Annotated in this window: 52 protein-coding genes and 1 riboswitch (2 of these 53 running past the window's edge); of the genes, 23 read left to right on the top strand and 29 right to left on the bottom strand. The window is 45.9% G+C overall.

Annotated elements, in window-relative coordinates:
• Together FN124_RS14215 and FN124_RS14210 are read left to right on the top strand one after the other, a co-directional pair.
• Positions 1 to 215, top strand: partial view of a DUF4132 domain-containing protein gene (locus FN124_RS14215; protein ID WP_142685363.1) — the end only. 2,413 nt of this gene lie to the left of the window's left edge; only the last 215 of its 2,628 coding nucleotides appear in the window; its start codon lies beyond the left edge, outside the window; it ends in the stop codon at positions 213 to 215.
• Between the two features lie 142 nt (positions 216 to 357).
• A complete protein-coding gene (locus FN124_RS14210; RefSeq protein WP_142685362.1) occupies positions 358 to 1,938 on the top strand; it encodes a beta-N-acetylhexosaminidase in 1,581 nt (526 codons plus the stop codon).
• A 63-nt stretch (positions 1,939 to 2,001) separates the two neighbouring features.
• On the opposite strand, the gene FN124_RS14205 is transcribed toward FN124_RS14210, so the two are convergent.
• Together FN124_RS14205 and FN124_RS14200 are read right to left on the bottom strand one after the other, a co-directional pair.
• Positions 2,002 to 2,628, bottom strand: a complete 627-nt coding sequence (locus tag FN124_RS14205) for a hypothetical protein (protein ID WP_142685361.1) — start codon at positions 2,626 to 2,628, stop codon at positions 2,002 to 2,004.
• Positions 2,629 to 2,680: 52 nt separating this feature from the next.
• Positions 2,681 to 2,860, bottom strand: coding sequence for a hypothetical protein (locus tag FN124_RS14200; RefSeq protein WP_142685360.1), 180 nt, complete (start codon positions 2,858 to 2,860; stop codon positions 2,681 to 2,683).
• A gap of 261 nt (positions 2,861 to 3,121) precedes the next feature.
• On the opposite strand from FN124_RS14200, the gene FN124_RS14195 reads away from it, so the two are divergent.
• Positions 3,122 to 3,364, top strand: a complete 243-nt coding sequence (locus FN124_RS14195; protein WP_142685359.1) for a hypothetical protein — start codon at positions 3,122 to 3,124, stop codon at positions 3,362 to 3,364.
• Positions 3,365 to 3,394: 30 nt separating this feature from the next.
• Here the strand turns inward: FN124_RS14195 and FN124_RS14190 are convergent, their stop codons facing one another.
• Positions 3,395 to 4,258, bottom strand: coding sequence for a pirin family protein (locus FN124_RS14190; protein ID WP_142685358.1), 864 nt, complete (start codon positions 4,256 to 4,258; stop codon positions 3,395 to 3,397).
• A gap of 9 nt (positions 4,259 to 4,267) precedes the next feature.
• Complete coding sequence (locus FN124_RS14185) at positions 4,268 to 5,557, bottom strand: hemolysin family protein (RefSeq protein WP_142685357.1); 1,290 nt, start codon at positions 5,555 to 5,557, stop codon at positions 4,268 to 4,270.
• Positions 5,558 to 5,768: 211 nt separating this feature from the next.
• Here FN124_RS14185 and FN124_RS14180 point away from each other — a divergent pair, with 211 nt between their 5' ends.
• Complete coding sequence (locus FN124_RS14180) at positions 5,769 to 6,746, top strand: sulfite exporter TauE/SafE family protein (protein ID WP_142685356.1); 978 nt, start codon at positions 5,769 to 5,771, stop codon at positions 6,744 to 6,746.
• A 9-nt stretch (positions 6,747 to 6,755) separates the two neighbouring features.
• Here the strand turns inward: FN124_RS14180 and FN124_RS14175 are convergent, their stop codons facing one another.
• Entirely contained in the window at positions 6,756 to 7,082 is a 327-nt protein-coding gene (locus tag FN124_RS14175) for a NirD/YgiW/YdeI family stress tolerance protein (RefSeq protein WP_142685355.1), read from the bottom strand.
• A 99-nt stretch (positions 7,083 to 7,181) separates the two neighbouring features.
• On the opposite strand from FN124_RS14175, the gene FN124_RS14170 reads away from it, so the two are divergent.
• Positions 7,182 to 8,393 carry a dicarboxylate/amino acid:cation symporter gene (locus FN124_RS14170; RefSeq protein ID WP_142685354.1) on the top strand — a complete coding sequence of 404 codons (1,212 nt, stop codon included), beginning with the start codon at positions 7,182 to 7,184 and terminating at the stop codon, positions 8,391 to 8,393.
• Here FN124_RS14170 and FN124_RS14165 read toward each other — a convergent pair.
• From FN124_RS14165 to FN124_RS14155, 3 genes are all read right to left on the bottom strand, one after another.
• Complete coding sequence (locus tag FN124_RS14165) at positions 8,350 to 9,522, bottom strand: trans-sulfuration enzyme family protein (protein WP_142685353.1); 1,173 nt, start codon at positions 9,520 to 9,522, stop codon at positions 8,350 to 8,352. The genes FN124_RS14170 and FN124_RS14165 overlap by 44 nt on opposite strands.
• Positions 9,523 to 9,676: 154 nt before the next feature.
• Positions 9,677 to 9,790: riboswitch (SAM riboswitch) on the bottom strand.
• Positions 9,791 to 9,862: 72 nt separating this feature from the next.
• Positions 9,863 to 10,810 (bottom strand): NAD-dependent epimerase/dehydratase family protein, encoded by a 948-nt coding sequence (locus FN124_RS14160; protein WP_142685352.1) that lies wholly within the window; start codon positions 10,808 to 10,810, stop codon positions 9,863 to 9,865.
• A 53-nt stretch (positions 10,811 to 10,863) separates the two neighbouring features.
• Positions 10,864 to 12,099 (bottom strand): YdcF family protein, encoded by a 1,236-nt coding sequence (locus FN124_RS14155; protein ID WP_142685351.1) that lies wholly within the window; start codon positions 12,097 to 12,099, stop codon positions 10,864 to 10,866.
• A 355-nt stretch (positions 12,100 to 12,454) separates the two neighbouring features.
• Here FN124_RS14155 and FN124_RS14150 point away from each other — a divergent pair, with 355 nt between their 5' ends.
• Both FN124_RS14150 and FN124_RS14145 read left to right on the top strand, forming a co-directional pair.
• Positions 12,455 to 14,572, top strand: a complete 2,118-nt coding sequence (locus FN124_RS14150) for an ATP-binding protein (RefSeq protein ID WP_142685350.1) — start codon at positions 12,455 to 12,457, stop codon at positions 14,570 to 14,572.
• 8 nt (positions 14,573 to 14,580) lie between these two features.
• The gene (locus tag FN124_RS14145) at positions 14,581 to 15,273 is read left to right on the top strand and encodes a uracil-DNA glycosylase family protein (RefSeq protein ID WP_142685349.1); all 693 of its coding nucleotides are present in this window, start codon (positions 14,581 to 14,583) and stop codon (positions 15,271 to 15,273) included.
• 18 nt (positions 15,274 to 15,291) lie between these two features.
• On the opposite strand, the gene FN124_RS14140 is transcribed toward FN124_RS14145, so the two are convergent.
• The 8 genes from FN124_RS14140 to FN124_RS14105 form a co-directional block, all read right to left on the bottom strand.
• Positions 15,292 to 15,507 carry a hypothetical protein gene (locus FN124_RS14140; RefSeq protein WP_142685348.1) on the bottom strand — a complete coding sequence of 72 codons (216 nt, stop codon included), beginning with the start codon at positions 15,505 to 15,507 and terminating at the stop codon, positions 15,292 to 15,294.
• A gap of 153 nt (positions 15,508 to 15,660) precedes the next feature.
• Positions 15,661 to 15,966, bottom strand: a complete 306-nt coding sequence (locus FN124_RS14135) for a hypothetical protein (RefSeq protein WP_142685347.1) — start codon at positions 15,964 to 15,966, stop codon at positions 15,661 to 15,663.
• 133 nt (positions 15,967 to 16,099) lie between these two features.
• A complete protein-coding gene (locus FN124_RS14130; protein WP_142685346.1) occupies positions 16,100 to 16,948 on the bottom strand; it encodes an SDR family oxidoreductase in 849 nt (282 codons plus the stop codon).
• Complete coding sequence (gene cbiB, locus FN124_RS14125) at positions 16,930 to 17,880, bottom strand: adenosylcobinamide-phosphate synthase CbiB (RefSeq protein ID WP_142685345.1); 951 nt, start codon at positions 17,878 to 17,880, stop codon at positions 16,930 to 16,932. The genes FN124_RS14130 and cbiB overlap by 19 nt, the downstream gene beginning before the upstream one ends.
• Positions 17,865 to 18,887: a pyridoxal phosphate-dependent aminotransferase gene (locus FN124_RS14120; protein WP_142685344.1), complete on the bottom strand. Its 1,023-nt coding sequence runs from the start codon at positions 18,885 to 18,887 to the stop codon at positions 17,865 to 17,867. Before FN124_RS14120 ends, cbiB begins: the two co-directional genes overlap by 16 nt.
• A gap of 12 nt (positions 18,888 to 18,899) precedes the next feature.
• Entirely contained in the window at positions 18,900 to 20,369 is a 1,470-nt protein-coding gene (locus tag FN124_RS14115) for a cobyric acid synthase (protein ID WP_142685343.1), read from the bottom strand.
• Between the two features lie 62 nt (positions 20,370 to 20,431).
• The gene (locus tag FN124_RS14110; protein ID WP_185937195.1) at positions 20,432 to 23,044 is read right to left on the bottom strand and encodes a M1 family metallopeptidase; all 2,613 of its coding nucleotides are present in this window, start codon (positions 23,042 to 23,044) and stop codon (positions 20,432 to 20,434) included.
• A 126-nt stretch (positions 23,045 to 23,170) separates the two neighbouring features.
• Entirely contained in the window at positions 23,171 to 23,749 is a 579-nt protein-coding gene (locus FN124_RS14105) for an HdeD family acid-resistance protein (protein WP_142685342.1), read from the bottom strand.
• A gap of 170 nt (positions 23,750 to 23,919) precedes the next feature.
• Between FN124_RS14105 and FN124_RS14100 the strand changes: the two genes are divergently transcribed.
• Together FN124_RS14100 and mgrA are read left to right on the top strand one after the other, a co-directional pair.
• Complete coding sequence (locus tag FN124_RS14100) at positions 23,920 to 24,831, top strand: acyl-CoA desaturase (protein ID WP_142685341.1); 912 nt, start codon at positions 23,920 to 23,922, stop codon at positions 24,829 to 24,831.
• A 984-nt stretch (positions 24,832 to 25,815) separates the two neighbouring features.
• Positions 25,816 to 26,808 (top strand): L-glyceraldehyde 3-phosphate reductase, encoded by a 993-nt coding sequence (gene mgrA, locus FN124_RS14095; protein ID WP_142685340.1) that lies wholly within the window; start codon positions 25,816 to 25,818, stop codon positions 26,806 to 26,808.
• Between the two features lie 44 nt (positions 26,809 to 26,852).
• Here mgrA and FN124_RS14090 read toward each other — a convergent pair whose 3' ends face one another.
• On the bottom strand, positions 26,853 to 27,923 hold the full coding sequence (locus tag FN124_RS14090; RefSeq protein ID WP_142685339.1) for an NADH:flavin oxidoreductase/NADH oxidase: 1,071 nt from the start codon (positions 27,921 to 27,923) through the stop codon (positions 26,853 to 26,855).
• A 171-nt stretch (positions 27,924 to 28,094) separates the two neighbouring features.
• Here FN124_RS14090 and FN124_RS31635 point away from each other — a divergent pair, with 171 nt between their 5' ends.
• Positions 28,095 to 32,921 (top strand): PKD domain-containing protein, encoded by a 4,827-nt coding sequence (locus tag FN124_RS31635; protein ID WP_312847224.1) that lies wholly within the window; start codon positions 28,095 to 28,097, stop codon positions 32,919 to 32,921.
• Positions 32,922 to 33,089: 168 nt separating this feature from the next.
• Positions 33,090 to 33,842, top strand: a complete 753-nt coding sequence (locus FN124_RS14080) for a phytanoyl-CoA dioxygenase family protein (RefSeq protein WP_142685337.1) — start codon at positions 33,090 to 33,092, stop codon at positions 33,840 to 33,842.
• 166 nt (positions 33,843 to 34,008) lie between these two features.
• On the opposite strand, the gene FN124_RS14075 is transcribed toward FN124_RS14080, so the two are convergent.
• From FN124_RS14075 to FN124_RS14060, 4 genes are all read right to left on the bottom strand, one after another.
• Entirely contained in the window at positions 34,009 to 35,817 is a 1,809-nt protein-coding gene (locus FN124_RS14075; RefSeq protein WP_142685336.1) for a RagB/SusD family nutrient uptake outer membrane protein, read from the bottom strand.
• 27 nt (positions 35,818 to 35,844) lie between these two features.
• On the bottom strand, positions 35,845 to 39,396 hold the full coding sequence (locus tag FN124_RS14070) for a SusC/RagA family TonB-linked outer membrane protein (RefSeq protein ID WP_142685335.1): 3,552 nt from the start codon (positions 39,394 to 39,396) through the stop codon (positions 35,845 to 35,847).
• A gap of 56 nt (positions 39,397 to 39,452) precedes the next feature.
• A complete protein-coding gene (locus FN124_RS14065) occupies positions 39,453 to 40,487 on the bottom strand; it encodes a FecR family protein (RefSeq protein WP_142685334.1) in 1,035 nt (344 codons plus the stop codon).
• A gap of 68 nt (positions 40,488 to 40,555) precedes the next feature.
• Entirely contained in the window at positions 40,556 to 41,167 is a 612-nt protein-coding gene (locus FN124_RS14060; RefSeq protein ID WP_142685333.1) for an RNA polymerase sigma factor, read from the bottom strand.
• 104 nt (positions 41,168 to 41,271) lie between these two features.
• Here FN124_RS14060 and FN124_RS14055 point away from each other — a divergent pair, with 104 nt between their 5' ends.
• Positions 41,272 to 41,439 (top strand): phosphatidate cytidylyltransferase, encoded by a 168-nt coding sequence (locus tag FN124_RS14055; RefSeq protein WP_142685332.1) that lies wholly within the window; start codon positions 41,272 to 41,274, stop codon positions 41,437 to 41,439.
• Positions 41,440 to 41,488: 49 nt separating this feature from the next.
• On the opposite strand, the gene FN124_RS30900 is transcribed toward FN124_RS14055, so the two are convergent.
• Both FN124_RS30900 and FN124_RS14045 read right to left on the bottom strand, forming a co-directional pair.
• Positions 41,489 to 42,523 carry a hypothetical protein gene (locus FN124_RS30900; RefSeq protein ID WP_185937194.1) on the bottom strand — a complete coding sequence of 345 codons (1,035 nt, stop codon included), beginning with the start codon at positions 42,521 to 42,523 and terminating at the stop codon, positions 41,489 to 41,491.
• 598 nt (positions 42,524 to 43,121) lie between these two features.
• Positions 43,122 to 43,511, bottom strand: a complete 390-nt coding sequence (locus tag FN124_RS14045; RefSeq protein WP_142685331.1) for a winged helix-turn-helix transcriptional regulator — start codon at positions 43,509 to 43,511, stop codon at positions 43,122 to 43,124.
• 147 nt (positions 43,512 to 43,658) lie between these two features.
• Here FN124_RS14045 and FN124_RS14040 point away from each other — a divergent pair, with 147 nt between their 5' ends.
• The gene (locus FN124_RS14040; protein ID WP_260607427.1) at positions 43,659 to 44,327 is read left to right on the top strand and encodes an FMN-dependent NADH-azoreductase; all 669 of its coding nucleotides are present in this window, start codon (positions 43,659 to 43,661) and stop codon (positions 44,325 to 44,327) included.
• Between the two features lie 331 nt (positions 44,328 to 44,658).
• On the opposite strand, the gene FN124_RS14035 is transcribed toward FN124_RS14040, so the two are convergent.
• Together FN124_RS14035 and FN124_RS14030 are read right to left on the bottom strand one after the other, a co-directional pair.
• On the bottom strand, positions 44,659 to 45,492 hold the full coding sequence (locus tag FN124_RS14035) for an NAD-dependent epimerase/dehydratase family protein (RefSeq protein WP_142685330.1): 834 nt from the start codon (positions 45,490 to 45,492) through the stop codon (positions 44,659 to 44,661).
• A 63-nt stretch (positions 45,493 to 45,555) separates the two neighbouring features.
• Positions 45,556 to 46,407 (bottom strand): helix-turn-helix domain-containing protein, encoded by an 852-nt coding sequence (locus tag FN124_RS14030; RefSeq protein WP_142685329.1) that lies wholly within the window; start codon positions 46,405 to 46,407, stop codon positions 45,556 to 45,558.
• A gap of 143 nt (positions 46,408 to 46,550) precedes the next feature.
• Between FN124_RS14030 and FN124_RS14025 the strand changes: the two genes are divergently transcribed.
• The 9 genes from FN124_RS14025 to FN124_RS13980 all read left to right on the top strand — a co-directional run bounded on the left by FN124_RS14025 (position 46,551) and on the right by FN124_RS13980 (position 53,862).
• The gene (locus tag FN124_RS14025) at positions 46,551 to 46,871 is read left to right on the top strand and encodes an ArsR/SmtB family transcription factor (protein ID WP_142685328.1); all 321 of its coding nucleotides are present in this window, start codon (positions 46,551 to 46,553) and stop codon (positions 46,869 to 46,871) included.
• Complete coding sequence (locus FN124_RS14020; protein ID WP_142685327.1) at positions 46,868 to 47,371, top strand: SRPBCC family protein; 504 nt, start codon at positions 46,868 to 46,870, stop codon at positions 47,369 to 47,371. Before FN124_RS14025 ends, FN124_RS14020 begins: the two co-directional genes overlap by 4 nt.
• A gap of 80 nt (positions 47,372 to 47,451) precedes the next feature.
• Positions 47,452 to 47,880 (top strand): VOC family protein, encoded by a 429-nt coding sequence (locus FN124_RS14015; protein WP_142685326.1) that lies wholly within the window; start codon positions 47,452 to 47,454, stop codon positions 47,878 to 47,880.
• A gap of 733 nt (positions 47,881 to 48,613) precedes the next feature.
• Entirely contained in the window at positions 48,614 to 50,134 is a 1,521-nt protein-coding gene (locus FN124_RS14005; protein ID WP_142685325.1) for a hypothetical protein, read from the top strand.
• Positions 50,135 to 50,145: 11 nt separating this feature from the next.
• Complete coding sequence (locus FN124_RS14000) at positions 50,146 to 51,255, top strand: hypothetical protein (protein WP_142685324.1); 1,110 nt, start codon at positions 50,146 to 50,148, stop codon at positions 51,253 to 51,255.
• A gap of 21 nt (positions 51,256 to 51,276) precedes the next feature.
• Positions 51,277 to 51,834: a hypothetical protein gene (locus FN124_RS13995; RefSeq protein ID WP_142685323.1), complete on the top strand. Its 558-nt coding sequence runs from the start codon at positions 51,277 to 51,279 to the stop codon at positions 51,832 to 51,834.
• A 15-nt stretch (positions 51,835 to 51,849) separates the two neighbouring features.
• A complete protein-coding gene (locus tag FN124_RS13990) occupies positions 51,850 to 52,212 on the top strand; it encodes a SprT-like domain-containing protein (RefSeq protein ID WP_142685322.1) in 363 nt (120 codons plus the stop codon).
• 11 nt (positions 52,213 to 52,223) lie between these two features.
• Complete coding sequence (locus FN124_RS13985) at positions 52,224 to 52,508, top strand: hypothetical protein (protein WP_142685321.1); 285 nt, start codon at positions 52,224 to 52,226, stop codon at positions 52,506 to 52,508.
• Positions 52,509 to 52,665: 157 nt separating this feature from the next.
• A complete protein-coding gene (locus tag FN124_RS13980; RefSeq protein WP_142684445.1) occupies positions 52,666 to 53,862 on the top strand; it encodes an IS256 family transposase in 1,197 nt (398 codons plus the stop codon).
• Positions 53,863 to 53,950: 88 nt separating this feature from the next.
• Here the strand turns inward: FN124_RS13980 and FN124_RS13975 are convergent, their stop codons facing one another.
• From FN124_RS13975 to FN124_RS13965, 3 genes are all read right to left on the bottom strand, one after another.
• Complete coding sequence (locus FN124_RS13975) at positions 53,951 to 55,144, bottom strand: IS256 family transposase (RefSeq protein ID WP_142685320.1); 1,194 nt, start codon at positions 55,142 to 55,144, stop codon at positions 53,951 to 53,953.
• A 509-nt stretch (positions 55,145 to 55,653) separates the two neighbouring features.
• Positions 55,654 to 56,079, bottom strand: coding sequence for a hypothetical protein (locus FN124_RS13970; RefSeq protein ID WP_142685319.1), 426 nt, complete (start codon positions 56,077 to 56,079; stop codon positions 55,654 to 55,656).
• A gap of 69 nt (positions 56,080 to 56,148) precedes the next feature.
• Positions 56,149 to 56,622, bottom strand: coding sequence for a hypothetical protein (locus tag FN124_RS13965; protein ID WP_142685318.1), 474 nt, complete (start codon positions 56,620 to 56,622; stop codon positions 56,149 to 56,151).
• Positions 56,623 to 56,760: 138 nt separating this feature from the next.
• Here FN124_RS13965 and FN124_RS13960 point away from each other — a divergent pair, with 138 nt between their 5' ends.
• Positions 56,761 to 57,087: a hypothetical protein gene (locus tag FN124_RS13960; RefSeq protein ID WP_142685317.1), complete on the top strand. Its 327-nt coding sequence runs from the start codon at positions 56,761 to 56,763 to the stop codon at positions 57,085 to 57,087.
• Positions 57,088 to 57,202: 115 nt separating this feature from the next.
• Here the strand turns inward: FN124_RS13960 and FN124_RS13955 are convergent, their stop codons facing one another.
• Positions 57,203 to 57,671 carry the 3' end of a tyrosine-type recombinase/integrase gene (locus tag FN124_RS13955; protein ID WP_142685316.1) on the bottom strand. The gene runs 944 nt beyond the window's last position, so only the last 469 of its 1,413 coding nucleotides appear in the window; its start codon lies off the right edge, out of view — the gene reads right to left on this strand; it ends in the stop codon at positions 57,203 to 57,205.

Genomic DNA, 57,671 nt, shown 5'->3' with positions numbered 1-57,671 from the left:
ACGCCTACATCACCCTCCTGCACCCGGCCCACCTCGATGCGGCTACCCTGCAGCAATGGAAAAATAAATTCGCTGAACTGCGCATAGTACCGGTTTTCCCGCAACTGGAAAGACCCATTACCCTGTCGCAGAATTATGCAGATGTAGAATACGATTATGGTGATGCTTCTATGGAAAATGGTTTGCCAAGCGGGTTTATGGAACAGGAAGGTTAGCCGGGGCAAGGCGCGCCCGGCCCTGCAAAACAGCTGCAGCAGTTCACCAGGCACTTCGCCTGGGCGCAACCCGGTTTCTTTTAAATCACGGGATTTTATTGTATTTTTTCACCTTAACCAAGTGAACAATAAAAATCTACGTATGTTAAAACTACGCTCCACACTGGCATTTGCCTGCCTGCTGTTATTGTCGGTAAGCGCCATGCCCCTGCAGGCTATTAATATTATTCCGCAGCCATCTGAAGTAAAAACATTACCGGGCACATTTTCTCTGTCCGGCGCCACTGCCCTAATTCCGGGCCGGTGCACCGGCGAGGCCAGCCAACTGCAACAGGCGCTACAGGAAACATATGGCCTCTCCCTCGCACTCAAACCCGCTGCGAAAAACAATTATATCCGCTTCTCCCTTAATGAAAAACTGGGAAAGGAACTGGGCAAAGAAGGTTACCTCCTGCAGGTATCTCCGGAAAATATTACGATCACCGCAGCCACTACTGCCGGTGTATTTTATGGCATACAGTCTTTACGACAGCTCATTACTGCCAACGGGAACGAATATACGATCGGTGCGGTATCCATTAAAGATAAGCCCCGCTTCGGCTGGAGGGCATTCATGCTGGATGAGGGCCGTTATTTCAAAGGTGGGGAAACGGTAAAACACCTGCTGGATGAAATGGCGCTGCTGAAAATGAACGTATTCCACTGGCACCTGACCGACGACCAGGGCTGGCGCATTGAAATAAAAAAATATCCCCTGCTTACCACCGTGGGCAGTAAACGCGACTCCACCCAATCCGGTACATGGAACAGCAAGGTGTACGATGGTAAACCGCACGAAGGTTTTTATACACAGGAACAGATCAGGGAGATCATTAAATATGCAGCCGACAGGCACATTACCATTGTTCCTGAAATAGAAATGCCGGGCCATTCCAGCGCCGCCATTGCCGCCTATCCCTGGCTGGGCACCACGCACAAGCCCATCAAAGTGCCGGGCAAATTCGGCGTTCATTACGACGTGTTCAATGTATCCGATCCCAGAGTGATCGCTTTCCTGGAAGATGTGCTGCAGGAGGTAATTGCACTGTTCCCTTCCAAAGTGATCCATATCGGGGGCGACGAGGTAAAATACGATCAGTGGAAAGCTGATGCCGGTGTGAAGGCCTACATGAAGGCACATAAACTGGGCTCCCCTGCCGATCTGCAGATTGCCTTCACCAACAATATTTCCAACTTCCTGGCCGGTAAAAACCGCCGCATGGCCGGCTGGAATGAGATCATGGGTAGCAAGCTGCATGAGTTCACCGACAGCAAAGACGTTTCCGCCACTGAAAAGCTCGCCACAGGCACTATTGTACAGTTCTGGAAAGGGGAGCTGAAACTGATCACTGAGGCGGTATCCAAGGGATATGACGTGATCAACTCTTATCATGCCATGACTTACCTCGACTACAGCTACCAGGACATATCCCTGGAAAAGGCCTACAGCTTTGATCCTATTCCGGAAGGTCTTGCCCCCGAATACCACGCCAAAATACTGGGCAGCGGCTGCCAGATGTGGGGCGAATGGATCCCTGACGTAAAAACGATGAACCACCAGGTGTTTCCCCGCCTCGCCGCCTATGCGGAGGATGGATGGACCCTCCCTGCCAATAAAAACTTCACACAGTTCAGCAATGCACTTCAATACTTCTATACCCGCTGGAATATTACCGGCGTATAAATATTAAGCCCAGCGAACCTTCTACCCAAGGCTATTGCCGCAATTATTTTGCAGCAATAGCTTTTATTTTGCCGGCATCAGCTTCAGCGTATCGCCGGCTTTCTGCAAATGATAAATAATAATTCCTCTGGTATTTGCCGTGAGTGCATCCGGCTGGCCTTCCCTGTAGGCAGGGAAAGATCTTACCAGGGTTTTCCCTTTAATATAAAAAGAGTCTTGTCCGCGGTAAGCAGCCTGCTGCATGGTATCCAGTGAGAATGTATTGATCACAACCGGTTTTGAGCTGAGGTCATATGCATAGATCTTACCAAACTGACCAGTACCTTCGGATACCGTTTGCAAATACAATTCGGGTTTACCGTTACCATCAAGATCGCCCACCATGAGGTTTTTCAGCGTTCCTTTTATGTCTTTCTCAATGGTACTGTCTGCCCGCGTGGAATCCTTTTTACTGCCTATTGCCAGCATCAGGTCCCTCATGCTGCTGTTCCCGGTGGTAATTGCTGAAATGCGGTAGTCGCCGTAGGTAGTATCGAATTTGGCGCTTTCTGTTTTTTCTTCCGGCACTCCCTGCACGGGCGCGTTGGCTGAGTCTTTCGCCGCGCGCTCTTCCTTGCTTTGCATGGGACTGTTGCAGCCGCAGAGAGCAACCACCGCTATCAGTGCGGTGCTGATAAATGTACGATCCATGGTTCCGTTTATTTAGGCAGCTCCGGCGTTAAGCGGCCGGAGCTGTGGTTGATCAATGTTTTTTATGCTTGCCGGCTTTGGTATCCTTGCTGTTATGCGTGGTGTCGCTGCCTTTATAGTCCTGTTCTTCATTCTTCCTGCTATCGAGGTTATCCCTTATTTCGGGACGTGGCATATTGGAGAATGATTGCTGTTTACTTTGCCGGGTATTTTCATTTCTGGTACCTTTCATAAGATAAATTTTTGGTGAACAATATTTCAGGGCCACAAAAGCAGTGCCTCACTCTTTTCGCCGGCCTGCGGGCAGCGGGAGAAAAATAACGTGTCTGCCGTTCCACTTATTGGCGTGCATTATCCACAATAACAACGGAGGAAAATGAAGACTGGCGGGCGATAACTAAAATAATGTCAATGCCTTATACCGGGAAATGCTCAACCGCGGAAACAGCGCATGATATCTGCTGGTTATCTCCTGAACATAAAACTGATTTTTATGAAAAACCTACCAGCTACCATCGGGTTCATGGGCCTTTTTACCCTTCTTTTCTTCTTCAGGGGTAATCCGGACAAGGTACAGGCGGCGCCTGTAAAGACTGCCCAGATTGATCAGATTGAATTATTTGCACAGGACACCTTTCCTCCAAAGCCAATGGATACAGTAATGAAACATAAGAAGAAAAAAGACAGGAAAGGGGATACATCCTGGCCACAAAAGAGAGACACCTTATTCAGGTAAATTCAGCGGAGGGGTCGTAGCCCCTCCTTTTTATTGTTCCAGCGTACCAAATAAACCTTTCTTATAATCCTGAATAGCCTGCTCCGTTTCTTCGGCAGTATTCATTACAAAATTATCCTTTGCGGCAACCGGTTCGTTGATAGGTTCCGCGCAAAGATATAAGAGGCGGGTGTTTTCAAGGGCGGTGATATGAATATCCGGCTGCTCATCGTCTTTATCAAATACCACCAGGTGATAACCGGTTACTTCTGTTCCGTTCACTTTTATTTTTCCATCCACAACATACAATAATGTCCAGTATCCACGTGTAGCCTTAAGCGTTACATCGCAGTTTGCTTCCACCTGTCCCCAGATGGCAGTGATAGGTGTAAAATTTTTCAGCGGCCCTGTTTTGTTCTCATAGTCGCCACCAATAAGGGAGAGGTGTACGCCGGGTTTCCCTGCCACCGGGGGCATTTCTGAGCCTTCAACATACTGGTACCAGGGCGCTTCCCCTTTATGTGCAGCAGGTACATTAAACCAGAGCTGCAATAATTCATAGTTGCCGCCTTTCTCCAGAAATTCCCGGGAAGGGCCTTCACTATGCAGGATCCCTCTCCCTGCAAACATCCATTGCACATCGCCGGCAGTAACGGTCATGGCGTTACCTGCGTTATCGCGGTGATAGCCCTGGCCCTGCAACATAAAGGTAACCGGTGCAAATCCCCTGTGCGGATGCGGATGCAGCCTGTCTTCGGGCGATCCGGGGGCAAAATATTTCGGCGGCATATGATGCACCACTATAAACGGGTTGGCAAAACGGAATTGCATAGTGGGCAATGATTGCCGCACCACTTCTGTTTCAGTGATATGTTTTTCACGTCCTTCGAGCACGTGCAGGATCTTCTTCTCCATAAAAACTATTTATCGGATCAGTCTTAATCTGGCTTTTTCCACGGAACTGCGGAACATTTTCAGGATCAGCACTTCATAATCTTCGATCATGATCACCTCTCCTTCCCGGGGGATGTTGCCGTGGATATAGTTAATCAGACCTGAAAGAGTTTCATAATGTTCACTCTCCGGCAACGGGTGGGGTAATAATTCATTGATATCTGCAATATATTCGTGTGCATTCACAATGAAGTTATCGTCTTTCTGTTCCACGATCGGGGCTTCATGGTCGTGTTCATCCTGTATATCTCCCACCAGTTCTTCCAGGATATCTTCCATGGTAACAATACCTTCTGTATCTCCAAACTCGTTGGTTACCACTGCCATTTGCAGGCGCTGGCCCTGGAAAGTACGCAGGAGGTCTTTTATTTTCATGCTGTCCGGCACATAAAATACCGGTTTCATGATGTCTGTAATACTATGCAGTGTTTTTTCATGCATGCCTTTTACCACGTCTTTGGTATATACCACTCCTTTCAGCTCGTCGAGCGAGCCGCTGGATACCGGGTAGCGGGAGTAGCCGTCTTTGATCACCTGGTCTATCAGCTGTTCCAGGGGAAGATTGATATCGAGCGATGAAATATCCTTGCGATGGGTAAGGATCTCCCTTACCCGGCTGTCGTCGAACATAAACACGTTCTGGATCAGTTCCCGTTCGGTTTCCTCGATAGCGCCGCCTTCCTGGCTTTCAGAAATGATCAGTTTCAGTTCTTCTTCGGAATGGATTTCCGATTCGCCGGCGGGTTTAATTCCCATGAGCCGGAGGATGCTATTGGCCAGGCCGTTGAGCAGCCATATAAAAGGACGGAAAATGACGAAAAGGATCCGCAGCGGGATAGCCACTACCAGCGTGGTGGGCAGCGGTTTACGGATAGCCATCGATTTTGGCGCCAGTTCTCCGAAAACGATGTGCAGGATGGTAATAATGGTGAAAGCAATAGCTACGGCTATAACATGGGTAGCGGCCAGTGAAATGGAAACGCCCAGGCGTTCCATCACCTGTAGCACTATGGAGGTCATTACAGATTCCCCTACCCAGCCCAGGCCCAGCGAAGCCAGCGTAATGCCAAGCTGTGTGGCAGCGAGGTAGCCGTCCAGGTTGCTCAGGATGCTTTTAGCCGCGCCGGTGGCTCTTTTACCGGCTGCGCCACCTTTACTGTTTATCTGTGAAGAACGTACTTTAACAATGGCAAATTCTGCCGCAACAAAAAATCCGTTTAATAACACTAATATGATTGTCCAGAAAAGTTGCCAAAGCATGTAGTTGGTAAATTGGTTCGCAACCCCAAATATAGGTAAATCAATTTTTATACGTCCGGGTATTTTGAGGAATTACAAATTATGAATTAGTATTTAGGGAGATATAAAGCGGGTTTTCCCTTCTCTTCCCAGCAATTTTTTCCAATCAGTCTACTAATTTCATAGAGTTTATGTATTTTGTGGAGAATTAAGGCTGGCACATTATAATAAAATGGAGAAAGAACTTACTACTCTTGCTGCATCTGCAGCTGCAACTACAGGCGAAACCGATGCTGCAATACCGCCGGTAAACGGCACTGCACCGGAAACCGCCAACTTTAGAAAACAGCGTTGGATTTACGGTATAGCGGGCATTCTCATACTGGGAGTTATCCTGGGCGTGGCATGGTGGCAGTCGCCCGATTTCCGCACCTATGTGGAGGACGTACCTACTACTTTCTATTATTTCCTGGTGGCCGGTTTTATTTTTGCCATGATCGACGGCGCCATTGGCATGTCCTATGGCATTACCTCCACTACTTTTTCCCTGTCGATGGGCATTCCCCCTGCCTCTGCCAGTACGGCGGTACATATTTCCGAAATCCTCAGCTGCGGCATTGCCGGCTGGATGCATATGCGGATGGGCAATGTCAATAAAAAATTATTCAAGATGCTGATATTACCCGGCATTGCCGGGGCAATGATAGGCGCTTATCTCTTATCGTCGCTGGAACATTACTCGCAATACACCAAACCGGTAGTATCGCTCTATACCCTGATCCTCGGCACTGTGATCCTGATGCGCGCTATTCATGTACAGCGTAAAAAACAGGTAGATAAAAAAATTAGAAGAATTGGCCTGCTGGGTTTTGGCGGCGGTTTTATAGACGCCATCGGCGGTGGTGGCTGGGGGTCTATTGTACTGTCATCCCTCATTGCCGGCGGCAGGCATCCCCGTTTTTCCCTGGGCACGGTAAAGGCTACCCGCTTTTTTATTGCCATGCTCAGCTCACTCACCTTTGTAACTGTACTGTATCATGTGCACTGGGATGCGGTACTGGGCCTCGTAATAGGCAGCGCCATTGCTTCGCCTATCGCTGCAAAAGTTTCCAATAAAATTTCTGCTAAAACTATTATGGTGGCAGTGGCGGTAATTGTGATCCTGGCAAGCGTAAGGAGCATCTTTATGTTTGTGCATAAAATCATATAGCCACGGGCGTTAGTCGTTGTTCACCTGCCTGCTTACCTTTAAGGTAATGGGCTTATTGATCTCGTATTCCACCAGGGCCCTGATGGTGATCTCATCCCTGTCGCTGAAGGGTTTTTCCGGGAGGAACTTCGGGTCAATATCCACCTGGATTTCAGCGGTCCGGTCTTCAAAAAGATAATTGTTACCGCGGAGCTTCTTTGTCACATAACCGGTCACTTTAACAATGGTGCTGTCGTTGTGCAGTTGCCGGGCATTGCGCATCACCTCTCCGATGGTATAAGTCCGTTCCTGCAAAGCGAACAGGGGAAGCAACAAACATAGCAGCCAGCTTTTCATGATAAATATATTGGTTTGCTATCACCATAAACAATATTCGTGTCGGATTGTTCACCGGACAGATACATTTGGTTATCTTGTAAATTATAAACTTCAGGCATGGGATTCCTCAAAACCTACAGCAGCATGTTCTGGTTACTGGCCGGTATTATAGCCGGCAGTATAGCCGGGCTTATATTTGGCGGGCATATCGCCGTTATCAAACCACTGGGGGATATTTTCCTGAACCTGCTTTTTACTGCTATCATACCGCTGGTTTTCTTTGCTATTTCTGATGCTATTGCCAATATTGAGGCCGGGCATAAGCTGGGCCGCATTCTCGGTGTCATGTCGCTGGTGTTCCTGGGCACCATCCTGGTTGCTGCATTTCTTACTATTGTGGCCGTGTGGATATTTCCCATTCACCAGCAGGTCACACTCGTAAAAGACGTAAACCTTGAACAACCGGGCAACTGGGGCGAGCAGTTAGTGCGGCTCCTTACAGTAAATGAATTTTATGAATTACTGTCGCGCAAAAATATGCTGCCCTTTCTTATTTTCTCCGGGCTGGTTGGTTTTGCAGCCATGCGTACCGGCGAAAAAGGCGCTGCCTTCCGGCAGTTCCTCCGCTCGGGCAACGAGGTGATGAAAGACATACTAACGCTCATTATGAAAGCAGGCCCTGTTGGCCTGGGCGCTTACTTTGCTTACCAGGTGGGCACCGTAGGCCCGCAGCTGTTTGGTACCTACGCGCACTCCCTCGGTATCTACTATGGTTTTGGTATTGTATATTTTGTTGTTGGCTTCAGCATGTATGCATTTATTGCCGGTGGTATACCTGGTATAAGGATCTTCTGGAAACATAACATCGTCCCTACCCTTACCGCTGTTGGCACCGGCAGCAGCATTGCTACTATCCCTGCCAACCTCCGGGCGGTAGAAAAAATGGGCGTTCCGCAGGAAATTGGCAATGTAGTGGTGCCGCTGGGCGCCACTTTGCATAAAGACGGTTCCAGCATTTCTTCTATCATAAAGATGGCCGTGGTGTTTGCCATGTTCGGCAGGGGATTCGACAGCGCTGCCGTTATCCTCATGGCGCTGGGCGTTACCGTTATCGTCAGTATCGTGGAAGGCGGGATTCCCAATGGCGGCTACATCGGCGAGCTGCTGGTAATGAGCGTTTATGGCTTCCCGGTAGAAGCGCTCCCCCCGCTGATGATCATAGGCACCCTGGTAGATCCGCTGGCAACGATCCTCAATGCAACAGGCGACAATGTGGCTGCTATGCTCACAACCCGTTTTCTGCGAAAGCGGGCGATGGCAGTTTCGTAAATGCCTGCTCCAAATCGGCCAGCAGATCGGCGGTTTCTTCCAGTCCTACTGACAGGCGGATCAGGCTATCGCTTACGCCTGCGGCCCTTCTCTTTTCAGCAGGAATGGATTTATGCGTCATGGCAGCCGGATGGCATAGCAAGCTTTTAATGCCGCCAAGACTCTCTGCCAGTTTAAAATAATGAGTGGATGTGACAAAAGCAGTTGCTGCTTCCGCTGTATCGTCTTTCAGCGTAAAAGAAATAATACCGCCAAACCCTTTACTCTGCTGCTTCGCCAGCTCATGACCGGGATGCGATGGCAGGCCGGGGTAAAATACTTTATCCACTGCAGGATGTTTCTCCAGGTATTCCGCAAGCGCCTGCGCATTAATACAGTGCTGCTTAATACGCAGGTGTAACGTTTCAATACCACGTATCAGCAGGAAGCTATCGAACGGTGAAAGTATGGCCCCGCAGGCATTCTGATAAAATTTGATCTCCTCTCCCAGTTGCAGGGTCTTAGATACCACTACACCGGCAATGAGGTCGCTGTGCCCGCCCAGGTATTTTGTAGCACTGTGGATCACCAGGTCGGCGCCCAGCTGCAATGGTTTTTGCAACACAGGCGAAGCAAAGGTATTGTCTACACAAAACAAACAGTTATGCGCTTTTGCAATGCGGCCAATAGCTGCAATATCTGAAATCTTCAATGTTGGATTGGTAGGCGTTTCCAGCCATATCAGGCGTGTAGCCGGTGTGATGGCATTAAACACCGCTTGTGTATCGGAAGTATCTACATAGTTTACCTTAATGCCAAACTTCTCATATACTTTGTTGAATAAGCGGAAAGCACCGCCGTAAATATCATCCACCGCTACAATTTCATCGCCTGATTTCAGGAGTTTGATCACGGCATCAATAGCGGCTAATCCACTGGCAAAAGCAGAGGCGGTGGCGCCTCCTTCCAGTTTGGCAATGATCTTCTCCGCTGTTTCACGGGTAGGATTGTTTGACCGGGCATAGTCGTATCCTTTATTTACACCAGGCGCTTCCTGGATAAAAGTAGAGGTCTGGTAAATAGGCACGGCAATAGCGCCTGTTTGCGGGTCTACGGGAATAGAATGGATCAGTTCCGTGATAGTGCTCATCGTTTGTTTGGTTTTTAGTTTGATGAAAATTGATTGATTAAACAGGTTCGTTGAATGAGCTTATCAGGAAGGTGGGGGCATAAAAAAACTCACCTGGGAGCCAGATGAGTTTTCTAATTATTTGAAGTAATAATTTACAGTAAACTATTGATCTGACTTATCTTTCCCGGTTCTTAAACCAGGATGGATGCAGCACCTTTCACTGTTTGCACAGTGATGGTTGCTAAGGTATCGTCGGGCCATGTCCCTCCTCCTTTCTTGATAAGCTATTTAAAGAACTGGTGCAAAGATAAGACAGAAAAAATAACTTCCAAATTTATTTTCCTACAAAATCAGTAGACTATTTAGAGTGCGCCAGTGTAAGGCGGATCCCTTCTTCATAGGAAGTGGGTTTCACATTAAAATGCCTTTCAAATTTTGAAGAGTCGAAAATATAAGGGTGATTATTCTGGTACAGCATTTCCTTCATTTCGCGGATAGTGGTATCAAACAACCCGGACAGGGTAAGCATAAAGCTGCCCAGTTTCATGTACTTCGGCTTTGCATTCATTTGCGCGGCAATGAGCTGTATATATCCCTTCCCGTCTGGTGCGGGGTTGGTGGTAGGCAGGTGCCATACCTGGTTCCAGGAAGTATCGTCCTGCGATAGCAGGTACAAACCTTTGGCCGCATCGGGAGTGAAGGTATAACTATGCGTCTGGTCGTCTTTTCCAAGCCACATGGCGCTGCTGTTCTTTTTAAACTTATCGATGATCAGCAGGTTGAGGAAACCGGTTTTATCGGCGCCCGGCCCATAAAAATCGGCGGCCCTGGCGATGGTAGCGGTGAGATTACCGGCTTTTGTTTCATTCAGCAACTGGGTGGCAATCGCTGCACGAATAGCTCCTTTTTTACTGGCAGGATGATATGGCGTGTCTTCCTTCATTGGGCCGTTCACTAACCCGTACGAGTATACGTTATCGAAGAAGATGAGTTTTGCGCCGGCTTCTTTACATGCACCGATCACATTGGTCATGATCTTTGGCCAGGCATCTGCCCATACTTTGATATCATATTTAAGCCCGGCGGTGAGGAACACCACGGAGCTGCCCCTGACTGCTTTCTTCGTTTGGGCGGAGTCCGTAATATCTGCGGGTACCAGGTCGGTAATTCCTGCAATGGATTTGGGCGAACGGCTCACGAGGCGTACCCGTTTCTGATTTTTTACCAGTTCGGCGGCCAGTTCATTAGCAATTATGCCTCCTGCGCCGAGGATGGTATATAAGGGCTGGATAGAAGAATCAGACATAAAATGAAGGATGTGTTTATATGTAGACGAATGAGTGAACGGAATATTTTATCTCAGGGATCCAGCGGATCAAAAACATTTACCTGCAGGGAGCGGAGGTCGGGCAGGAACGACAAAAAGTAAAGGTCCGATTGTTCTATATCTGCCGCAGGCATATATCCCAGTTCGGTTTTACAACGTTTGGTAAACATAGGGCTGTTTACATATGCCACATGCATGATGTCAGAAACGCACATCATTTTTTTATGAGCCGGGATACCGCTCCGCCACAGGATCCTTACGGCATTGCGCACATTGGTGGTGGTGTGCCGGGCATAAGGGTCGGCCATTACTGCGGCCGCAGGGATCTTTAGTTCATTGACCAGGTATTTCTTCATTTCCACGGCTTCAGAATACCGGGTTCCTACAGGCCGTACATGCCCTCCGGATACAATAATAAATGGAGCCATCCCTTTGCGGTACAACTCCGCACCGGTACGGCAACGGCTTTTACCGGTTTCGCTCAAAGGCTCAGTTGCCGCGGGGCTCGCACCCAGGATAAGCATGGCGGTGTAAGGATATTTACTCCAGTCCGTTTGCTTCACCATTTTGTAAGCGGCTTCATTAATGGCTGATAAAGGCTCATAACGTATGGCCTCATCGCGGTGGTTCAGTTCCAGCAGGCCCAGCGCCACGTCCAGCGAGGGCCGGAAAAACAGCCCCGGCTTCCTTTTTCCTGCCTGCTCCATCACACGTTGTACCATGGACCTGTAGGCAGGTGATGCTACATAATAGGCAGCAGAATCGATCACGGGATAACGGAGCTCTTTCCCATTCGTATAGGCGTTCAGGATATAGTTCACACCGTCGACCGCATCTTTCCAGGCAAGACTCAGCAGTGTGGTATCCGCTCTATCGGCGTATAGCTGAAATACCCCACTGCCGCGCATTTCGTTTAGCAGGCGGCCCATTTCCTTTGGGTGGCGCAACAATAAATCAATCAACGCCTTGCTCACGGAACTGGTAGTACGTGCTGAAAATTGCAGTGGAGCGGTAAGGTCGCCCTTACTCACGGAACCGGTTACACGCTGCCGGTATTCCTGTCCAAGTGTACTGAGAGCACTGTCACTGTTCATGAGCCGCGACAGGCCAGGTAACTGTTCCATCAGGGTAAACAGGTAAAAGATCCTGTCCTGCAGGGCACTGGTTCCCTTATAAAATTTGTAGTGCTGGTCTGGCGAAGCAGGCTGGGCAAAAGTACATGGCCACCACGCCAGGAGTAGCAGCCAGGTTAAAAAACAGTTCTTCATATAATGTATCAAAGCAGATATTACGGCAACAATAATACAAATCTATTGACCCGATATATCAAATCAACAGAAGTATAACAATAATACAAAAGGAAAAGTGAACTTTATCTTTTCAAGTAAAACATAACAGATATCTTATATACTAATATTTATATCTTGAATTGCGGCACTATATGAAACTTTTAATAGGAAAATATATATAATATATTAAATACAATCATATATAGGAAATTCAGCAGAAATTACATATCTATTATTTTTGTTTTTCATTGATTATCTATTAGTTACGGAATATAAAATGACTATTTTCGCACCGGTTTAGCCACCACGCCAACGTCCCAATCATATAATAACAATGTATACAACCCACGAAAAAAAAACCTTTATACGTTATGCCGTACTAACGATAATGGTGATTGTTCTGATGACCTTTTTTATGATCATCTCACTAAGGAAAAAAGAATCAGCGCAGTTAGGCATCGTTGTTAAAGACCTGGTTGCCACGAAAACAGATGCAGGTCATATTGACCAGGCAGTACAATTACTGTATGCGGCAGATAATAACTTCCGCGTATATACGCTTACATACGACCGTAAATACCTGAATACTTATGTGGGACAGCTGAGCAGCATTACAGCGCATCTCGACAGCGCCATGAGCTCCACCGGGAATGAAAAACAGGTGCAAGCCCTGTTGGCCGACAAAGCCCGGAAATCGCAGCTGTACTTACAAACACGGCTATACGTAGATTCGTTGCTGCAGCTATCGCAGGTATGGGATACTACTGCTCCCCCCCCCCCGCTGCAACAACTGAGCAATATTAAAATACCGGTACCCGCTCCGAAGGCCGATACGATCATTACCACGGAAACCGCCACTACCAAAGGGCACAAGAAATTGCTTGGCCGTATCAAAGATGCGATCAGCAATAAATCGCAGGTGCAGCAAACCAGCCAGCACGTAAAGATCGTACAATACGATACCAATAAAGATGGTAAGGCCTTCTCCAAAGAGCAGCTCTCGAAAATACAGGCTGCCTACAATAAATTTATCAGGGATGCCACCGAGAGCCACAATAACCTGAAACAGAAAGAATACGCCCTGGTGATCGCCAACGAGCGCCTGTTCACTGAACTGCTTCACCTCATAGCAGACCTGAAGCAGCATATTGTAGAGGAAACCGATAAAAGACGGCTCCGGCTCGGGCAGGACATCGATCATTCCCTGTACCGGCTGGATAAGCATAATTACTGGGAAATCCCCCTTATCCTGTTACTGGCAGGTATCATTATATATGGTATCATCCGTTTATACCGCTACGACCTGGCACTGCTGAGGGCCAAGCAACAGGCGGAAAAATACGCACAGCAGAAAAGCGATTTTGCCGCCACCATCAGCCACGAAATACGTACGCCGGTGCAATCGCTGCTGGGATATGTGCACCTGATGGAACGCGACCAGCGGCCTGAAACGGTGCCGGCTATACGTCATTCTGCAGAAATGCTGCTGCAGGTGGTAAATAACGTGCTCGACTATACGCGGATGGAATCTGCAGAACCGGTATTAAGGGAAGAAAAGTTTTCTCCCCGCACCGCCATTGAGGAAGTATGCAAAACACTGGCTGTACAGGCAGAAATGAAATCACTGGCGCTGGAGGTAAATATTTATTTCCCCAGTACATTAATCTTAGTGGGTGATGCCTTCCGGTTGAAACAGGTATTGATCAACCTGGTAGCCAATGCGATCAAGTTTACAGAAAAAGGCAGTATTACCGTCACGGCGCATGTGCGTGACAACAACTTATTACAGGTAAGCGTAAAAGATACGGGTGTGGGTATTTCACATAAAGAACTACCTTTGGTATTCGATGCTTTCTCCCAGGGAAATAACCATTATCATAAGGGAAGCGGGTTGGGGTTGCATATTTCTAAGAAAATCATCGATCTGCACAACGGAAAGATTCATGTGGAAAGCCTTCCAGGAAAAGGTACCACTTTTTATTTTGAAATCAGGTACAGGGCGGTGGCCTCATCTCCTGCTACCAAAAAAATTATTGTCCCCGTGAACAGTACATCTACAAACGCTATTATTCCTCCCGGTATCCGTTTACTGGTGGTGGAAGACAGCATTCTCAATCAAAAGTTACTGGCCCTGATGCTGGACAGAATGCAGGCTTCCTATCTGATCGTTTCTTCAGCAGAAGAGGCCCTGGAAGCATATGAAAAAGAGGCATTCGATTTCATACTGACGGACATTGATCTTCCGGGCATCGATGGGCTCATGCTAACCAACATGATAAGGGAACTGCCCGACCCGAAAAAAGCGGCAGTAACCATTATTGCCATCACCGGTAATGTGATGGATGACGATATTGAGCTGTACCTCCGCTCCGGCTTAAACGACTATATCATGAAGCCTTACCGGGAAGAAGATATCCTGGAAAAGATTACCAGGCACCAGCAAATGGCTTAACTTGCGGAATGACTATCGCAGACCAGATCATTTCATTCAACAGCCAGCTGCAATTTCCGGGCAAACTACCTGCAGGCATCCGCGTGATGAACCCTTTCCGGGAAGGCCCCGGTATTATGGACATCATGAAACAGTTCTATAAAAAGTTTTATGATGATAAACAACCCCGGCAACTGATCCTGGGTATCAATCCCGGCCGGCTGGGATCCGGGTCAACCGGCGTCCCCTTTACAGATACCAAACGTATGTGGGATAAATGCGGGATCGAAATCTCCGGCCTCAAAACACATGAGCCCTCTTCGGTATTTGTATATGATGTGATAGACGCCTACGGCGGAGTAAAGAAATTTTACGGGAAGTTCTATATCAGTTCTATTTGCCCGCTTGGATTTACTGCTCTCCAGCCCGGCGGCAAAGAAATAAATTACAATTATTACGACAGCGCTGCTTTGACAAAGGCCGCCTACCCGTTTATTGTGAGCAGCTTAAAAGAACAGCTGCAATGGAATATCAGCCGCGAAGTCTGCTATTGTATGGGGACGGGTAAAAATGCCGCTTTCCTGCAGGCATTAAATGAAAAGGAAAAATTTTTTAAAGAGGTGATCCCGCTGGAGCATCCCCGCTTTGTAATGCAGTATAAATCCAAAACAAAATCACAGTACATCGACAAATACCTGACGGCATTTGAGGAGCATCAGTAACCCCAACCTGTGGAATTTCTACGCTGTTTTGACCGCAATTTCATCTGCAATATTGTTGAGCAGGCCCATATTTAAACGACGACCATTATCTGTAGCGCCCGGTGCGCGTACGTATCCGTCTTCATCTTTCTCCATCACTATCTCCTCTCCATCTATATCTACCAGGAAGCGCTCTGGTGATGCAGGCCTTACATAAAAGCGGCCTCCGGAAGTTTTAATCATAAAAGCATTCATAAGATCTCCTTTTTCTAAGATCTTACGCAAACCACGGACCAGCTATATCAGGACAAAAAATTTCTTAAAGCGCTGCGAATCTATCTCATGATACAGGTACACAGGTTCATCTTCAAATGTTGAAGACAGGGATACTTAAAGGTAATCCGCCGGTTATATTTTTACCAGCCGGCAATCCCAGGTATCCCTGGGTTGTTCCTCTACGGGATCGGGCGTTACCACCCCGGTGATCTGGTAAATATTACCATCCTCATGCAACCGGTCGCCGATCTGAGGGGTTTGTTCATCCTTGAAGCGGATGGTAGCAATGATGCCGAAGGATTTATAACTGTGAATTTTCACAATACTGGCAGATCTTACGGGTAAAAGCAATTCGGCCTTTTTTCGATTGTGACTCCGGTACAGGGAGAACATCAGCCATAATGCTATAGCAAACAGGCCAGGGAGCAGCAGATTCACGGCTTTTTCAGGTTTAGGATTGAATAAATATGTTATTGTTGAACCATACCTCCCGCTGGCATAGAGGAGGTATCACTACAATATAGTAAATTTAACACATGTAAACAATTTTTTTGTATGATGTAGCCGGGCTTTAAACATTAGCTGTAAACACCTGCAACGGATCATCGTACAGGAAAGAATATCCCAGCATGTTCCTCAGTTTGCTGGAACCTACAATCTTATATGGCTCTTCTTTGGCAGGCAACTTCCGGGGCATAGGAATACCGAGATGCTGCGCTGCTGCCTTATAGTAACGGCTGCGTTGCGGATGCCCGCTGGCACAGGCATTAAACACTTCTCCCCAGGCATCTTTCTCGATCACCCGGCGGATAACGCCAATACAATCGTCCCGATGGATAACATTCATAGGCTGACCATTGGATTTCCGCCCTTCCATAATACGACGCTGATCAGGAAGGCGGTCATAGCCTATCAGTCCGCCGAAACGAAGCACAGTAGTATCAAATACAGTAGACGAGAGCAGGAGCTCTTCCACCTCCCGTAATGCCATTCCATTGGGCGTATCGGGCATTTCATCATTTTCCTCGGTTACCAGTCCGTTGATATCTTTATATACAGAAGTGGAGCTGACGAATATTACCTTACGGATAGGGGTAGTTTCAATAAAGCTGCGCAACAGCATTATCTCCGATACATGCGCCTCTTTTCCCCTTTCTTTCCGGGGAGGGATATTTACCACCAAAATATCGGCGTCCCAGAAATCGTCCGGGCCGGTTAACACATTTTCCGACAATACTACAACATAGGCTTCCAGGCCGAGGGCCTGTAGTTCCCGCACACCCTCCATGCTGGTGCGCGCGCCTTTCACGGGGTAACCGGCGGCTTTCAGATGCAATGCCAGGGGCTTACCCAGCCAGCCGCAACTTAAAATACTGATCCTTTCTTTTTCCCACTGTGGTGTTACTGCTGTGCTATCCATATCAAATAATATTTTATCGCCACGATACTGATCACCATTACAAAAGTAACCGCATGATTAAGGTACATCACCTTACGGAATTCATCGTGTTCAATATTACGTTCATTTTCGCCAATATAGGGTTTGTGTACTTCAATTCCCTGGTAAAGGTTAGGTCCGCCGAAGCGGCAGTCCAGGATGCCCGCCAGTGCGGCTTCAGGGTAACCGGAGTTAGGGCTGCTATGCGCCGGCCCGTATTTGATCATAAAATGCCAGGCCCGGCTGCTGCCATACAGAAGGATCATCAGCAGGGCTGTGATCCGGGCCGGGATAAAATTGGCCACATCATCCAGGCGCGCAGCAAAACGTCCAAAATACAGGTATTGCGCATTCCTATAGCCTATCATTGAATCAAGCGTATTGATCATTTTATAGAGCATCATGCCAGGCAGGCCCAGCACAGCATAGAAGCACAGCGGGGCTACTACCCCATCGCTCAGGTTTTCAGACATCGACTCCAGCACCGCGATACGGATCTGGTCCGGCGACAAATGGCCGGTATCCCTTCCTACTATCCAGGACAGTCGCCGGCGCCCTGCTTCCAGTCCTTCGTGGTGCAATGCGTCAAAAACCTCTCGGCCTTCCTGCAACAGGCTTTTATTGGCCAGTGCAAAAAAAACAAACACCGTACTGAATGCATAGTACACTACCGGCCACCCAGATAGTACTATAAGTATAAAATAAAAACTTACATACACCGTCCCGCAAAGCGTAACTGTAAGTAAGGTGCCCTTCCAGAACCGGCCCCCGCCCCGGTTAAGCCAATAGGCGCCCTGCCGGATCAACCAGCCATACACTTTCACGGGATGCGGCCAGCTGCGCGGATCTCCCAGCACCAGGTCGGCAATGTACCCTAACAGTAATGGCAATACGAATTTTAATACAGGGTCCATTGGCGCAAAGCAGTGATCAGTAATTTATTATCGGCGGCGCTGCGGCAGGCGACACGGCAATGACCAGGTCCTAGTCCATAGAAATTGGAGGCATCCCTGATCAGCAAACCATAGCGTTCCATCAGCCATGCCTTCAAGCCGGCAGCCGTACCGGTTAATGTTTCAAAAAGAAAGAAATGCGTGTGGGACGCATGTACTTTATACTCCGGCATCTTACGGACAGCCTCCCATAACCGGAACGTTTCCTGTAACAGGCCGTCGGTTGAAATCGTGAACTGTTCAGGGTGCTCCAGGATATAATAACCTGCTTCGAGCGCCAGGCTGTTCACCGACCAGGGCATCCTGAAAACGCGGATCCTGTCCAGCAGCGGCTTCCGTGCAGCCACATAGCCCAACCTCAGCCCGGGGATGCAGCATGTTTTTGTCATGGACCTCAGCACCAGCACATTGGGCAACCGGTGCAGATGAGGCAGCATGGTAGCTGCATCCAGCGTAAACTGTATATAGGCTTCATCGATGATGAACACCGTATGCTTATTGTGTATAATGAGTTGCTGCAGGGCTTTTTCATCCAGCGCCTGCCCGGTAGGATTGTTAGGATTGCAGATAAATACCAGGTCGCTGGCAAATGTGGTATCTGGTGTAAGTTTATCCCATTGGAGGTATTGTACCTGGTGCCGGTACAGCTTACACGCATCTTCATACTCGGAAAAAGTGGGCACTACCACAGTGGTAGTAGCGCCGGTAAAGGCCTGTGCCACCAGGTAAATAGCCTCCGTGCCACCATTGGTCACCAGGATACTGCCGCCGGGCAGAGAGGTATGGTCTTCCAGCAGGGCCTGCAGTTTTACGGCGCCTGCATCCGGGTAATGATCAATACCGTTTATTTTGTTACTGAGATGCTCCTTTAATCCTGCCTGTAAACCACCATACCAAACATTGGAGCTGAAATCAGCCTTCACCTGCTGATCAAACAGGTAGCCATCGTCTCCGTGTCCTTGTATCATAATGCAATATTATTATAATTCCAGTGCCTTATAAACAGCCGGAATATCCAGATGTTCACGGATATGTGTTGCCAGTTTGTTATATTGTTCTTCCCTGAACCGCCGGTAATCAAATTCCTTTGCCACTACGGGTTTGCCGCAATGCGCCAGCAGGTCATTGATCACTGCATCATTGTCCAGGATACCATGAAGATAGGTACCCCAGCAGTTATCCCTAAGGAAATAACCATCTGTGCCGCCACCGGTAAAAATATTTAGCGGAGAAGGAACCGCTGCAGTGGTATCTCCCATATGAATTTCATATCCCTCACATATTTTCTGCTGACCACGATAATAAAAAGTCCTTTGCCGGGTTACCTTCTCTTTTGTAAGCACGGTGTTAACAGGTAAAATACCCAGGCCCGGGATGCTGCCGGCAGCGCCTTCCACGCCATAAGGATCTGCTACCTGTTGGCCCATCATCTGGTAACCACCGCAAATGCCGATCACTGCCTTATTTCGTTTATGCGCGTCCGTTATTGCCGCAGCAGTACCGTTGTTCCTGATAGCTACCAGGTCGGCTATCGTATTTTTACTTCCGGGAAGGATAATAATATCTGCAGCCGCCAGTTCCGCGGGGTTGTCGGTATAAAAGATATTTACCCGCTCATCTTTTTCCAGCACATTGAAATCGGTGAAGTTCGACATATGCTGCAGCAAAACGATCGCAATATTTATCTCTCCTGTAACATACCGCTTCTGTTTAAGCGGCAGCGAAACCGCATCTTCTTCTTCAATATGAATATCGTGATAGTAAGGTAACACACCGGTTACCGGTACACCGGTTATCTTTTCCAGCAGGGTCTTTCCATCTTCAAACAAGCGGATATCCCCCCTGAATTTATTAATAATGATTCCTTTTATCAATGCTTTTTCTTCCGGTGGCAACAATGCGATAGTGCCATACACGCTACCGAAAATGCCTCCCCGGTCGATATCCGCAATAAGGTAAACGGCCGCACCTGCATGCAGGGCGATCCGCATATTGGTGATATCTTTTGCACGCAGGTTCAGCTCTGAAATGCTGCCTGCCCCTTCCATTACAACGGGATTATAGCGTTGCGACAGGCGGTTAAACGCACCTTTCACTTCCTCAAAAAGCGCACGTTTATCATCTTCCATAAAGTATTCCCAGGCCGATTGGTTGCCGGCAGGTTTCCCGTGCAATACCAGCTGGGCGTTACGGTCGCTGGTAGGTTTCAGCAGTACCGGGTTCATATCAGTATGGCAAGGCACTCCTGCCGCTGCAGCCTGAACCGCCTGCGCACGGCCTATTTCCAGGCCATCGGGCGTTGCATAGCTGTTGAGCGACATATTCTGGGCCTTAAAAGGCGCCGGAATATATCCATCCTGTTTGAAAATGCGGCAAAACCCGGCTGTGATCACACTTTTACCTACATCTGAGGCAGTGCCCACAAACATTACCGGCCGGAGTTGTTTCATTCTTTCATGACATTAATGCTGCCGCGAAGATATTAACTTTAGGATAAGAATACCAGTGTAAACTATTTAAACACCTCCTCTTCAATCCCCCCATTCACCACTGCCTTCTTCACGGTCATCACCGCTTCAAAACCACTTGGGTCGGTGGTGGTAATCGCAAACGGTAACCGTATACCGTTCAACTCGCGGTAATCAGCATAATCAGTAGTTGTTTCCGGCTCTTTGCCTTCCTGCCCCGGCAGGGAAACGGTGCGTACTTTCAGCCCTGTTTTCACATCATAGTAGTTACGCATCAGCGCTCCGTTGGAAGTGGCAATGCTCATCACATATGCCTCGGCGTTATTTACTTCTTCTGTCACCGGCAACAGCTCCATCTTAACATCGCTGCCGTTGTTAAGATATTGCAACTCCGGGAACAGGCCGTTTTTATCCTTCAGGATAGCCTTGTCCGACGGCGATAGCGGGATGTTCTTTCCCATGCGGGCCATGCTTACGTTATTGCCGTTAATGAGCAACCTGAAGGGCACCATATTATTTATTGGTACGGTCACCACCTGCAATATTTTATCCGGTTGCTTTACCTGCACACGACGTTCAATAACAGTGCCTTTAACGTTAGCCTCTTCTTCCAGCAGTAGGTCTTTTAAGCCTTTCAGCCGACTGTCGCCACCAACTGCATCAATATACCTTTTTAATATAGCCGTTGCCGTAGTTCCGGGAGGCACCGGTTTTCCTGTCTCCCCTTTCCAGGTATTATTGGATGGATTGATATCAGGGAAATTGCCTGCGGGGTCAATAATTACGCCGGCTAATTTAGTAGTGGACGGATAGCGGAATGTCCAGTTACCGCCACGTTGCCAGATTTCCACCGGCAGGCGTACCGTATCCGTTTTACCATTGATATCTGTTATGGCCAGCACCACCGGCATGGGCAATTGTTCCAGGTTCTGGATGGTAATGAGGGCGCCTTGTGCCGGATCGTTCTTTACATATTTCACATCTTTTACTGCCTGGTCCAGTTTCCAGGTATTAAAGAACCATCCTCGCCAGAACCAGCTGAGATCTTCCCCTGCGGCATTCTCCATACTCCTGAAAAAATCCCAGGGCGTAGGATGTTTAAATGCCCAGCGCCTGATATATTCCCTGAAAGCATAATCGAAACGCTCAGGGCCCAGGATCTCATTCCGGAGCAGGTTCAATCCCGCAGCAGGCTTATAATAAGCGGCAATGCCGTTATAATTAAGCCCTATCACATCCGGTGTATTCATGATGGCTTCTGCATTGGCAGAAAACAACATGGGGGCCGCCCGCTGCATACTTTGGCGGGCAGCGTATTCGCCGTTATTAAAATGTTGGGTAGCAATGCCGTTAATGAAAGTATTAAACCCTTCATCCATCCAGGCATATTTACGTTCATTGGAGCCTACGATCATGGGGAACCAGTTATGCCCGAACTCGTGGTCTGTAACACCCCAGAGGCCGCCCCTGGTAGATTTCCAGTTACAGAAAACAATACCGGGATACTCCATCCCTCCTACAATTCCAGCTACATTGGTAGCTACCGGGTACGAATATACGTACCACTGCCTGGAGTAATGTTCAATACAACCTTTTACATATTCGGTGGATCTGCCCCAGGCATTTTTACCGGCTACTTCCAGCGGATAAAGCGATTGTGCCAGCGCTTTTTTACCTCCCGGCAGGTTAATACGTGCCGCATCCCAGATAAAGGCCGCAGAGGCGCCCCAGGCCACATCCCGGGTATTTTTACACACGAAGTGCCAGGTACGGTTTCCCGAGGGAGTGTTATTTTTTATGTCTGCGCTATCACGGATATACACCGTTTCATCGCTGTTGCGCGCTTTGGCAAGACGGCTTATTTCTTTAGGCGATAGTACCTGTGCTTCATTCACCAGCTCGCCGGAGCCGCCTATGAGCAAACTGGCGGGCGCTGTGATGGTATAATCAAAGTTGCCGTATTCAAGATAAAATTCAGAAGCGCCCAGGTAAGGAATATTATTCCATCCGAGTATATCGTCGTACACCGCCATACGTGGGTACCATTGTGCTATCTCGTAGATCCATCCATTGGCAGTGCGCAGGCGGCCGGTACGGTCGGTACCATATTCCGGGATGGTGTATGCGTAATCTATTTTCAGCTGCAGGGAGGCGCCTGTTTTGAGCGCATCTGCCAGTTTCACCTGCATACGGGTATCATTTACGAGGTAATTGGCGGCAGCAGATTTCCCGGCACTGATCACAGTTACACTTTTCAATTCAAATCCCTGTGTAAAGCTGCGGTTGGCAAAACGCTCACCAGAAGCGGCCACAGTAGCGCTTCCCCTGGAGTCTTCCCGGTAAATATTCTGATCCAGCTGCAACCACAAAAAAGGCAGTTGATCCGGGCTGTTATTTTTATAGGTAATGACAACGGAACCGCTTATACGATGCTGCGCGGTATCAAGCGTTACAGCCAGTTTGTAATCTGCCGCATTCTGCCAGTATTTCGGACCGGGTTGCCCCCCTGCGCTGCGGAACTCATTACCTGGCGCCGGGTAAAACAGTGGAGAAAAAGCCTCATGCGCATCGTACTTAGACACTGCCTGCCCCATTCCCCGCTGCATCCCCACGCACAGCAGCAGGGACGCAATAGCATAGATTCTGTTGATTTTCATCGGGAGAGATTAGATTTAGAAGCATCGAATATACAGGAAAATACCGACAGCTTAAAGCCATTACAGCGAACAACGAAGTGACAAATCACTTCGTTGTTCGCTGTAAACGGGTTTGCAGGCAGCTGCTTACAGACCGTGCTCCCTTAATTCTTTTTTTACATGTTTAAGACGGAAGGCAAAAAGGATACTGAGGATACCTGTTCCCCAGAAAGCGGCAGCCATCAGTCCCAGTATGGTAGCTACCCCAAGAGCAGGGTTATCGAGAATAAAAATGGAAATGATAATAAGGCCAATCCCTCCCACCAGCAGCCAGCCCCAGTTGGGTACTTTATCTGTTTGCAACTGTATGGAAAAGCCGATCAGGCTGATACCTTTGAACATAAACCAGAATGCCAGGAAAAGCGGTATCACGGCCATGCTTACGGAAGGGTATAACATGAGGATAAAACCTATCACCACATCTATAATACCTGATGCAAGCGACCATCCCCACCCGTGATGCGTGCTGCGGTTGCTCACTGCGAAGGCAATTTCAAAGATACCTGTCACGAACAGGGTAACGCTGAAGAAAATGCTGAGCAGTACATAACTGCTGAAGGGATTGGAAAAAACAATAAAGCCTGCGATCAGGAAAATAATTCCATTGAGCAGGTATAACCACCAATACTTAACATTGTTCCTGATAGCCGAAATTAATTGTGACATAATAATTACTTTAACGTGATGAAAGGATAGCACTACGTTTTTCTTTAACACATCCGGTTGTAAAATGTTCGCAGGGAACACAAGGGCGCAAAAACCGGGGAAAAGCACTTAACTTTGTCCAAATGATTTAAATCATTTCTTTAATAAAAGACGGAAATTATCTTTGTGGAATGAATAAGGCGATCAAGCAAGACAGAAAACCGCCAAATTGGTGGCATCAGGCAGATTTCATGGGCATTCACGCGGTGCCCTTACTGGCATTTTTTACCGGTACAACAGCGTTTGACTGGATTTTATGCGGTGTACTGTATGTAGTACGTATGTTTTTTGTAACGGCAGGTTACCACCGTTATTTCTCTCACCGTGCATTTAAAACGTCGCGGTTCTTCCAGTTTATCCTGGCGGGCGGCGCACAAAGCAGCTTACAGAAAGGCGCCTTATGGTGGTCGGCCAACCACCGTATTCACCATAAACACAGTGATACCCCCGAAGATCCGCATTCAGCCAATGTATACGGCTTCTGGTATGCCCATATCGGCTGGATCATGGGGCCTGAATACAAACCTACCCGTTTCGACCTGATCAAGGACCATAAGGCGAAGGAATTGTTGTGGCTGAACAAATGGCATATGGTGCCGGCCGTGATCCTGGCAATTGCCGTTTATTTTGTAGGGAATAAGGTAAATGGCACCGGCTGGTTCGACTGGTCCGCAGGGCTCTCTACCTTACTGATAGGCTTTTTCCTGAGCACCGTTATCTTATACCACGGTACTTTTACCATCAACTCACTTATGCACAAAATTGGCAATAAGAGATATTATACCGGCGATGAATCCCGCAACAGTGCTATCCTGGCGCTAATTACCCTGGGCGAAGGCTGGCATAACAATCATCACTATTACCAGAGCGCTGCCCGTCAGGGTTTTTACTGGTGGGAGTTTGACATTACCTATTATATAATCAAAACCTTAGGTTTTCTGGGGATAGTATGGGAAATACGCCCTGTTCCCGCGAAACTGAAGGAAAGCAATAAACTGAGCCAGCAGGCTGCTCCGCGGGTTCCCGTCGAAGAGCTGAGCTAATGCCGCGGATTTTATTTGACGCGGAGGTTGTCTGACTCAGGATTAAACTGATTACGCTGATTACCCTGATTGGATTTGGGAGATATAAGAGCATATATATAATTCTCCTTTTAGAAGTATACTAATGAAAGCTATCTGGATAATGCTACGGCAGAACCAGGTAGCTTCATAATCTTTATCCAGCCTTCTGAAAAAATTTAGCCAGGCGAAATAGCCACTACGGCTCACCTCAAATACAGTACCCATCTTCCCGACATTAAATTTACCGCCTGGCCACTTCTCCGGCTGATTTGCCATTAAGATAAAGTTCCGCTGCCATCTTTTTGAAGGCCTTGTCGTAGGCTCCGTCTTTGTTGTTTACCCATAAATTCAAAGTTGAGAAAAGGAGCTTAACTTATTGTCTGCGCAAATGTAGCAGCTCCACTGTTTTCTCGTGGACCCCGTCTCTACAGGCATCTCATTCCACAATAGCTCCGGCGCCTCCCCGTATAGCTCAGGAAGATATAAGCATTATTCAGGCGCAATTATGAGGATCCTTTTTTTCTATTCCCGAAGGGTAAATTTTGAGACTGAATGTATCTGATAAGCAACGTTAGTTAATTGATACACCTATAGCTCCCGGCAAGCGTATTGAAATAATAAATATTTGAAAAAAATATACGCCCAATACAATATAGAAATCATGGAAAGTTATCTGCATTCAACAAAATCAACCAATTATTTGAATACTTATGAAAAGGCATTTACTTGCATTGCTATTTACAGCTATAATAGGTGTTCCGTCTTTTGCCGTTAGACAGCGCCATACAGTATATTAGAACAGCCTGGTAATATAAAAATCAGCTAATGATCAAAACATATTGATAAGCATTTATCCCGGCGAAATCAATAACTAGGCTTAAGATCAGTAACCACGCAGATTAATCCTGAACCAGACAACCTTCGCAAATTTTTTCTATCTTGTTTCCCTAAAATTAAAATTCCATGCATTACGCACCCGCAGCAGACAGGTATAACAATATGACCTATAACAGGTGCGGCAAAAGCGGTTTACAACTGCCTGCCGTATCACTGGGCCTGTGGCACAACTTTGGTTCTGTTGACAATTTTGAAAACGGACGCAGTATCATTCACAATGCTTTTGATAAAGGTATCACCCATTTTGACCTGGCCAACAACTATGGCCCGCTACCTGGTAGTGCAGAGGAAAATTTCGGCAGGATATTGAAACAGGATTTTACCGGGCATCTCCGGGATGAACTGATCATTTCCAGCAAAGCAGGTTACACCATGTGGCCCGGCCCTTATGGCGACTGGGGCTCCCGCAAATACCTTATTTCCAGCCTGGATCAAAGCCTGCGCCGTATGCAGCTGGAATATGTGGATATTTTCTATTCACATCGTCCCGACCCGGCTACCCCCATCGAAGAAACGATGGGCGCGCTGCATAGCATTGTGCAACAGGGAAAAGCTTTATACGTAGGTCTTTCCAACTACAACGCCGAACAAACAAAAGCGGCCGTAGAGGTGTTGAAATCACTCGGCACTCCCTGCCTCATACACCAACCTAAATACAGCATGTTTGAACGTTGGATAGAAGGAGGGCTGCTGGATGTACTGGAAGCCAACGGCGTGGGTTGTATCCCCTTCTCTCCCCTCGCCCAGGGATTACTTACAGACCGTTACCTGAACGGCATCCCTGCCGGATCGCGCGCCAGCAAACCTAGCGGTTTCCTGCAGGAAGGCGATGTAACCCCTGAAAGGATCGAGAAAGTTAAAAAGCTGAATGTACTGGCTCAACAACGCGGGCAATCGCTTGCACAAATGGCGCTGGCCTGGATCCTGAAAGATAAAAGGATCACTACTGTATTAATTGGCGCCAGCTCTGTTGCCCAACTGGACAACAACCTGGATACGCTGAAGAATACCGCTTTTTCCAAAGAAGAGCTGGATGCTATTGAAGCAATATTGAAATAGTATTTTAGTCATTAGCCGTTAGCTTAACCGCTAACGGCTAATGATTACTTTCTCGGTTTCGCCCTTTCATATTGTATCGGCCATTTCACCTCTGCTCCCAATACATGCGCTGCCCTCAGCGGGAAATAAGGGTCCCTCAACATTTCACGGGCCATTAACACCATATCGGCACGGCCGTTGGCAATGATGGATTCCGCTTCTTCTGGAGTAGTGATCAGCCCTACCGCACCGGTGGCAATACCGGCTTCCTTACGGATCTTTTCAGCAAAAGGCGTTTGGTATAACGGCCCTACCTTAATCTGCTGGTGTGCAGCCAATCCGCCCGATGAACAATCTATCAGATCCACTCCTTTCTCTTTTACAATAGCAGCCAGCTTCACCGACTCTTCAGGATTCCAGCCGCCTTCTGCCCAGTCGGTGGCAGAGATACGCAGCAGCAAAGGATATTGTTCCGGCCATACGGCACGTACCCTTTCCACTGTTTCCACCAGGAGCCGGATCCTGTTTTCAAAGCTGCCTCCGTACTCATCTGTACGTTGATTACTGAGAGGAGATAAAAAATTATGCAAAAGATAACCATGCGCACCATGTATTTCAATCACCCGGAAACCTGCTTTCAGCGCACGGATAGCCGCGGCTTCAAAATCATCTTTTACTTTACGTATGCCTGTTTCCGTGAGCGCTACCGGTACCGGATATACGTCGTTGAAAGGAATGGCGCTGGGAGCTACCACCTGCCAGCCACCCTCTTCCGGGGGCAAGGCCTTGCTTCCCTCCCAGGGCCTTAACGTGCTGGCCTTCCTGCCGGCATGCGCCAGCTGGATGCCTGGCACCGCACCCTGCTCCGCAATGAAAGCAGTAATGGCCTGCAACATAGGTAAATGCTCATCTTTCCAGATACCCAGGTCATGAATGGAAATACGGCCTTCCGGGGATACAGCTGCTGCTTCTGTCAGTACCAGGCCGGCGCCACCCACTGCCCTGCTGCCCAGGTGCACCAGGTGCCAGTTATTGGCAAACCCGTCGGTAGAAGAATATTCACACATAGGCGATACCGTTATCCTGTTCCTGAATGTAACTTCCCTCAATTGCAGGGGACTGAACAAATGTGACATAAAATGCTGCTTTTAAGATCTTTAAAATTAAGCATTAATCATACAGCGAAAACATAATATTCTAGTGGTACCAGCCACAGCAAATATCCCGGGAAAAGCCTAATTTTACCCCATATACCTATAAATCCAATGTACCGTTTCCCTGTCCGAGGCAAATTTGTTGTATCCCTTGTGCTCTGCTTTTTTTCCTGTTTAAGTGCTGTTGCTCAACAAAACGCTGATTTTAGTGCATCCGCTACCAGCGACTGTGAGTCGCTCATTACCAGCTTCACTGATCTGTCCACCGGCAATCCTGTTGCCTGGTTGTGGAACTTTGGGAATGGTACCACATCTACCAAAAAAAATCCAGGCGCCACCTATGTAAAAACAGGAAAATATACGGTATCATTAAAAGTAACCTTCAGTGACGGCAGCTCCAAAACAGCCGTTAAAACAGATTACATCGCGGTAAGGGCAAAGCCTGCAGTAAACTTCAGTATCTCTTCCGGTAAAGGATGCGCACCGTTTGCTGTCACATTCGCGGATAAATCTACCGCAGAAGGAAGCCTGCAGAACTTCAGCTGGGATTTTGGTGACGGCGAAATCTTACAGAACGGCGGAAGTTCTCCCAGTCATACCTACACCAAAGCCGGCGTGTATAGCGTGATCCTGACAGTAACTGACAGTTACGGCTGTACGAATTTTAAAGTACTGGAGAAGGTAGTGGACGTGACGTCAGCTATCAGCGCCAGTTTCAGTATAGCGGAAAAAACACTATGCAAAGCGCCGGCAGATGTATTGTTCACCAACACCTCCACCGGTACGGGCACCCTCTCCTATAAATGGGAATTTGATGACGGCGGCACCAGTACGCTCAAAGATCCGCTGAAACATACATATACCACCAAAGGCACACATAGCATAAAACTAACGGTGATGAATGAACGGGGTTGTACTGCCACGGAATCGGTGACCGACATCAACGTGGCTAATTACGCTACTACCTTCACCACCCCCTCACTGATATGTACCAACCAGGAAGCCCAGTTCCAGGCTACCTTTTCGCCCGTTCAGCCGCAAAGCACTACCTGGGAAATCAATGGAGAATATGCTTGGTCGTACCAGAACAGCGTTAGCTATCGCCCCCAAGCTGAGGGGCCGCTTCATATTAAACTCACTGCCATGTATGGCAACTGCGCCGATGTAGTGGAAAAGACCGTTACCGTAAAACCAACACCCACCGGGCAGATCAGCACGGATAACAAAGCCATTTGCTCCGTGCCGGCAACCGTTAATTTTAAAGACAACATGACCGGCGCTGTCAGCTGGAAATGGAGTTTTGACGACGGGCAAACCTCTACGTTGCAAAATCCTACGCATATATACAACAACCCCGGCAGCTACTACGTGAATCTGGTAGCCACCAGTAAAGACGGCTGTGCCGCCTACAGCACCAACTACCTGTACATCAGTCAAACGGATGTATACCCTTATATGTCGAACAACAGCGGTTGCGAAGGGCTCAAAACTTCTTTTTATGCCAATATTAACAATAATGATGTAATTAAAACCTACCTGTGGAACTTTGGCGACGGCACTACTTCCACTGAGGCCCAGCCGGAGCATACCTATAACAAGGCAGGCGTTTATACCGTTACCCTGCAATATACTACCGGCAACGGCTGTACGGGAACAAGAACGGCTATCGGCAGCGTGGAAGTATATAAAAAACCTACGCCCGACTTCTACTCACCAGGCGCACCCGAAGTATGCGGCAATACCCTTACCACCTTTATCGACAAATCAGACGTAGGCAACAGCTGGTCATGGGATTTCGGGGACGGAAGTTATGGCTATAACAGCACCTCCCAGCACAGTTATTCTGAGCCTGGTATTTATAATATCACCTTAACGGTTTCCAATGGTTCCTGCCCCAATACCATCACCAAAACCGGGTATATTAAAGCGGTAAATCCTTTTCCAAGGTTCAATATTGAACCGGTAGATTGTAGTAAACGTACTACCGTTACCGTTAGCGAATTTTCCCTGGGCGCCACCAGCTGGAAATGGAACTGGGGCGACGGCACAGATACTTCATACACCCGGCAAAGCAGTGCGGTTACACATATTTATTCCAAATCAGGTACCTATACTATACAGCTTACCACCTCCGATGGTCATTGCGAAACCTATCTCAGTAAAACGGTGACTATCATCGCGCCATCTCCTGTTATTATCAGCTCCGATAAAACAGCGCTTTGCAATAATGAAACCATTACTTTTAAAGTAACGTCCGCTGCCACCAGCATTTATCATTATGATCCTTACTACTGGCAGGTAGATGAAACAAACACCACATGGGGCTACAGCTATGGCACCTACACATATACCAATCCCTCTCCGGGTAAGCACACCGTGCGTTTGCTTATGCTCAATCAACTCTATTGCTATGATACCAGCAATGTTATAGCGGTGAATACACGCGGCCCTATCGCCGACTTTAACCTTCCAACCGAAGCACAGTGCAAAGGCACTGAGCTTACATTCACCGATAATACAGATCTTACTTACAGTAACAAAATAGTAAAATGGCAATGGAACTTTGGTGATGGCACCCCGTTGGAAACCTTTACCAGCGCGCCATTTAAACATACTTACCAACAGGCGGGCAACTATTTCTATCCTACCCTAACCGTTACCGACCAGGATGGCTGCAGCAATACCACCAGCGGAAAATCCCTGCAGGTGAACGGCCCGGTGGCTTCATTCTATGCAGACTACTACCTGGTGAAACCGGGAAGCACAGTGAACTTCGGCAATACCTCCTATGTAACCGGCGGATATATTACAGATCTTAAGTGGGACTTTGGCGATGGCAACGCTTCTAATGAACCTTATTATGTATCGCATTTCTATTCCGATAAAGGGCTTTTCCCGGTAACATTAGAGTTGAAAGATAATAACGGTTGTACCGATAAGGTAACTCAAAACATTAAAGTATCCGCCGTAGGCGCAGGATTTACCTATACCTCAGAATTTGTGAACGGCAGCAAATGCGCGCCGATGATCTTCCGTTTCACCAATACTTCCATCAACTATACTACCTGCTCCTGGGATTTCGGCGATGGCGGTACTTCCGACCAGTTTAACCCGGTACATACCTATACAGAGTCAGGGCATTATACCGTAAAGCTTAAAGTAAAAGGCGATGCAGATACGGAAGATGAATACAGCGAGATTGTGATTGTTACAGGACCTTACGCGACCATTGCCACCAGCGCCGATGGCGGCTGTCTTGAAAAAGAAATCACCTTTACCATCAAACCTGAAAATGCCACAACTTTCAGCTGGGACTTCACCGATGGTAATGTTGAACAAACTACAGCACTCGAAATAAAACATCATTTCACCGAACCGGGAATTTACAAACCAAGACTGCTGCTGAAAGATGACGCCGGCTGCAAAGGCAGCGCCTTCCTGGATCACCCGGTAGTGATAGACCAACTGGATATTAAACTGAATCCTTCGCCTGCTAAAATATGCGATGCCGGCGAGCTTACCTTCGCACCGGTGTTCAACAGCTACTCTGTGGAAGAACTGGGCATGGCGCCAACCTATACCTGGACATACGACGTCTCGCTAACGCCCACAGGCATCAATACTACCACACCGGTATTCCAGCTGGACAAGTTGGGCGAGTATAAATTCGGCATGACAGCCACTACAAAATATGGTTGTAAACAAACAGTGGAGGTGCCGGTAAACGTATACCCGAAACCGTTAGCCGCTATCACTGCGCCTGACCAGGCCTGCAAAGATGTACCTGTTGCCTTCAGCGGCAGCGTTACCAAAACCAGTGATGTTACATGGAACTGGGACTTTGGCAACAACCAAACCAGCGACTTGCAGCAACCGGCCGCCCTGTCGTACGCACAGCCTGGCCTGGTGCAGGTGAAACTCACTGTTACCAGTAAAGACGGTTGTACTGATGATGTCATTCACCCGCTGAATATCTTACCACTGCCTGATATTAAAGCCAGCGCCCCGGCAGAATTTGTATGTCTTGGTAACACTACCTTGCTCCATGCTGGCGGTGGCGGTACTTATGAATGGACCCCGGCAACAGGATTAAATGATCCATCACTTGCCGAGCCTACAGCCGCCCCCATAGTGAATACCACCTACCAGGTAAAGGTAACTGACAACAACGGATGTATCAATAATGACGAAGTAAAGCTCAGGGTGATACAACCGTTTGAGATAAAGGCTACCCCTGATACCGTGTTATGCCTGGGCGATAAACTACCACTCCGTGTATCGGGCACCGACTATTATACATGGACCGGCACTGGCATCGACAAGCCCTCCTCTCCCGCTCCTGTGGCTACGCTCCCCCGCACCGGGCAATATGTTTATGAAGTAACCGGGTTTGATAAGGATAATTGTTTCTCTGATAAAGCATCCCTCACAGTGCGTGTAAACCCCGCCCCTACGGTGAATGCAGGAACTGACCGTGAGATCATGGCCGGTATACCCGTATATCTCTCTGCCAATACCAGCAGCGACGTGGTACGCTGGCACTGGAGCCCCGCCGCATCGCTGGACTGCAGCACCTGTGCAAGGGTACAGGCTTTGCCTGATCTCACTACAAAATACCTGCTGGAGGTGGAGAACGTATATGGCTGTAAAGCCTCCGACGATATCGTGCTACATATACTCTGCAACCAGAGTGCTATCTTTATGCCCAACGCCTTTACGCCTAACCGGGATGGCCGGAACGAACGGATCTATCCAAAAGGAAAAGGCGTAAAGGAAATTGAGTGGCTGCGTATCTACGACCGTTGGGGAACACTTGTTTTTGAAAACACCCATTTCCCCATCAATGCACCTGCTTCCGGCTGGGATGGCCGCAAAGGCAGCAAAGAAGCTCCAATGGGCACTTATATTTATTCCATGCAAACAGTATGTGAAGGAGGTGAGAAGTTCGAATTTAAAGGGAGTATAACGTTGATCAAATAGTGGGTTGCGGAGGTTGTCTGACGCGGAGGTTGTCTGACTCAGGATTAAACTTATTACGCTGATTACGCTGATTTGATTATTTTGGGTTTGAAATAATTCGGGAAATAGAAGTGGGTTGTTTTCATTTTGAAGATTTTGGAATTGTTTTGTGATAGTCAATAATTACAGATGAATAACGGGAATTTGCTACAATTCAGGCAGGAGCTGGAACAACAGGGATATACCATGATACCGGATGTATTTTCTGAAACATCTGTAAGGGAGATGATCACTGTGATTGATAGTGTAGACCAGCATAGTCCATTCTTCCGGAAAACCAATGATCTCTTTGCCATCCGCCGTTTTTTGCAGGAGGTGCCTTCCATTATTCCGTTGATATTTATCCCCATCATAAACCTCATAATCCGGGAGCTTTTTGGTGAACATCATGTTCCGGTTAAATCCATTTATTTTGATAAGCCCGGCCAATCAAACTGGTTTGTGGCCTGGCACCAGGATCTGACTATTTCAGTAGCTGAAAAACTACCGGTATCCGGTTATGGCCCCTGGACAGTGAAACCTGGCCAATATGCCGTGCAACCGCCAATCAGTATACTGGAAAGCATCTACACGCTCCGCATTCACCTAGATGATACTAATGAGCAGAACGGCGCTTTAAAAGTGCTGCCCGGCTCACATGCAAGAGGTATTCAACGGGCAAATGATATTGATCTGAACAAAACCCCGGATGTTAGCTGCCGGGTAAAAAGAGGCGGCATCATGATCATGCGGCCCCTGCTCATGCACGCTTCCGGCCGCAGCAGCAATGGACATAACCGGCGGGTGATCCATATCGAATTCAGCGACCAGCAACTGGCCGGGGGCCTGCAATGGGCAGAAACGCGGAGTTTGTCTGACTCAGGATTAAACTTATTACGCTGATTTGATTATTTTGGATTATAAATGAAAAAATAATTAAGGGATGATAAAAGCAAGTCTGCTTTTATCATCCCTTAATTATTTATAAAATCCCAAAAATAAAATCAGCGTAATCAGCGTAATCATCATAATCATGCTCCAAGACAATCGCCGAAGGCGATCCCCTCCGCTAATATCCCGCGTTCTGCTTCAACGTAGCCGTACCATTTTTCACGCTAAGGTCAATCTGGCGCTGCGGGATCGGGAAGCGGACGTTTTTGCTGGTGAAGTTGCCGTTCTCTACATCAGTGGTAATATTTTTCTCGTAGCTGAAATAGCGGTTCAGCTCTGTTTGTGCGATGCCCCAGCGTACAAGATCGAAAAAGCGATGACCTTCCATAGCCAGTTCCAGCTTGCGCTCAAACTGAATGGCTTTTATTGCCCAGGCTTTGCCATTGGCAGTAAAGGCGCCGGCAGGATATGTTTTAATGTTATACTTTGCTGCCGGTATATTGGTATAGCCACCCATTGGTTTGGATGGATCCAGGTAGGTTTTCACCCAGCCAACCGGATTGGCGGCGCGGCTGCGTACTGCATTTACATGATCCTGTGCCGTAGCGAGGCTTCCTGCCTGGGCCTGGCATTCGGCGGCCATCAGCAATACATCTGCAAAGCGGATCAGCACATAGTTGATGGCGTTGCCGGGCGCCCAGCCATTACCATCATAATACTTATCCTGCGTAGCCTGCATGTATACATTTTTAATGGCTGCATACGGACCGGCAGATTGCTGGTCGCGAACCCAATCCATACCCGGGTGGTTGCCCCAGTCGAGGAAAGGTATACCTCGGCGGCCAACGGTCCAGTCGAGGCGTGGATCCAGGTTACCGGCATCCGGAGTAAAGGGCGCACTGCTGGTTAATCCCATATCGCTTTTCACCGGATGGTCGTTAAAGTCGTCAATATAAGGAAGACCATTCGCATCGGTGCGGTAAGAGTTCACCAGGTCCTGCGAAGGCTGATAGAAACCGCAGCAGCTGAAAGGGCCATTATACGGATAATTCAGCATCTCCCCCTGGTTGGCATTACCTGTACCGCCGGAGCCGTCGTTAGCACTATACTGGATAGAGAAAACCGCTTCACTGTTATTCTCCGTAAAGGCATCAAAATTATCATGGAACTTTGTGGTAAGCGCGTAAGGCGTTCCTTTAGCTGTAACACCGTGTGCAATCACATCTTCAAAGATGGGCATGGCTTCCGCATACTTCTTTTCGTAGAGCAGTGTTTTAGCCAGGTAAGCTTTGGCTGCCCAGCTGTTGGCGCGACCTATTACATCCTGTATCTCATTCAGGTTTTCGGCCGCATACTTAAAGTCTGCTTCAATCATCGGCCAGATATCCTTATCATTGGGAATTTTGTATTCATCTACATCCAGCTTGTTAAAGCTGTTGGAATTCTCATCTACCCAGGGCACGTTATCAAACATCTTCTTCAGGTCAGAATAATAATGCCCGCGAAGGAAACGGGCTTCTCCTGCCAGTTCTTTCTTTTCATCATCGGTCATGTCGGTAACATTCGGAAGAATGTGCAGCACAAAATTGCATCGACGCACGCCTTCATAGTTCACACGCCATTTATCATTAAAGAAGCCGTTGGCGGCATTGCCTACAAAAGTGCCTATCTGCAATATAGCGGCGGCATCAGCGGGGTCGCTGCCTTTATGGGCATCTCCGCCGCATACGCTGCCATAGATCCAGTTATCAGGCGATACGGCAAACCCGCTGCCACCGGAGAGATTCACCATATCCCCGTCTTTAAAATCCTGCCCGTCGAGCGCACCATAGGCGCCTATAAGCAGTGTATTTACTCCCTTCTTATTGGTAAGGGAAGATTCTTCAAGGGAAGATTGCGGCGTGCGATCGAGGAAGCTCTTGCTGCAACCTGAAAGAAATGGCGTTGCAATGGCCGCAGTTAACAGTATATGATATAATGATTTCATGATCCTGTTTTTTAAATTGAGCAATTATTAGAAACCCAGGTTAATGCCAATGAGGAACTGGCGCTGATTGGGGTAGGCGCCTTCGTCTACGCCAAAATCGGTGATGTCGGAACCACCAATTTCAGGATCCAGCCCCGAGTATTTTGTAATAGTGAATACATTCGCCGCCTGGATATAAACACGCAGCTTTTCTACGTGTATGCCTGACAGTAGTTTAGTGGGAAAGGTATATCCCAGCTGCATATTTTTTGCACGCAGATAAGCGCCGTTCTCCACCATGTATGAGTTGGGCACGCCCTGTGTGCTGGTAGATCCGTCCACTTCCTGGATAGGCGCTGTAGCGTTATGATGATCCGGCCTCCACGAATCATACAGGGCTGTTTTACTTTTTGCGCTTTCAAAAGACGGGTAGAAATCGCGCCACCACCGCACATTATTCCAGATCTGGTTACCATGCGTGCCGAACAGGAAGATGCTGAAATCAAATCCTTTATAGGTAACACCGAGATTGATGCCATAGGAGAAATCAGGGTTGGGATTGCCGAGGAAAGTACGGTCGTCGGGAGTAATGATACCATCACCGTTTACATCCTGGTAGCGGAAGCGGCCCAGTCCTTCACCTTCCTGGTAAATAGCATCCGGTGTATTGGTTACTTTCTGTGCCTGTTTGTCTGCTGTTTCAATTTCAGCTTCATCATTCCAGAAGCCTATCACTTTATAACCAAAGAAAGACGAAACGGGTTGACCAACTGCATTGCGAATGATGTTACTACCATCAAAGCGGCGACTGTCGCTGTCAAAATAATCCACCCCATCGGCAATTTTCACGATCTTATTTTTGTAAGTAGTGAGCGTACCGCTGATGTTCAGTTGCAGATCCTTATTGATATTTTTATGCCAGCCAACAGAAAAATCGAACCCTTCATTTTTCATGCGGGCGATGTTCACAAAAGGCTGGGCGCCGGTACCGGCAAGGCCGGGCAGTTCAGGATTGTACAGGAGGTCTTTAATATCTTTACGGTAGTAGTCGGCAGAGAAATCGAGCTGCCCGTTAAACAGGCTGGCATCAATGCCGATATTGGCATTCACGTCGCTTTCCCATTTGGCATCGGGATTGCCGATCTGCGTACCTGCAAAACCTGCGTTGAGGCCATTATTAACCCCTGCCAGGTCATAATAGGAAGAGTTGCGGTTGCCTCCATACAGGAAGTAGCCGTTGTTAACGCTGAGGTTAAGCTGGTTGCCCATGATGCCCCATCCGCCACGGATCTTAAGGTCGGTGATCCAGCTGATCTTCTTCATAAATTCTTCCTGTGAAATACGCCACCCTGCTGTAATTGCAGGGAAAGTACCGTAATGGTCGTTCACAAATTTGGAAGAGCCATCGCGGCGTAAGGTAGCGCTCAAAAGATACTTGTCCATAAACGCATAATCAATGCGGCCCAGGATAGAGAACAGGCCTTCTGATTCGCGGTTGCTGTAATTGGTTTGTGTACCGGTTCCTGTGCTGAGATCGGGGAAATAATCATCAAAAGTAAAATAGTCTTTGGTAGTACCTCCCACTGCGCGGCGGCGGCTATCGAACGATTCCGTACCGGCAATTACTTTCAGATCATGTTTATTATTGAACGTCTGGTGATAGGTAAGCGTGTTGGTCCATGTCCAGCTATGTGAATTGGTAGAGCCTTCTGTATAAGAATTACTGGTAGAATTTTCCTTGTTCTCATATTGGGGGAACAGGAAGGAATGCGACCAGCCGGAGGCTACTTCTCCACCAAAGCTGGTGCGGAGAGTAAAATGCCGGAGGAAGTCTACTTCTCCGTATACATTACCAAACAAACGGGTATTCAGCCCTTTATTATTGCGGGTGCGATATTGCATCGCCACCGGGTTAAAAGCGTCTCCCAGGGCGTCGCCGGCAGAACCGGCAAAGTTGCCTTTGATGTCATATACCGGTATAATGCTTTGCTCGCGCATAGCATGACCAATAGCGGCATCCGATGTATTGATATCTACCGAAGGATTTTCTGACATGGAAAAAGCAAGGTTCTCTCCTACCCTGATACCTGGTGTAATGTTATACTGTGTGTTGGAGCGAACGGTATACCTTCTCAGGTAAGTGTTCATCAAAGTACCTTGCTGATTAAAATAATTCAGGGAGAAGAGATAGTTACCTTTATCACCGCCCCCGCTCACCGCTACATTGTGGCTGGTAATGGGCGCCGGGCGGAATACCTCGCGATACCAGTTGGTCCCTGCTTTGTTAGCCCTTGAGATCTGGTAGAAACTGTTATAGTCGTCCAGGTCCGTATAATTTGGATTTACATAATAGAGAGATGGATCAACGGAAGGATCTCCCTCCATAGCACCCGATGGCAGGATATAATCCGGTATTACGGGTTTTGTACCATTGCCATAGAGGGCGGTTCCCGGATCCAGCCCGGAGTTCTTATATGCCAGCCATCTCAGGTCGGCCTGCTCCTGCGGGTTAAGGGTATTCCACACATTACCGTTCTTCGGATACTGGCGGCCGTAGTAACCATCGTAGGCTACTTTTACTTTGCCGGAACCGCGGCGGGTGGTGATAATGATCACCCCGTTGGAAGCGCGGGAGCCATAGATGGAGGCGGCGCCGGCATCTTTCAATACCTGCAGGCTGGCTACATCGTTGGGATTGAGATCCGCAATATCTGTGGTAGGCACACCATCCACTACATACAAAGGAGAGTTGGCCCCAAAAGTATTTACGCCGCGGATACGGATCTGCGGGGATTCTCCCGGCTGGCCTGAGCCGATTACAGTAACACCGGATGCCTGTCCCTGCAGCTGTTCCGTTACCTGGCCGGAGGGCTGTTTTTTCAGGTTGTCTATATTCACTACGGCTACGGAGCCTGTAAGGTCTTTCTTCTTTTGCGTGGTATAACCGGTGACCACTATTTCATTCAATGCACTGGAGCCTTCTTTCATGGTAACATTAATAAGGGCTCTACCGCCAACGGGTATACGTTGTGTTTCATAACCAATGTAAGTGATGTCCAGTTCATCGGTACTTCTTCCTGGTGCTGCGATGGTATAGGAGCCATCTGCATTGGTAACCGTGCCGATACTGGTACCTGCAATACGGACGGTTACACCTGCCACGGGATTCCCTTTTTCATCCCTTACCACGCCTTTTACCGGGTGTTGCTGTTGTACTGCGCCGGGTTCTACAGGTGCGGGAGCGGGTATTTTTTCGGTGACCATATAAAAGTGTTCCCTTACTTTTTCGAAGTGCAGGTTAAAAGGGGCCAGGGCTTTTCCCAGCGCTTCTTCGGGCGATTGGCATGCAGCGACCGACAGCTGTACTTTCTTGTTTTTAACCAGGGTGCTTTTATAGGCGATAGATACACTGAAATGTTCTTCGATGAGATGGAGAACAGTTTTCAGGGAAGATTCATCGGGTTGTGCTTCTGCACTGTTGCCGGTTTCGGGGAGGGCCGGCTCGTTGATGGCAACAGCCGCTTCCTGGGCTGATACCGTTTGGGACAGGAAATACAGGGCCAATGCTTGCATCAGCAAAACACGTAAACCTTTTTTCATGTTGAACAGGTTTTAACGATTAGGAATAAGACATCTATAAAATTGAGCGGCGAGCTTTACGGCTTATGGATCCAGACTTCATCGCCTCTTTGGTTGAATTGCATACGGAAAACCTTGCCCAGCTGTGTCATCATGGTATCGGCGTCATAAATGATAGGCATTGAGCCTGATACTTTATAATTCAATAATTGTGTGTCTCGTATGATCAGTTTTTTACCAAACACCTGCTCCATAAAAACGGCGGCATCCAGCAATGTAAAATCATTCATTATTAAGCGGCCGGTGTGCCAGGAGGTATAATTTACGGCATCTACGCTTTTCTTGGTATAATCTCCATCCTGTTTGTTATACCGCAGCATTTCCCCGGGTTGCAGGTACAGCGCTGCAGCTTTACCCGTATTGTTTTCACCGATATTCAGCAGGATACTTCCCTTTTGCAATACCACCACTATTTCTTTACCACTGCTGTTTACATTGAACTGTGTTCCCAATACTTCCACATCCAGGTGATCGTAGGTATGTACAATAAAATGCTGGTGGGAAGCGGTATGTTTTATATGAAAAAAGGCTTCCCCGTCGAGCCATACTTCACGCCGGCCTGTTCCCGTAACGGCATACAGCAGCCGGGAGTCGGCATTCAGCGTTACTTCCGAGCTATCGGGCAGCAGCAGGGTCCTGGTTTCTCCCAGCCGGGTGAAAGTGCTGAGAATAGGGGGTTGCTCTGGTGCGGGCTTCCACCACCAGGCGCCGGCCAGCAGTATGCCGGTAATTACCGCAGCAGCGTATTTCCAGGCGCTCCTCCGGTAAGGCTGGCGTACAGGTACCACTTCTTCTTCGTTCTCCTCTCCCAGCCCGTTCAGCACTGCATCCCACAACTGTTCCTTATCCGTTGCGGACAGCGGGTAATCGCGGAAGCGGATGCTTTGCACGAGTTGCCTGGCGTTGCTGATGACAGGTTCCTTTTCCGGATGTTGCCTGAGCCATGATTCCCAGAACACATTCCTTTGCTCCGGGTGTAGTACCCATTGCTGAAAGTCCTCATCCATCGCGAACTCCCGGGCGGTGTATGATAAATAATTACTGGAGGCCAAGAGAACGTGCTTTTACTTAAAGAGCAGGTAATGAAGCAAATCTCATCACTTTTTTTAAAATATTTTTTTTATCTCCCTAAAAACAGCAACAGGAGCGGCAGCGGGAGATTCTTTTTAAGGATGCCGATGGCTTTGGAGATGGTATTATAAACAGAATCAACCTGCATGGACATGATATCGGCCACTTCATTATAGTTCAGGTTCTGGAAAAAGCGGAGATAGATGGCTTCACGCTGGCGCCTCGACAGGTTACTGAGGGCTTGCTGGAGAAGGCGCTTCTGTTCTTCGGCAGTTTCGTACTGGATCAGTTGATGTTCGAGGGGAAGCGTGCATTCAAATTCAAACGCTTCCCATGATTCACGGTGCTGGTAGCGGCGGTCTTTACGCAATGCCCGGAGCAGCCGTCTTCTCAGGCTGCTGATGAGGTAATAGCGTACGTTCCCGATATTGGCGGTCAGGTGCTCCCTGCTGATCCACAGATCCTGAAACAGATCCTGTAAACAGTCTTTCACCCTTTCCTTATCCTGGCAGAAATGCATGCCATAATGAAAGAGATCATCAATGTGGGCATCGTATATTTCGGCGAAAGCGTGGCGGTCACCCTGTAGAAAGAGTCCCCAAAGTGAGGAATGGGAAGCCACCACGCGCAGCCCCGATCTGAAGGCTTTCCCTGAATTCATACTGTTCTGGTTGATCTGCTAAAGCTTGTTAATTATTCTGACACTTACAAATATATTTTGGTACAGGATATGTCTGGTATTGTATAACATTAAAACTGAACGATATGAAAAACCTCACTTATTTGTTACTGTCGTGCCTTGTACTTTTACTCAGTAGTTGTGAAGTGATAGGCGGTATTTTCAAAGCGGGCGTCTGGACCGGTATACTCGCCGTAGCAGTGGTGGTGGGCCTGATCATTTTCTTAATAACCCGTGGGGGGAAACGGGGTTGATCTTTATAGCAACAGCCTTGTAATGTTGTATTACAAGGCTGTTTTGTTATTAACGTTGTTTTGTTTCCAGTTGCCGTAGCCGGTTTGCCAAGGATATATTCTCCTTTTTCAGTTCAATCATATAAAGCGTAAGCTCTTCTATCTTTTTGAGAAGGGTTTCATTCATGGCGCCTACATCCACGCTGCCTTCGCGTTGTACTTCCGTCTGGGATGGTACACCGGGCAGGTGTTGATGCTGATGAATAAAATCTGCCACTTCCATTAAACCCGGTAACTGGTAAGACGGATGAAAAACATAGTCGGGCCAGTTGGTGGCGGTTACCTTTACGCGTTTTGCCCTGATATCGCCGTTTACAGCCAGTTTTACGTCGGGATTATTGGTGCCTATACCAACGTTGCCGTTAGAAGCAATACGTATTCTCTCCTGCCCCGCAGTACCCATTACTATATTCTCATAACGATCGGGCTGATTGGCAGTATACCCGGACAGGTCGATAAATGATTTGGTACCGGCGCTTGTACCTCCACCCGCACTCAATCTCAGGAAACCATCATCGCCGGCATACCAGCCCGGGCTGGTTCCTCTTATTTCGCCGGTGATGGTACCGGCTGATACCGGCGGACGTGGGATAGCAGAGCCACCCGGCGAAAGAATAGTAACGCCACCATCTACAGACAAACGGGTGTAGGTATTCATGGTACCGATGCCTACATTCCCATCAGGTCTGAAAACCATCCAGGGAGCGGCATAAGCAATATCGGAGGCAGTGTTACCGCCAATGTATGCATAAATCAGGGTGTCTGCACCGCCGTAAGCCCCGAAGGAGGCCAGTTTACCTGTTTGTTTGGCAGAAAGGCTGAATTCGCGGGCCCATGCTCCCGAGGCCGTTGTAACGTCGATATTCACACCATACGGGTAAGGGCCGGGATTGGTTAATTTCAGATTCCCACCGTGAATATGCAGTAATGCATTTGAAGAAGGTGTATTGGTCCCAATACCAACAGCGCCTGTTGATGGAAAAACATTCTGCGCACGAAGCCCCGCTGCGCCGAGCAGCAGGCATAGAGATAAACAGTACTTCATTTTAATTGTTATTTGGTTAACTTTTATTTTTTATTGGAAGATTTAAAGTTAAAACATAAGGGTTGTTAAGGTTGCAAAAAGGCTGGGGTATGGTTGTTGAAGGGTATTTATTACAACGCCTAATCTACGCGCCAGATCAGCCTGTTTAATACCCCGGATTTCCCGAGGCGTGCAATTTTGTGACCAATATTCATACGAAAAAAAGTTTGCCTGGTAAAAGTACATCAAACTATTAAATAATTGTTTGACCTTGCAGTAATAAGCGGTCCTGTACCTGGTTTATCTGGGCGGACTAACTGCATCATACTATCTAATCAAAAAAGATAGTTTCAAAATTAGCATTAAAGTTATCACTCAAAAGGAGTATTTCTATCTTCTATATTTTCTTGCCTGCCGCAATGTTACTTCTCATTTACATGCTCTGGCATCAGCAGCAGTTTAATATAATTGTTTCCATGCAGGTATTTAGCTGCCATCCCCTTTTATTTTCAATGGGGATAATCTTGTTCAGGTTTGTCTACAGTGGTCCCCCGGTTTTGCCCCCGGACGCAGACAACATGTAATGAAACCGAAAAAACTTATAGCCGAAATAGGAACCCTATAGCGAAAAAGCAGCTACTGCATTTTCACTGCGTATGCTTTGCCTGATTCTTTCGCGATGTTGTTTTCCCCACGCATCAAGTTCATGCAATACATTTTTCAAAGTCAGGCTATATTCAGTGGCCTCGTAGATAATAGTTGCCGGTGTGGTCGGATATACATTCCGTTTGATGAATTCATTCAATTCAAGATCTTTCAGTTCCTTAGCCAATACCTTAGGAGATATACCGCTTAATGCGTTTTGAATCTCGTTGAATCGTTTGGGTTTTTGCACAAGGCTTAAAACTACCGCAAGCCTCCATCTGCCATTGAGAACATACAATGCGTCAAGAACATTTTTGAGCGAACCCGCGCATTCTTCTTTGCCCGGAATTTTATCAGGTGTCATACCCGCAAAGATAAGCACCTTTCCTGTAAGTAAGCCCTTTCCTTTGGGTAAGTGTTATCCTTTAAAAGGATATATGGGTCACCTTTGCCAATGAAATCAGGAGCCAGGCTCAGTTAAGCAGCATAGGTGATATAAACCGGAAAACATTTGACGGATGTCTCCTTACAAGCAAGCTCCATCATTAACCATGGCAAACATTTAATTAATTTTTTCATGAAACGAATCCTTCATTTAATTTCAAGCCTCCAGGGAAATCAGTCTTACAGTATCAGGTTAGGCAACGCGATTGTCGAAAAGATACAGGAAAAATATCCGGATAGCACGGTCGAAGAAGTAAACTTAATTGATCTTGAAGTTCCACATGTAAATCCCGGTATGTTGCGATCTTTCTTTACACCGGGGGATCAGCTGACAGCCGAAGAGAAAGAATCCATCCGGTATTCAGACGAGGCGGTTCAGCAATTATTGGCAGCAGATATAATCGTTATTGGCGCACCGCTGTATAATTTCACGATACACACCGCTTTAAAAGCCTGGATTGACCATATCACCAGGGCCGGAATAACTTTCGGTTACGGGGAAAACGGCCCTATCGGCCTGGTAACAGGTAAAAAGGTTTATGTTGCAATGTCTTCCGGTGGCATATATTCGGAAGGACCTTCAAAGTCCAATGACTTTGTAGCGCCATATCTGAAAGCATTTCTTGGTTTCCTGGGAATGACCGATCTGACGGTTTTCCGGGCCGAAGGTGTAAAAATTCCCGGAATAAAAGAGCAGGCGTTGGAAAAGGCAATTGATAGTATAGAGATAGATTAATCTTCATTTCGAACTAACCGCATCTTTGATGCGGTTAGCATAATTTACACAGCAAACAAAGAGTTAGAGGCGAAAATAAAACAGGAGAAAATGGTAATAATTCCACTTTGTCCTGTTTTACCGTGACAACTATACGTTGGCCTGATATTGTTTTGAATTTCGATATCAGCAAACAATGAATAGATCAGATTTTATAAATCAAAACAAACTATATCAATAGTTGCATTCATATCCATCTCTTAGAGACCGTTGAAAATTTAAAAGCGACCTTTTGATAAAGCCGGCTACAATTCTGGTTTTGCAGAAATGGATAGTGCAAGCGGCCTTTTATTCACAAAATATCTAAATCCCTGGCTACAAAAAAGCTGGGTACCAAGGGCCTGAAACCGATTTTTCTAATTTTCCCGGCGTTTATAATCCCCTCGAACGGATCGTCGAGCGGCCCCTCTACACGATCAAATATCTCTTTTTCTTTTCCTTCTGACGCTGCCAGTTCATAAAGAGTAATGGGCGCATCATCCACGATATTAAATATTTCCCCGTTAAGACCATCTTGCTGCAATAATAAAAATAGCCCTTGGGCAACATCCAGGTGATGTACCATGTGCATTCTTGAACCCGGGTGGCGCCCCCACTTTTTTAATATCGGCATGATCTCCGCGATATGCGGGTCGTTATCGCCGTAGACAAAACCCAAACGAAGTATGCGCACATCAAGGTCCATATTCAGCAAGGCTTGCTCAGCTGCTATCTTGCTGGACGCATAAGCCCTGGGGTCATTAATATTGAGGATATCGTCCTCTTTTGCCGGATGGCCATAGCCTGAACTGTAGACGTTACTCGTACTAACAAATACAAAGCGTTTAACGCCTGCTGCGAGGGCAGCCTGAGCCAAAGCTATGGTACCAGTATGATTGGTTTTGACAATGCCTTCATCGTCGGTAAATGTTCGGAATAAGGCTGCTAAATGAATAACCGCATTCATTCCTGCTACCGCCTGTGGCAAAGTACCTGGGTCATAAAGGTCGCCGACCACTACTTTGGCTCCCGGTAGTGCTTTAGACGCATCCCGTACTAATATGGTAACGTCGTATCCTTTGGCTATCAGGCGGGGAACAAACCTGCTCCCGACCTTTCCTGTTGCTCCTGTAACTAAAATTTTCATAAACCAAAGTTCGGCGTATTTGTCGATCAGGGCACTTCACCATCAAACCAATAACTATAATTTTCAAACTTTCCGGAAAGAATTGGGTGTGGTTCCGGTTATCCGCTTAAAATAGTTATTGAAATAAGCCGGATAATCGAATCCCAGTGCGTAGGCAATATCGGCTACACTCCAGTCGGTGTACTTTAAAAGCGCTTTGGCTTCGGCAGAGACACGGGCAGCTATATGTGCAGAAGTAGGTTTGCCCGTTACTTCTTTTACTGCGCGATTCAGATAATTAACATGAACAGCGAGGCTTGCAGCAAAGTCTTGTGGGCTGCGAAGTTTGAGCGGATCATTGCTACGCTCGATTGGAAATTGCCTTTCCAGCAGGTCAATGAACAGGTGTGCAATGCGACCAGGGCCAGTTATGGATGACTTAGTCCGTTGAGGCGGCTGAATCTCCAATGCTTCGTGTATTATTAAAGCAATGCAGCTTTTAATCAAATCAGCTTTATGAGCATACTCGCTGGCGTACGCCGCTAACATTTTTTTGAAGATGGTACCGATAAAGAATGCCTGGTCTTCCTTCAGGGAGATAACCGGATTATCTCCAACGCGGAACAGCGGGGAGTCCTGCAATTCCCGGCTGTTAATAAAACTCTCGGTAAATATGCACGCGTAGCCGCTGGTTCGGCTGACACGCCGGACAATGGAGTGGGCAACTTTGGGATTGACAAAGAAGAGCACAGTGCCTTTGAGCTCCACAATTTGGCCTCCATAGTCAATTGTCATATCGCCGTTCACCAGGCCCATTTTATAAAAATCACGCCGGCCCGTTCTGGCCGGGACATCGACCGATGGGGATAGTTCATGTACCTTAAAGCCTTTGAGTTTTGATTCATCCCAACTCAATCCCGGAATTCCTGTTTCCATTTAACAAAACTAACAAATTCAAACCTTTTACGATTTGCCTGATATACTCTATCGCGCTTCTCTCAAAAAAATTCCCAAATAATTTGCGCAACTCAAAAGTTGCATATATATTTGCAACCTAAGAGTTGCGCAATTAATAATCAATGAAACAGGATATATTCCAGGCCATATCAGATCCAACACGCAGGGCTATTTTAACGTTAATCGCTATCCAGCCATTAACGCCAAATACGATGGCCGAAAAATTTGACATGACCAGGCAGGCGGTATCGAAACACATTAAAGTATTGCATGAATGCGAATTAATTAAACCTGAGCGTAACGGCAGGGAGATTTATTATCATTTTAATGCAAAAAAAATGCAGGAATTTGACAACTGGTTAGCTCAATTCAGACAAAGCTGGGAAATTCAATTTAATCAACTTGACGAATTATTATCAACAATTAAAGAACAGAAAAAATGAATAACGATCTGCTATTTGATTTTAATGTTGACAAAGCAGCGAAAACGGTATATATCACCAGGGAATTTGATGCCGGGCTTTCTTTGGTATGGGATGCTTTTACTAAGCCGGAATTACTGGACCAGTGGGGAGCACCCGCACCAATGCGCGCCCAAACCAAGTATATGGATTTCAGAGTTGGAGGGCAAAGATTTTATGCTATGATAAGCCCCGACGGACAAGAGCGTTGGGCTCTTCAGAAATACACATCCATTACTCCGAAAACAAATTTTAAAATGTATAATTCTTTTGCAGACAAAGACGGAAATCCTGAATTGCCTGGTTCTGAATGGGATTACAATTTCAGCGAACAAAATGGCAGAACAAAAGTGAGTATCACCATTTTTAATGAATCCCTTGCCCGTATGGAGAAGATGATTGAAATGGGCTTCACCGAAGGATTTAAGATGCTAATGAACAATTTGGATAATCTGTTGGCTGCCTTATCACAGAAATTATAGGAAGGAAATTGTCCATCCTATTGACAACAGGAATGCAGAATAGCATGAGCAGAAAAAACCAAACCCATAAAAATAAAATTATGAGAACGATCAATCCGTGGATCAACTTCAATGGCAATGCCGAAGAAGCATTCACTTTTTACAAATCAGTTTTTGGCGGAGAGTTCACAAAGATCATTCGCTTCAAGGATCTGTCGGGTCCCGAATTTCAGGTTGCAGAAAACGAAGCAAATAAAATAATGCACATTGGTTTACCTATAGGCAAGCACAATGTATTAATAGCCAATGATGTTCCTGAATTTATGGGACGAGTAAACGAAAACGAGAATAGGTCTAAAATAATTGTGAGCACTGAAAGTCGTGAAGAAGCCGATAAAATATTTAATGGATTATCAGCGGGAGGAGAGATTGAAGGGCCCATGGGCGACAGTCCCTGGAGCACATACGCCGGAATATTTAGAGACAAATATGGTATTGAATGGATTGTGGAATTTGACCCGAGCTTATAGCGATAAGTCTAAAATAATAAACCGAACACGCCCCGTTAAGTGTTTAATAAATTGATATATCTCTCAACGTCATTGCGAGGTACAAAGCAATCTCCTACTTTACAGGACAGACCTACATAGCCCTCTGTAAAAAAAGATATGGGAAGATAAAGATATTATTATGGGGCTAGCCTGGATATGTTCATATCAAAACTGAGGAAAAAACCAGAACCTGATCCGAATAGCTAAATTGTTGTAATACGTGTCAGCGGCTATGAGCTGAAACTAGCGCATAAGAAGCAGCTGATGTAACCGAATGAATTGAGCTGGGTTGGAATAAAACAAAAAAGCCTTTACATCTTGCGATATAAAGGCTTTTTGTTTCTGTCGGGACGACTATACGACGCACAGAAAAGAAGCTTTCTGCGCGCTTGGCAATATGAAGGCAAAACTATGTTTGGTATACAATACCATATTCTTAATTCTTACAGTCAAAGCATTTTCTCCAGACATCCAGCTTTTTTCAAACGGGATTAATCGCTAGGTTGTGCTATTAGAAAAACACACAATTCAGTATTTAGTAGTTTATTGTCGTCGAGTTTTTGGGTAATTTGGTAGAATTCTTCTTGCTAAATAGTTTTTATACTGTAACTCTGCCGTCGAGTGAATTCGAGATCGCAGAAATCTTAATCCTTAACCCTTAACCCTTAACCCTTAACCCTTAACCCTTAACCCTTAACCCTTAATTTAAATTATGTTCAAGTTTGCCAGTCAGTGGAAACCAGCCATGCAGGTTGCAATTCTCTTATCCCTAGCAATCAGCAGTTGTCAAAAAGATTCAACTAATTTACCAGTTAATTCTCCTTCAACTATTTCTTTGGATGAAGCCAAAAATTGGTTATCAGCAGGGCCTTCAGGCTTGCAGGCGGTATCTAATAAACACGGTAGTCCAGGAGTTCCCAAATGGGAAAATGCTATGGTCCTTAAGTTCCCGGATAAATCCAGTATCTTAAAAGTGCCATTAACTGGTTATAATCTTCCTGTAGGCTACAGAGATATGCTTTTTCAGAAGGATTCCAACGGGGTCATTTTGGGGGCTATACAGGAAATAAGGCCAGAGAATAACTATATGGTGGCAAAAGGTAGTAATGAAGGCGAGAATATGAGACAATTTGTGACTAATGAAGACTTCACGGGGGACATAATTATTTTCGATCCGTTTAATAATATTCCCCTTAGAGGCAGACGTTTCAAAGACGGCCAATTGACTGGTGAACTGAAATACCGATCACAAGCATTGATGGTGGGTGATCCGACTGATCCGTTGGATCCATGGAAAAAACCAGGAGGTCTCGATGACGATGGTCCTGCCTTCGAAGCTGACCTGCCACTGGTGGAAGTTATCGCACCAGCTCCGAGGACTCCGAAGACACCAGGTAGTGATATCCCCTTTCCCACTGAGCCGGTAACACCTATTTCAAGAGGGCCGGTTACTCCTAATAACCCGATACCAATAGGCGGTGGTGATCGAACTACTACCAAGCCCACAAGTGTCCAGCAGGTTAGATTCGATTCAACATTCAAAAAAAATAATCCATGCGCAGTGGCATTAATTAACCAATTAAGAAATATAGCTAATTTCCAGGAAATATTAACCCCCTTTTCGCAGGATCTTAAGCCAGATCTGGTTTGGACAAGCGGAAACCTTATATGGGGAGACAACAAGTCTTACTTAATGGCGCGAACTGAACCCGGTAAAACAATAAGTACTGCTTCAGCTACTATAAGACTGAATTCACAAGGCTTGGATAACGCATCGAAATTATTAATAGCCGCTACAATGATTCATGAAAGCATACATGCTAATGCCAATTATTATATTGATTGGAAAAGTACAGGGGATATTCCTGACGCTTCATGGGTTACTGCCGCTTTTGATGCACTGAAATTGCAGGAAGAGGAAAATACCAATAGCAGAGACCATATAGCTATGATGGGTACCATATTTGCGAAAATGACAGATATTCTAAAATCGTGGGGAGGAGCCACCTACACTGATAAAGAATATAAGATGGCTTTAATGTACGGATTGAACCAGGCCGGCCAGCTCATGGATGATGGCGTTTCAAAGGAAACCATCGATAATGTAAATACTTTCTTTGCTAAGCTGATGAAAGACAATGGCGTCACCAGCCAAGAGCTTGATGATTTTAATAGGGCGAATATTTTAACTGTTGAAGATGGTAAAAAACTACCCAAAACCGGATGTCAATAAAATTATAAATTATGAGAAAGGTTATATTGATTATTATAGCACTACTGTTTACCGGAAATCTAAAGGCAATAGAATATATACTTTATGATGCCGATAAAGAAGGAAACAATATGCCATTAGATCCGTTTCGTTTTTATTTTAATGAAGCAGAGATTGTACGAAATTCTGATGGACTGATCTGGAACATTTATAACATTTATTTTACGGCAAGTGATTTTGAATCAAGAAATTTCTCTCCGACTGAATTTTTACATGCTTATGATGATTATAAGCAATTGAGAACCGATATTTTAATTTCGATCACACCATTATACTTGAATAATAAAGATAAAAAGGTAATTGAACTGAAAAATAAAGCGGCGTTAGATACAATAAATTTCATTTCGCCAGGACAATTGTTACAGCGGTCTATAAGGAATTTATATGCAGCGGATTTTGCCTCGGATAATGAGTGCCTTCCGGAAAATGTAAAACGAAGTATGAACGCACGCATTAAATCTTTGGACTACAAATTGGTGATAAAAGAAAGAGGGAAGTATTATCTGATTGACAATGATATCCTTACCGAATTTTATTATATCTATGCAAGCAATTTCGTTTTCCCAAATGAAATAAAAGGTTATGGGGGCATATATTTGCCTGAAGAATCACAATATTTTACTCCTGGTTACATTTGGGATACTTTACCCAAAGAAAGAGGCGGTTTGGGCTTGAATGAAAGGTGGAAAAATTATCAGCTCCAGACCTGCTTTAAAACATATTGTGCCAGTGCTGATTCATTAGGTAGCTTAAATTTATTTAACTATTGGATATATGGCACTCCACCGCCATTTGGCACTCCTAAGTTTATTAACTATAAAAAATTCATTCAGGTAAGGCCTTATATTGTTCGTAATGGAATTGGTAGTTTCCAGTTCTTTCCCAGAATAGGAATACTAAATGGGAACTATGATTTCTATCTAAATGACGACTTACGGAACAGAAAAACTGATGGCATTGATAAAGATCCGCTTGTATTCTCCTTTTCAATTAAAACAATAAACAATAAACCGGTTAGGGACTTTATTAATTGGTATAAAAAAGAATTTCCTCCCAAATTTAGAGGGATCGCTAGTCTATGATTAATTGGATCTTAATATAATATGATTAATCTCAGTATTAATATAAAATTATCGATTATAAATACCCTAACATTAGTAATTTGCACATTCAGCTTTTTATTTAGCTTTGGGCAAAAGAAAGAAGCATTTCCTGAAAAGTTGCTTCAGGAGATCGCCAAGGTGATCGCAAATCCAAATTCTACCGGGATAGACTCTGTAGATATGTATACGGTAGCTATTATCTTAAATACGAAAGGACAGATTGAAAATGTGTTTTACTCAGACGGAATGGATGAATATTTTAAGGGATTTCTCAGACATAAGCTATCATCATTGGAAATAGGTGAGCAAACATTACAAGTCTACTGGGAAAATTATTGCAAAACAAACGGGATTCGTAACTCAACCTGTATAATACAGTCTGTTATGGTGAGATGTGATGAAACCGATTCACTTAAAATTGGAATTAATGAATTAGAATCAAAATTTTTACGAGCTATGACATTTAGCAAAGATTTCTTTCCATTTAACTCCAGTCTTTCATTTATTTGGCTTAACCCGAAGGTTATACGATGGCCGAGGGAGGATATTAGAGAATAATCATACTCATCGGTTATATTTAATGTAATAACTACTGTATATCTCAATAATCCATTGTTGCAAAACGCAAGCCAAGAGTATATTGCTGCTACACTACTTCATGAAATAGCACATGGCATATTAACATATGAGAAAATTGATGGCAGTAGTGCTCAACATAATGAAATGTTTAAGAAATATCGGACGGAAGTGGCAGCGGGTCTTAAAGAAATGTTTCCCGGCATTAAGGACTATGCTGATGTACTGGCCTATGAAGGTCTCGATGGAACAATATGGGGATCGGCTTTAAAAACGGTCTTTCCTACAAGTTGGAATGCGATGGTTGTCATTATGGAGGCATATAGAAATGGAAGTAAAGGGACTAAATGTAGTAAATAAAAATGAAAATTATGAGACGATTCATTTTACCAGGTCTTTTTATGGCTTTTTTGTTTTTCGCTGGAAAGGTAGTGGGACAAAGCAATTTCATCGTTCCTCCAAAAATAAAATCTGCCTTAAAAACAATCACTGGTAGCGCAATGGATAGTGCAAGTTTGGGCCAGGTACATTTCTTTAATATTGGAATTGTATTGAATAATTCAGGTATGGTAAAGGATGTTTATTTTTCGGATGGTGTTGAGCCTCGTGTTGAAAAAACAATAAGAAAAAACCTCAGAGAAAATAAGAGACTATAAAATATATTGTGTAAACGATAATGCAACTGATTAGAGCCGACATCTGTTTTCAAATATCGTTAAAAATTGATGGAGTAGACACTATCTCATAAACTGTGTAAATATTAAAAATCGGGGTTTAGCTCTGATTTTTTAATTTTAAAGCATATACAGTTTTATGAAGACAGAAGATTTTTTATCAGACGACTTTCTGAAGCAGTTTAAAACAGCAGATCAGCTAAACGATTTTCTTGCCCAGATTCAGAAGCGGGGTATTGAAAAGATGTTGGAGGGAGAGCTAGATAGCCATTTGGGCTATGACAAGCATGAACATAATGATAGTGCCAATAGCCGTAATGGCTATGGTAAGAAGAAGATTAAGACCAGCTATGGTGAATCTGAGATAAAAGTTCCCAGAGATCGTGATGCTAGCTTTAATCCTATGATCATCCCTAAACGCGAAGGGATGGCTCAGGGCCTGGAAGAGGTAATTGTGTCCTTTTATGCCAAGGGAATGAGTGTGTCCGACATCGAAGAGCAAATAAGAGAAGTATATAAATTTGACGTTTCCACGGCCACGATCAGCCGCATCACCAGCCGGGTGACAGAAGATATTGTCGCCTGGCAAAACCGGCCATTAGAACCGGTTTATCTCATAGTCTGGATGGATGGCATTGTGTTCAAGGTACGGGAGAACAGCAAAGTGGTGAATAAAACCGTCTATATCGCTGTCGGCCTAAAGCGGGATGGCCTCAAAGAAGTCCTGGGAATGTGGCTGGGTAAGAATGAATCAGCTGCCTATTGGATGACTGTACTTACAGATCTGAAGGCCCGTGGCCTGGAAGATATTCTAATTACAGCCACGGATAATCTTAATGGCTTCACTCAGACTATCAAATCGGTGTTCCCTCAGTCTGCAACTCAGGTTTGTGTCGTACACCAGATACGTAACAGCTGCCGCTATGTAGTCTGGAAAGATAAAAAGGAGTTTACCACCGATATGAAGGATGTTTATGCTGCACCAACCAGACAGGCTGCCATGGCTGCTCTTGACGCCCTGGATGTTAAATGGAGTACAAAGTATGCATACGCCATCAAAAGCTGGCGCGAAAACTGGGAAGACCTGACTGTCTTTTTTGACTTTCCCATGGAGATCAGACAGATCATCTACACGACCAATCTCATCGAAAATCTGAACGGTAAAATTAGAAAATATACCAAAAACAAACTATCCTTCCCTACTGATGAAGCTGTCCTTAAATCAGTATACCTGGCTTTACGGGAAGTATCAAAAAAATGGACCATGCCCATTAGAAACTGGGGCATGGTCCTAAATCAGTTTTTAACTATTTTTGATAAAAGAGTGAGAATCTAATTATTAATTTGATCCCCGATTTTTAAGTTTACACACTTATTGAAATAGTCCCGAATCTAATTATTAATTTGATCCCCGATTTTTAAGTTTACACACTTATTGAAATAGTCCCATGGAGTATGAAGCCCCAGTTATGGAGTGTCATGCTCCATTTCTTTTCTATGTTCATTATAGCCAGGTATACCGCCTTTTGAGCCGCGGTATCATCGGTAAACTGGACCTTTGTCTTTGTGTACTTCCTGATGCCTCTGTTGAGATTTTCAATGGTGTTGGTAGTATATATGATTTTTCGTATCTCCAGTGGGAAGTCAAAATAGCTGGTAAGATTATCCCAGTTGTTCTCCCAGGATTGAATAGCATGGCGGTATTTGGCCCTCCATTTAGCAGCAAATGTAGTCAGGGCCTGTTCGGCAGCTTCTCTATTGGTAGCCCCATACACCTCTTTAAGGTCGGCACAAAACTCTTTTCTGTCTTTCCAGACAACAAACTTGCAGCTATTGCGGATCTGATGAACAATACACAACTGAGTAACCGTTTGCGGAAATACGCCTTTAATAGCATCGGTAAAGCCCTTTAGGTTATCTGTGCAGGCAATCAATATATCTTCTACGCCACGGGCCTTTAAATCCGTTAAAATGCTCATCCAGAAAGAAGCAGATTCGGTTTCGGCAATCCACATACCCAGCACTTCTTTTAATCCATCTTTTTTGAGGCCAATAACCAGATAAATACATTTGTTGATATGTTTACCATTCTGCTTTACTTTAAGCACAATACCGTCCATCCAGACAGTAAAATAGACCGATTCAAGAGGCCGGTTCTGCCAGCTCTTGACGTGTTCTGTAATACGATGGGTAACATTAGAGATAGTGCCTTCACTGACCTCTACACCATATACTTCTTTAACATGTTCGCTAATATCAGAAGTTGTCATTCCCCGACCATACATACCAATAATAGCTTCTTCCAGCTTGTCACTCATCCGCTGTCCTTTTGGAATAAGCGCAGGCTCAAATTCACTATTTCGGTCACGGGGGATATTAAGAGCCAGATCGCCGAGGGATTCGGTTTTTACTTTCTTTTTGTAGGAACCATTACGACTATTACCTGAATTACGGCCTTCAGGGCTATGTTTCTCATAACCGAGGTGGTCATCCAGTTCTGCTTTCAGCATTTCCTCCACCCCTTGCTTAAAGAGGCCATTAAAAAAGGTATGAAACTCTTCTTTACTCTTGAACTGTTTAAAGAAGTCCTTTGGGAATTGTGGTTGTTGATTGTCCATAATACTGTATTCAAAGTTAAAAAATATTGGGGCAAATCCAGCCGCCGTACCCAGCAGGTGTCGTTTCGTTCGGCTCCGCTGCGCTCCGCCTCACTTCACTCCACCTGCTGGGTGGTATTAACTCGTATACAGTTGCTTATTATGCTATTTACACAAAGGATTAAATACTACCGAAAATAAAGTTGACTGGAAGGCTATATTTAAAGCGAACAATCTTAATGGAAACACATGCCTCTTAATCCCTGTTCTCTATGCAGTTGAGTTACCCGAGGAATCATTAAAATTGGCTATTGAAGACATCTCAATAAAATTCAGAGCGTTATTTACTTTTACCAACCTTCATCGATACGACAATACAATAATTATGGAGCCTAATATTTATACCGGCAATATTTATCATTAGGCAACATCAACTGATATTTAATGTAATGGCTACTACTAGATCTAACAGTATAGGGAACTTTGTATGACTAAGTAGTAGCTATTACATCTGATACAAGGCTTCATTTCTATGTTTTCTGTTCGCCTTTCTTAAACTTTATTGTTGAATTATTATTTAATTCTGCACTTAAGTCATTTATCACTTTTTCTGCTGAGTAATTTTCTTTAATTGCTGTCTCCACTTTTGTTTGTAACTGCTCTAACTCTAAACGAACTTCGGGGATTGGCTTACCCGATAAGCCCATTCTAATTAATTTTTCCGCTTCCTTGAATAGGCCAATATTGTAGGCTAGTACCGATGCGCTTCGACATAGTACCCCTCTTGTGGGCTCTGCATCCAGTGCGCTACTCAGCGCCTCTGCTGCCTCGTTTTCTAATATAAAAGCTTCGGAAGCAAACTTGACAAATAGTTCTTGCTGTTGGCTAAGTAGATATTCATCTGCTTTTTGGGCCAATTCCATTGCCTTAATATGAAGATTCTTAATGTTTTTCATTTTTCTAAAAGCTTGTTTAAGGAGTTGCAATTCCTGCCCCCGGTATGGGTAGATAGTATTGACTACACTTTATTTAGCTTTTTCGTATTTCTGCATTTTGTTTATCATCAGCTTGAAATTTTTAGTAATTGTTTCCAGTTCCGTTTTCCATATAAAAAATGGTTGCCTCTCCTGAAGCGGCAAATTTTTTAAGATTTCTTCTGTTGTAATTTTTAGCTTATCTAATAAGTTTTCGATAAGCGTATTTTTCCGCATAAAGAACAAATAATCCAATTGGGATATGTTAATATTGGTTTTTCCAAAATTCATTTTACTATTAGCCGCTAGGTAGGGTTTTAATTCGCTTGCCGTGGCAATACATTTTTCCATATCGTAAAGGAAGTCCATCCATTTTTTTTCATCTGGATTTATCCGGTCCTTTTTGGTTGCTTCCAGCATAATGTCGGCGGCTTTTTCCTGTATTAGATGCTCTACCAGATCGCAACTGCGTTTTATAAATGAAACCTTCTTATCAATATGGATGAAATTCGGTGATATTTCCATGTGTTTTTTTTGGTCCGGGCAATTTACTTTAACTTATGCTAATGGGAAGTTAACGATCAGGGGATCTGCAGGAATGTGATGCATCCTTTTGGCAAGGGGCGAATGTCCCTTTGGGGTAAATAAAATTTAACTTGATATATGAAATTAATTGAATTGATAGATCATCTAAAAACTGCTTCAAAAGCGCAACAACTTATCAGTGCTCAAATACCTGATGTAGATTTCGATCAGGTGGAGGTATATATGAAGGACCACTGTGGCCTTAACGCTGAAATTGCATTCTTTGATGCAGATAAAATCCCTGGGAATTTAATCATTGAAGTGGAAGGGATAAAGTATGAGAACCTTTTCCCATTATACATGGTACAGGAAATGGTAGAGGACTATGTACAGGAGTTTGGAAACAGCGTGAGCGACCAAGAAATTGCGCAGAAAATTCTTGACTACAGGGAACATGACGCATAATTCCTTCACCTTACCTAGCAGTTTATTAGTTCAATAGCGCCCAACCGATAAGTAATGAATTAAGCATACCAATCCATAATAACCCGGATAGGTATGCTTAATCAATTTACAAGGGTTACACCGCATCTCTGTGTTCCTGGGGAAGGGGCAGCTGTGGTGGAGCTGGATTTTTGTGAACGATTTCAAGCAGCTTCGGCATAATTTCGTTTGTGAATACATTTTCCAGCACCTTTGGGGCGATCTTTTCCAGCAGCAGTAGGAATTGTTCTTCGTTGATGCCATTTATTCCTATGGTCATGCCAGAATTAATCTTTTGTTGTACCCGTTGCATATACATAAGTACTAAAGGATTTCCAACCCTGGAATAGATCATGGTACTTTCTATATCTTCATGTCCCATCATGATTTGAGTGACTTCCACCGGTACACCCAATTGCGTAGTAACGGTGGTACCAAAGGTATGCCTTGCCACATATGGATGCACCTCAAAATCAAATCCACATGCAAGGCCAATGATTTTTAGGTGGTCATTCATTACCTTATTGGAAACATGCTTGAAAACCGTTTCCCGATAGGTGGCGCCC

This window comes from Chitinophaga polysaccharea (genome assembly GCF_902150045.1).
In the GTDB taxonomy this organism is placed as follows: domain Bacteria; phylum Bacteroidota; class Bacteroidia; order Chitinophagales; family Chitinophagaceae; genus Chitinophaga; species Chitinophaga polysaccharea_A.
Note: the sequence above shows the minus strand (reverse complement) of the source record. Positions and strands in the feature narration are given on the sequence as shown.

Coding starts and splice junctions, on each gene's coding strand:
- FN124_RS14015 (WP_142685326.1), top strand. CDS start 47,452: ATGAGAACGATCAATCCGTGGATCAACTTCAATGGCAATGCCGAAGAA.
- FN124_RS14075 (WP_142685336.1), bottom strand. CDS start 35,817: ATGAAATCATTATATCATATACTGTTAACTGCGGCCATTGCAACGCCA.
- FN124_RS14140 (WP_142685348.1), bottom strand. CDS start 15,507: ATGAATGCTTTTATGATTAAAACTTCCGGAGGCCGCTTTTATGTAAGG.
- FN124_RS14070 (WP_142685335.1), bottom strand. CDS start 39,396: ATGAAAAAAGGTTTACGTGTTTTGCTGATGCAAGCATTGGCCCTGTAT.
- FN124_RS14090 (WP_142685339.1), bottom strand. CDS start 27,923: ATGTCACATTTGTTCAGTCCCCTGCAATTGAGGGAAGTTACATTCAGG.
- FN124_RS14200 (WP_142685360.1), bottom strand. CDS start 2,860: ATGAAAGGTACCAGAAATGAAAATACCCGGCAAAGTAAACAGCAATCA.
- FN124_RS30900 (WP_185937194.1), bottom strand. CDS start 42,523: ATGAAGTACTGTTTATCTCTATGCCTGCTGCTCGGCGCAGCGGGGCTT.
- FN124_RS14100 (WP_142685341.1), top strand. CDS start 23,920: ATGAATAAGGCGATCAAGCAAGACAGAAAACCGCCAAATTGGTGGCAT.
- cbiB (WP_142685345.1), bottom strand. CDS start 17,880: ATGGACCCTGTATTAAAATTCGTATTGCCATTACTGTTAGGGTACATT.
- FN124_RS14030 (WP_142685329.1), bottom strand. CDS start 46,407: ATGGAAACAGGAATTCCGGGATTGAGTTGGGATGAATCAAAACTCAAA.
- FN124_RS14205 (WP_142685361.1), bottom strand. CDS start 2,628: ATGGATCGTACATTTATCAGCACCGCACTGATAGCGGTGGTTGCTCTC.
- FN124_RS14105 (WP_142685342.1), bottom strand. CDS start 23,749: ATGTCACAATTAATTTCGGCTATCAGGAACAATGTTAAGTATTGGTGG.
- FN124_RS14080 (WP_142685337.1), top strand. CDS start 33,090: ATGAATAACGGGAATTTGCTACAATTCAGGCAGGAGCTGGAACAACAG.
- FN124_RS14000 (WP_142685324.1), top strand. CDS start 50,146: ATGAGAAAGGTTATATTGATTATTATAGCACTACTGTTTACCGGAAAT.
- FN124_RS14120 (WP_142685344.1), bottom strand. CDS start 18,887: ATGATACAAGGACACGGAGACGATGGCTACCTGTTTGATCAGCAGGTG.
- FN124_RS13960 (WP_142685317.1), top strand. CDS start 56,761: ATGAAATTAATTGAATTGATAGATCATCTAAAAACTGCTTCAAAAGCG.
- FN124_RS14155 (WP_142685351.1), bottom strand. CDS start 12,099: ATGAAGAACTGTTTTTTAACCTGGCTGCTACTCCTGGCGTGGTGGCCA.
- FN124_RS14175 (WP_142685355.1), bottom strand. CDS start 7,082: ATGAAAAGCTGGCTGCTATGTTTGTTGCTTCCCCTGTTCGCTTTGCAG.
- FN124_RS14060 (WP_142685333.1), bottom strand. CDS start 41,167: ATGAATTCAGGGAAAGCCTTCAGATCGGGGCTGCGCGTGGTGGCTTCC.
- FN124_RS14210 (WP_142685362.1), top strand. CDS start 358: ATGTTAAAACTACGCTCCACACTGGCATTTGCCTGCCTGCTGTTATTG.
- FN124_RS14005 (WP_142685325.1), top strand. CDS start 48,614: ATGTTCAAGTTTGCCAGTCAGTGGAAACCAGCCATGCAGGTTGCAATT.
- mgrA (WP_142685340.1), top strand. CDS start 25,816: ATGCATTACGCACCCGCAGCAGACAGGTATAACAATATGACCTATAAC.
- FN124_RS14150 (WP_142685350.1), top strand. CDS start 12,455: ATGTATACAACCCACGAAAAAAAAACCTTTATACGTTATGCCGTACTA.
- FN124_RS13965 (WP_142685318.1), bottom strand. CDS start 56,622: ATGGAAATATCACCGAATTTCATCCATATTGATAAGAAGGTTTCATTT.
- FN124_RS14185 (WP_142685357.1), bottom strand. CDS start 5,557: ATGCTTTGGCAACTTTTCTGGACAATCATATTAGTGTTATTAAACGGA.
- FN124_RS14170 (WP_142685354.1), top strand. CDS start 7,182: ATGGGATTCCTCAAAACCTACAGCAGCATGTTCTGGTTACTGGCCGGT.
- FN124_RS14110 (WP_185937195.1), bottom strand. CDS start 23,044: ATGAAAATCAACAGAATCTATGCTATTGCGTCCCTGCTGCTGTGCGTG.
- FN124_RS14025 (WP_142685328.1), top strand. CDS start 46,551: ATGAAACAGGATATATTCCAGGCCATATCAGATCCAACACGCAGGGCT.
- FN124_RS14160 (WP_142685352.1), bottom strand. CDS start 10,810: ATGTCTGATTCTTCTATCCAGCCCTTATATACCATCCTCGGCGCAGGA.
- FN124_RS14130 (WP_142685346.1), bottom strand. CDS start 16,948: ATGGATAGCACAGCAGTAACACCACAGTGGGAAAAAGAAAGGATCAGT.
- FN124_RS14190 (WP_142685358.1), bottom strand. CDS start 4,258: ATGGAGAAGAAGATCCTGCACGTGCTCGAAGGACGTGAAAAACATATC.
- FN124_RS13975 (WP_142685320.1), bottom strand. CDS start 55,144: ATGGACAATCAACAACCACAATTCCCAAAGGACTTCTTTAAACAGTTC.
- FN124_RS13985 (WP_142685321.1), top strand. CDS start 52,224: ATGAGACGATTCATTTTACCAGGTCTTTTTATGGCTTTTTTGTTTTTC.
- FN124_RS14165 (WP_142685353.1), bottom strand. CDS start 9,522: ATGAGCACTATCACGGAACTGATCCATTCTATTCCCGTAGACCCGCAA.
- FN124_RS13995 (WP_142685323.1), top strand. CDS start 51,277: ATGATTAATCTCAGTATTAATATAAAATTATCGATTATAAATACCCTA.
- FN124_RS14115 (WP_142685343.1), bottom strand. CDS start 20,369: ATGAAACAACTCCGGCCGGTAATGTTTGTGGGCACTGCCTCAGATGTA.
- FN124_RS14035 (WP_142685330.1), bottom strand. CDS start 45,492: ATGAAAATTTTAGTTACAGGAGCAACAGGAAAGGTCGGGAGCAGGTTT.
- FN124_RS13970 (WP_142685319.1), bottom strand. CDS start 56,079: ATGAAAAACATTAAGAATCTTCATATTAAGGCAATGGAATTGGCCCAA.
- FN124_RS14055 (WP_142685332.1), top strand. CDS start 41,272: ATGAAAAACCTCACTTATTTGTTACTGTCGTGCCTTGTACTTTTACTC.
- FN124_RS14145 (WP_142685349.1), top strand. CDS start 14,581: ATGACTATCGCAGACCAGATCATTTCATTCAACAGCCAGCTGCAATTT.
- FN124_RS13980 (WP_142684445.1), top strand. CDS start 52,666: ATGAAGACAGAAGATTTTTTATCAGACGACTTTCTGAAGCAGTTTAAA.
- FN124_RS14045 (WP_142685331.1), bottom strand. CDS start 43,511: ATGACACCTGATAAAATTCCGGGCAAAGAAGAATGCGCGGGTTCGCTC.
- FN124_RS14195 (WP_142685359.1), top strand. CDS start 3,122: ATGAAAAACCTACCAGCTACCATCGGGTTCATGGGCCTTTTTACCCTT.
- FN124_RS14180 (WP_142685356.1), top strand. CDS start 5,769: ATGGAGAAAGAACTTACTACTCTTGCTGCATCTGCAGCTGCAACTACA.
- FN124_RS14020 (WP_142685327.1), top strand. CDS start 46,868: ATGAATAACGATCTGCTATTTGATTTTAATGTTGACAAAGCAGCGAAA.